Origin of the sequence: Rhodococcus rhodnii NBRC 100604 (genome assembly GCF_001894925.1) — a bacterium.
GTDB lineage: Bacteria > Actinomycetota > Actinomycetes > Mycobacteriales > Mycobacteriaceae > Rhodococcus_F > Rhodococcus_F rhodnii.
Genome location: NZ_BCXD01000018.1, coordinates 1 through 55,781, shown reverse-complemented (window position 1 = coordinate 55,781; position 55,781 = coordinate 1). Strand labels below are relative to the sequence as shown.

Genomic DNA, 55,781 nt, shown 5'->3' with positions numbered 1-55,781 from the left:
CTGCAACCCGTAGAGAGACAGGACGGAGACGAACGAGAACGCGAGCAGGGCGCCGGCGTAGGTCACCCAACCCTGATCACCGTGCGCGTCGATGCGGCACATCCGGTAGAAGGCACCCTCGCCGCGGCGCGGGTGTTCGCGGGTGAACAACCGTGCCATCGCGTCGCCGAGCGGCACGTACGCCGCAGCGAGCACTGCGACGACGAACGCGATCTGAGCGATCGCGAGAACACTGGGCGGCATGTCAGAACCTCTCCGGATCGAACAGCGCCGACAGGAGGTATCCGAGGACGGCGAGCGCGACGATCACGAGAACGACGCTCGTCACCACAGCCGCGGTCATCGGTGGTCCTCCTCTCGGGCCTCGCGCGCGGCGAACGCCCGCAGCACCGCGACGCACACCGCGAACCCGAGCAGAATCACGAGGACGAAGGCCGCATCGGCCATCTTCGATTCCTTCCAGCACACTCTCGGGAGGCCTCTCCTCCCGAGAGTCGATGCTTCACCGCGCAGTGGCGGCCGCCACGGTTCCTGACGGTTTCTTGACGGCTCGCGCCAGGTTTCTTGACGCCACCCGGCCGGTACACGACCTAGGATCGACGCCGTGGCTGACCGACGACCGCGGCGTGCGCTGGCCCAGCGTGTGGGTTCTCGGTTCGTCCGCTTCCGGCCACGGCGCCAGCTCACCGAACGACCGTTCTTCGCCCTCGTGGGAGTCGTCCACATCCCCGAGGACAGGCCGAGACCGTCCATCGTCATCGGCAGGCGGATCGGGTACGCGATCGCGATCCTGCTGGTCGCGACGACGGTCGTGTACCTCGATCGCGACGGCTACGGCGACGACGAGTTGTCGCTCGTCGACGCCCTCTACTACTCGGCGTCCTCGCTCGCGACGACCGGATACGGCGACATCGCCCCGGCGACACCCGCGGCCCGGCTCGTCGAGGTCGTCGTCATGACTCCGCTGCGCCTCGCGTTCCTGCTGCTGCTCGTCGGGACGACACTCGCCGCGCTGACCGAGCGTTCGCGGCGCGACCACGAGGCGACGGAATGGCACGAGGCGGTCTCGGGTCACACCGTCGTGCTCGGCTTCGGGACGAAGGGCACCGCCGCGGTCTCCGCCATCGCGTCCAGCGGTTTCCCGGGTGAGATCGTCGTGGTCGACCGCGACGAGGACGCGTTGGCACGGGCCCGGCTGCGCGGACTCGTCACGGTCGACGGCGACGTCACCGACCTCCGGTCGCTCCGGGTCGCGGCGGCAGATCGCGCCGGCCGCATCGTCGTCTCCGTCGGTGACGACCGCACCGCGGTGCTGGCGACACTCACCGCGCGCAGCCTCACCGCCGGCGCCGAGATCGTCGCGGCGGCCCGCGAAGCGCCGACCCGTGCGATGCTGCGCCGTGCGGGCGCCGACGCCGTCGTCACGAGCGCCGAGACCACAGGGCGGCTGCTCGGGGTCGCCACGCGCTCACCGTCGGTCGTGACGGTCGTCGACGACATGCTCACACCCGAGACCGGCTATCGCCTCGCGGAACGTTCGGTGCGCTCGTCCGAGACGGGCCGACAGTTGCGCGGCCTCGAGGACATCGTCGTCTCGCTGGTCCGCGACGGCGCTCTGCGTGCTCCGTCACCGGACGCCGACGACACGGCACGCGCCGGCGACCGCATCCTCTATCTCGAGAACCGCGCCTGACGGCTCAGAACTCGTCGGGGTGCACGGCGTCGGGGTGCACGGCGTCGGGGTGCCGCGACTCGGCCAGTTCGTCGTACTGCGTCCGCGCACTCAGCGGAGCGCCCGCGAGATAACCCGCGCGCCCGAGTGCGTTGCCGCCGACGGCGGAGGTCGCAAGGTTGATCACCACCGCGGCACCCGCCTTGATCGCGTTCTCCACACCGGGTTCGAGCGCGAGCACGCCGAGGATCACGAGCGAGATCCCCAGCCCCGACGCAGTGGTGATCGCGCTGATCCGCGCGTAGAGGTCGGGGAGCCGCAGCAGTCCCAGTGCACCCGCGGCGAACACGAGCGCACCGAGGACGAGCAGGACGTTGCCGAGGACGTCGAGCCAGTTCATCGCTTCCCCCTCGTCACGAGGCGTGCCATCGACATCGTCGCGAGGAAGCCCACGACCGTCGCGACGAGGATCACGTCGAAGACAACCCCGCCCGCGAGCGTGAGCCCGAGCACCGCGACGACACCGACGAACGCGAAGAAGATCAGATCGGACGAGACCGCACGATCGGCGTCGGAGCGTGCCGTCGCGATCCGGTAGGCCGCGGGGATCATCGTCGCGGCGATCACCGCGAGCACCGTCCAGGTCACGGGTGTCATCGCTGCTCCTCTCCCGCCGCGGCCGGCGCGACGTCACCGCTGCGGCGCATCGCGTGCAGCATCTTCGTCTCGAGATCCTCGATCTCACGCCGGAACTCGCTCGGATCCGGCGCGTACATGCCGTGCACGTAGAGCTCGTTCGGGCTGCCGGTCCGCACCGCGAGCGTGAGGGTGCCCGGGGTCAGCGAGATGAGGTTCGCGAGCATCGTCACCTCGAGATCCGTGCGGCAGCGCAACGGAACCCGGACGATTCCCGCCTCGACGGCACTGCCGGGCGTCACGATGTCGCGGATGACCGTGAGGTTGGACGTCACGAGCAACCACACGAAATACGCGGCGAACCCGAGCAGCCGGAACGGCCAGCCGATCCAGCCGATCACACCGCCCTTCATCCGAGCACCGCCTCGATGTAGGGGCGCGGATCGACGAGGCCGTCGGCCGCCTGCTGCGCGAGGACCATGAGGCCCTGCGCACCGACGCCGACCGCCAGCGTGACCACCGTCAGGACCATCGCCGGCAGAACGAGTTTCACCGGGATGCGGGTACGCACGGCCTCGTCCGTCGTGACGCCGGCAGCGGGCAGCCAACCGGTGCGTGCGGGCGCCGGCGCCGAGAAGTTGCACATGAACATGCCCTTCCAGATCTTGAGCATCGACATGAGGGTCAGCAGGCTCACGACGACGGTCACCGCCGCAGCGACGTACTGCCGCTCGGTGACGGCGGCCTGCACGAGCGTGAGCTTCGCGACGAATCCCGAGAACGGCGGCAGCCCCCCGAGCGAGAGCGCGGCGCCGAAGAACGCCGCAGCCAGCAGCGGTTCGCGTTTCGCGAGACCCGTGACGCGCCCGAGCGAGTCGGTCCCGTAGGTCGTCTGCACGGCGCCCGCCGACAGGAACAGCGACGCCTTCACGATCATGTGGTGCAGCAGGTAGAAGATGCCCGCCGCCACGCCGATCGGGCCGAACAGTGCGACGCCGAGCAGGATGTAGCCGATCTGGCTGATCATGTGGAACGTGAGGATCGAGCGCGCGTCGTTCTCGCCGACCGCGCCGAACACGCCGATGAGCATCGTCGCGCACGTGACGAGCAGCGCGATCCACAGGTACCGCTGCTCGCCGTCGAACACGACCGCGTAGATGCGGTATATCGCGTAGATCGCGACCTTCGTGTGCAGACCCGAGAACAGGGCGCGCACCGCGGGCGAGGTGTTCGGGTACGTCTGGGTGAGCCACCCGTGCACCGGGACGACGGCGGCCTTGACCGACAGTGCGATGAGCACGACGGCCCCGGCAGCCGCGACCATCGGCGAATCCGACGCCGCCCCCGCGAGTTCGGCGATGTTGACGGTGCCCGCGACGCCGTACACCAGACCCACGCCGAGGAGGAAGATCGTCGACGTCAGCAGGTTCGTCGTGACGTAGAGCCGGCCCGCGGCGATCCGCTTCGTTCCGCCGTAGATCGCGATGAGCGCGTACGACGGCAGCAACATCACCTCGATGAAGACGAAGAGGTTGAACAGGTCGCCCGTCGAGAGCGCGCCGTACACCCCTGCCGAAAGAACGAGGACCAGCGGTGCGAAGTAGCGGCGATCGTCGTCGCCTGCGGCGATACCGAACCACGAGCACACGATCGACAGCAGCGCCGTCACGACGATCATGAGACCGCTGAAGACGTCCGCCGCGAACGGGATCGCGATCCCGTTCGGCCACAGCCCGACGTTCGTGGCGAGGACCGCGCCGTCCCACGTCTGTGCGACGAGCAGAACGCCGAAACCGAGTGCCGCGACGTTGGTGACGATCAGGATCCCGCTGCGCGCGGCGCGTGACGGCAGCACCGCAGCGAGGGCCGCGGCGATCAGCGGCACCGCGACGACGAGGGGAAGGAGTGCTGCGTTCATTCCGACTCCTCCCGGCGATCGGTCGTCTCGTGTGTCTCGTGCGGCTCGGACGGTGCGGGCTTCTCGTCCCCCGTGTCGTCGTCGCTCGTGCCGTCGTTCGTCGCGGCGAGGGCGAGCATGTAGACGGTGATGGCGAAGGCGATCACGATCGCGGTGAGCGTGAACGCCTGGGGCAGGGCGTCGGCCATCGACGCCCAATCGGACAGGTGCAGCAGCGGTGCGTCACGGTCCGCCGTGACACCCGAGGCCATGAGCACCAGGTTGCCGGCGTGGCCGAGCAGCACGAATCCGAAGGTGATGCGGACCATTCCGCGTTGCAGGACGAGATACATCCCGCCCACGACGAGGACCGCGACGATCGATGCGAGGGTCATCGTGCACCTCCCGTGGGTGCGGGCTCGGGTGACGCCGGGGCCTTCGCGGCCGGGGCGTCGTCACCGCCGAGCCGGTTCATCGCGGCGAGTACGACGCCGATGACGGCGAGGTACACGCCGACGTCGAAGACGATCGCCGTCGTGAAGTGGTAGTAGCCGCCCCACGGCAGCGGGATCTCGGCGTCGAGCGGCGTGAGGAAGCTGCCGTCGACGTAGCCGAGCAGTCCGACGGCGGTGCCGAGTGCGATGCCGCCCGCGATGAGTGCGTTGTACGGCAAGCGGATCGGGGCACTGTCGGAGCTCGGCGCCGCGAGGTAGGCGAGCGCGAAGGCTGCGCCACCCACGAGCGCCGAGATGAACCCTCCTCCCGGGTCGTAGTGACCGCGCATCAGGAGATACAGCGACAGCACGACGAGGATCGGGGTCAGCGAGCGGCCGACGGTGCGGGCCAGGACGGTGTTGTCAACGGCCGACGCGACGGCGCCGCGGCCGCCGCGCTCGGGCTCGAACGGCCTCGTGGGCAGCAGTCCCGACGAGTCGAGGAGAGCCACGATGGCGAAGCCGGCGACACCGAGCACGGTGAGTTCGCCGAGCGTGTCGAGTACACGGAAGTCGACGAGGATCGAGTTGACGATGTTCGTCGCACCGGTCGTCACCTCGGTGTCGGCGACGTAGTACTCGGCGGCGGGCGATCGCTCGCGGCGGCCGGTGAGCAGATACGTTCCGACGAATGCGGCGGCACCGGACAGCAGTGCGACGGTGAGCGCCACCGCCTTTCGGGTCCGGGTCGGCTTCGTGAACCGCGCCGGCAGCCGCCTCAGCACCAGGACCGCGACGACGACCGTCAGCACCTCGACGAGCAACTGCGTCAGCCCGACGTCGGGCGCACCGAGCACGAAGAAGACGAGTGCCACCGAGAACCCGACGATGCCCAGCAGCGCCAGTGCGGCGAGACGCGACGTCGCCGTGACGACGCCGAGGACACCGACACCGATGAGCACCAGCAGCAGCCAGTCGATCGGATCGGTCACCGGCGCGGGGAAGTCGGGGACGTCGACGCCGCGCAGCAGCGCAGCGGCGGCGAGCACGACGAGGACCACCAGCGGCGCCGCGAGGTGGCGCGACGGGGACAGCGAGCGGGTCGGGTCACCGATGCGGCGACCGAACGCGATGACGGAGTTGTAGATCGATTCGAAGACGTCGACGCCGCGAACCGGGAACAGGGTGCGTTGCAGTGCCCTGTCGATCGGGCCGCGCAGCGAGAAGGCGACGAGGCCCAGCGTGATCGTGACGACGGACATCCACAGCGCCGGGGTGAACCCGTACCAGAGCGTGAGGTGGACGTCGCCCGCCGCGCCGCGGGTGTCGACCGCGATGCGGTCGATCAGCGGTGCGAGCCAGTCGGATCGAAGCCCGAGGATCAGCCCTGCGAGCGAGGCGAGCATCGCGGGAACGCGGAACGACAGCGACGGATCGTGCAGCCGTCGCTGCTCGGTGGGGCCACCGAACGCGCCGTAGACGATGCGGAACGAGTACGCGAAGGTCAGCACCGCTGCGGCGACGGCGACGGCACCGACGAGCGGCCCGGTGAATGCCGGCCCCGGCGCGCCGAGGAAGGCACCGAAGAGGTTCTCCTTCGAGACGAAGCCGAGCAGCGGCGGGATGCCCGCCATCGACGCCGCGGACAGACCCGCGAGGACTGCCGTGATCGGCATCACTCGCCACAGGCCCGTGAGCTCGCGAATGTCGCGGCTGCCCACCTCCCGGTCGAACACGCCGACGAGCATGAACAGCGTCGCCTTGAACAGCGCGTGCGCGAGCGTGTGCAGGCCTGCCGCCGCGAGCGCGGTCGGCGTGCCGATGCCGATGACGGCGACGAGGAAGCCGAGCTGACTCACCGTCGAGTAGGCGAGCAGTTCCTTGAGGTCGTGACGTTGCAGCGCGAAGACCGCACCGATGACCGCCGTGATCAGACCCACCGAGACGAGAACCGACTGCCACACCACATTGCTGCCGAGCGCCGGGGAGAAACGCATCAGCAGGTAGATGCCGGCCTTGACCATCGCCGCGGCGTGCAGATACGCGCTGACGGGGGTCGCCGCCGCCATGGCGTCGGGAAGCCAGTAGTGGAACGGGAACTGCGCGGACTTCGTGAACGCCGCGAGGATGATCAGGACGGCGACCGTCACCGAGAACGCGGTGTTCTCCGTCCAGATCGGGTCGACGAGAATCTCGCTGAGCGTCGTCGTCCCGGTGAACACCCACATCGTCACGACGGCCGCGAGCAGCGAGAGGCCGCCGGCGCCGGTGAGCAGGAAGGTGCGGACGGCCGGCCCACTCGCCTTCGCGCCCGATCTGCCGATGAGGAAGAACGAGCAGATCGTCGTGAACTCCCAGAAGACGAAGAGCAGCACGATGTCGTCGGCGAGGACGAGACCGAACATCGCCGCGGCGAACAGCGTCATGAGCAGGAAGAACCCGCCGTGCCGTCCGCCCCCGAAATAGCCCGACGAGTAGGCGAGGATCAGCGCCCCGACGCCGAGCACGAGTGCGAGAAACAGCAGCGCCGTCCCGTCGAGACGGAAGGCGAAGTCGATCCCGAGTGCGGGGATCCACGGGGCCGACACCTCGACGACGGATCCGTTCGCAAGCTCCGGTGCGACCCCGAACGCGACGACGCCACCACACACGGCGAGGACCGCGGCGAGCACCCAGCCCGTGCGGTGCCCGAGGACACGATCGATGAACGGAGCCGCGACGCCGACGATCACGAGGGCAGCGAAGAGCCCGATGAGAACCATGTACCTACCTCACTGGTCACGAATACGAGGACGCTCCACCGAGCGACGCCGGCCAGACTTCCCGGCACACCAGTCGTCAACCTTAACGGACGGCGGGACGGGTTCTTGACGGACGGCGGGACGGGTTGCAGATACTTAGTTAGCCTATGTAAAGTACTTCGGCGTGAACGATCCTCCCGAACCGAGCGAGCTCGTGACCGCCCTCGTGTCCAATTCGCACAAGTTCGCCCGGCTCGCCGGGTCGTTCGCGCCCGACGGTTATCCGCGGACGTGGCTCCGCGCACTCGGGATCTTCGAGGACCACGGCGAACTCCGGGTGAGCGAGTTCGCAGCACACGACCGCTGCTCGCAACCGACCGCGACGACCACGATCCGCAAACTCATCGACCTCGGGTACCTCACGCGCCGAATCGATCCCGAGGACGCCCGTGCCATTCAAGTCACGATGACCGAATCCGGACGTGAATTCCTGCACACCGGGCGGCGCGCGGTCGCCGAATCGATCACCCCGCTGTTCGCCGACCTCGAGCCCGACCAACTCCGCCGGATCAGCGACGGCCTCACCGAGATGCGGCGGGCACTCACCGCCGCACTCGCGCCCGCCGCCACCGGCGAGCGATGACCCCCACGAATCCACCACCGACGCCCCCGAAGGAGGTCGCCGTGAGCTCTGCCACGCAGGACGACTCGACAACACACACCCACGATTCCGGCGGCGCGCAGGAGAGCCTCCTGCATCAGCCGAAGGCCGTGTGGGCGGTCGCGTTCGCGAGCGTCATCGCGTTCATGGGCATCGGCCTGGTGGATCCGATCCTCAAGCCGATCGGCGAGCAACTCGACGCGACGCCCTCCCAGGTATCCCTGCTCTTCACGAGCTACATGCTCGTGACCGGTGTCGCGATGCTCGTGACGGGAGTCGTGTCGAGCCGGATCGGCCCGAAGCGCACCCTCCTGTCGGGGCTCGCGATCATCGTCGTGTTCGCGGCCCTCGCGGGCATGTCCGACACCATCGGACAGATCATCGGCTTTCGCGCGGGCTGGGGATTCGGCAACGCACTGTTCATCGCGACCGCGCTCGCCGCGATCGTCGGGGCCGCGAGCGGCGGCGTCGCCCGGTCGATCATCCTCTACGAGGCCGCGCTCGGCATCGGCATCGCCATCGGCCCGCTCGTCGGCGGAGTCCTCGGCGACATCAGCTGGCGTGCACCGTTCTTCGGTGTCGCCGTCCTCATGGCGGTCGCGTTCGCCCTGATCGTCGTCCTGCTGCCGACGTCGGAGAAGCCCGACCATCACACGTCGCTCGCAGCGCCGTTCCTCGCGCTGCGCCATCGCGGCCTGCTCACCGTCGGCATCACCGCACTGCTCTACAACTACGGCTTCTTCACCCTCCTCGCCTACACGCCGTTCCCGCTCGACCTCGGCGCCTACCCGATCGGGTTCATCTTCTTCGGTTGGGGTGTGGCACTGGCGGTCTCGTCGGTCTTCGTCGCGCCGCGCCTGCAGCGGCGGTTCGGCACGATTCACATCATGATGGCGTCGCTGCTGCTGTTCGCCGTCGACCTCGGCGTCATGGCCCTGTTCACGACGACCAAGCCCGTACTCATCGTGTGTGTCGTGCTGGCCGGTGTGTTCCTGGGAGTCAACAACACCCTCATCACCGAGGTCGTCATGATCTCCGCTCCCGTCGAGCGCTCCACCGCATCGGCCGCGTACAGCTTCGTGCGCTTCGTCGGCGGCGCGGCGGCGCCGTGGGTCGCGGGCACGTTGGGCGAACGCAATGTCCACCTGCCGTTCTGGGTGGGCGCAGCGTGCACCGTCGCGGCGATCGCCGTCCTCTCGACCGGCCGCCGGATCCTCGCGCACGTCGACGACCACGACCCCGCGCCGCACAGCATCGACGAGGCGCGCGCTGTCACGGCCGGTGATGCGGGCTGACTCCGAGACGCCGTCACGGCACGCAACCGCCGCGCAGCCTCGGGCTCCGCGTCGACCTGCCGTGGCGGGCGCGGCGGTGCCGTTTCCGCTCGAACGTGGGCGGCGCACCCGGTGCGGTGGTGACGGTCCAGTCGCCGTGATGGATGAACCGATGATGGTGGCCGCAGATCAAGACGAGATTCTCGAGATCTGTGGGACCACCGTTCGCCCAATGGATCACGTGATGGGCTTCGCACCACGGCGCGGGCGCAGTGCACCCCGGGAATGCACATCCCTTGTCGCGTACGGTGAGCGCTCGACGTTGCGCCGCGGTGACGAGCCGTTGCGTGCGGCCCATCGACAGCGGCACACCGTTCGCCTTCGCGCGGACGGCAGTGATGTGCGCGTCGCACGTGAGGGCACGTGCCGTCGCGGGTGAGAGGCTCGCGCCGAAGTGTGTCCACGGCAGGTCGATTCCGTCTCGGAGCGCAGCCATCGAGTCGCGTACCCGATCCCCGAGGCTCTCGCGCTCGCGGAGGTCGGCCTCGTTCATCACCACGGTGACGTGCGGGCGTTCGCCCGCCTCGATCCCGGCGTCCCCACGAGCGAGGAACGACTCGCACACGCGGACGAAGGCATCGGCACGGCGCAGCGGAGCCTCCCTCGGGTCCCGGGTGCCGTCCTCGGCGGGCCGTGGAGCCGAAAGCTTCGACAGCGCAGTGCGAACCACCTCCCCGGAGACGGCGTCGAGATCACCACGTATCACGACGCGGCCGTGCAGCGTCGTGCTCACATGCAGCTCGTTCAGCTCGGAGCGCTCCTTGGTCGGAACGTCTCCGCCCTCGCAGTCGAGGCGATGCTCGAGCTTCTCGACGGCAGCCCGCACACTCGCGGTCGTGGTGTCGCCGGATGGTGCTGCGGCGGCGAGCAGCGCGTCACGGCACGCTGCGCGAACGGCCTCGTACGCCTTCTCGTCGGTCTCGGCCAGGCGCGTCATCGCCGACGGCGGCTTCTCGAAGAACCTGCAGATCAGCCGGGCATGAGCCGGCGCGATCTGCGACTGGGCGAGCGCATCGGCGACGTCGGGTTCGTCGCGAACGCTGCATCCGGCCGACACGAGCGCCTTCGCGGCGCCGACCTCGAGCAGGGTGCGCCCCGCCAGCCAGTGTGCGGTGTCGCGAGCCCCGTCCTGCGTCGCTAGGCGACGCCGATCGAACTCCGCCAGATACGCGATGCGCTGCGCCTCGAGTGCTGCGGCGAGAGCGGACATCTCGAGCAGCGCGTCCCCGAGCGCCGTATCGCCGACCCGCTCCGGGTCGGGTTGCCACGACGCGAGCGACAACGACGCGACGAGCGCGCTGTCGAGTCGCGATGCGTGTGAAGAGTCCCCCGGCCCCATGAATCGAGCCTAGTCCGAATAGGTGTTCGAAACAAGAGGTGATTCGGAACTTTTCGAACCGATTTCCGCGCCCGGCTCCGGTGCGGCACTCCAGGCTCCGTGCCCCGAGTTGTCAATTCCGCAGGGCATATGACATTCTCCGGAGCGACCGGGGGGAAGTCGGCCACGTCCAGACCTTGACGCGAGGTGTCTCGCCCCCACCAGCATGGTTTCGAACGACGGGGGAAACGTGAAGATTCGCACGATGGTCGCGTCCGGAGCTGCAGCCGTGGGCCTTGCAGCGACGACAGCCGTAGGTGCCGCCGGAACTGCCTCGGCGGCACCGGTACCGGTGCCAGGGGTGTGGGATGCCATCGCACAGGCCGTGTACTACGTGGGCCAGAACGACTTCTGCACGGGCGTGATCGACATGCGTGTCGAGTCCGATCCCGCGAAGCCGGGTAGCGCCACCGTCATCGGCTACTCGCGTGGCGCATCCGGCCACGGCGCATGGAACGCCGAGTCGACCTGCACGATCGACTTCGCGCTGACCTACAACGATGCCGGTTCGATCGAGCAGAACAAGAAGCAGCTGCGTATCGACGTCCCGACGTACCCCACCGAGGTGCTGCGCGAGGAGATCCACCCGGGCTCGGGCCTGATCGCCCTCACCACGGGTGTCTCGTTCCAGGATGTCCACACGTACGCGTTCATTCCGCAGTACTCGATGGGCGCGCGCGGATACCTGCTCGTCCCCTGACACGTCGTCCATGATTCAGCGAATCGCTACCATGAGAAGGACCGCAATGCGTAAGACGATCGCCCGTGCGGCGGCTGCACTCTCGCTCGCCGTCGCCGCAACCCTCGGCACGATGGGCACCGCCCAGGCCGCCCCCGCTCCCGTCCCGGTACCGGCCGCCTGGACCTCCCTGACGAACTCGCTCGCCTACGTCGGCCAGAACGATTTCTGCACAGGCGTTCTCGATATCAACGTCGAGAGCGAGCCGGGTAAGCCCGGGTCGGCGACCCTCGTCATCACTTCACGCGGAGCGAGCGGACACGGCCCCGGGTGGGCCGCCAACCCCAACTGCCACGTCGACCTCCTCGTCGCGTGGAACAACGCGGGTTCCATCGCCGGGCCGCAGGAGCAGATCGCGCTCGACATTCCGGCCCAGCCCGGCGAGGTCGTCCGCAGGGAGATGAACCCCGGCTCCGGCCTCATCGCCCTGACTGCCGGTCTCAGCTACCTCGATGTGAACACTCTCCAGTTCCTTCCGCAGATGAGCTACCCGGTCATCGGCTACCTGATGGTCCCGTAGCCCTCTCCCCACGAATCACCGTCGAGCGCAGGTTCCACTCCGGAACCTGCGCTCGCCGGCGTCGTGAGAGGGTGTGGTCGTGAGCACGCCACACTTTCTCGTCACCACGGCGCTTCCCGAGTCGGCGATGTCGATCCTGCGCGACGCAGGCGAGGTCACCGTTCCCGACTCACCACCCACCCACGACGAACTCCACGCGCTCTGCACGGGCGGCGACGTCACGGTGGTCGTCTCCCAACTGCGTGATCGATTCGACGCCGAACTGCTGAACGATGCTCGCCTGCTGGGTATCTCGAACTATGCCGTCGGCTACGACAACATCGACATCGCCGCCGCCACCGCGCGTGGGATCGTCGTCGGCAACACCCCGGGTGTCCTCACCGATGCGACCGCCGACATCGCGATGCTCCTGATCCTCGCGACGGCTCGCCGCGCCGTCGAGGCCGATGCCGTCGTCCGGCGCGGCGAGTTCCACGGCTGGGAACCGGAACTGCTGCTCGGCCACGACGTCTCGAGCGCGACGCTCGGGCTCGCGGGCTTCGGGCGCATCGCCCGGGCCACCGCACGCCGCGCACTCGGTTTCGGGATGCGCGTGCTCTTCTGCCCCCCGCCCACCCGGAGACCGCACGGTGAGAGACGACGAACTCGGCGAGTTCGCCGGCCGCGTCGAGCACGTCTCGTGGCAGGAGATGCTGCCCGAGAGCGACTTCGTCTCCCTCCACGTTCCCGCGTCCGCCGACACCCACCACCTCGTCGACGCCGCAGCCCTCACCGCTATGAAGCCGACGGCGATCCTCGTCAACACCGCGCGCGGCCCGGTCGTCGACGAGACCGCCCTCGTCGCCGCGCTCCGGGACGGGACGATCGCAGGCGCGGGGCTCGACGTCTACGAGAACGAACCGGCACTGGCTCCCGGTCTCGCGGAGCTACCGAACACCGTCCTGCTGCCGCACGTCGGGAGTGCGACCGTCTCGGTCCGTTCCGAGATGGCGCGCCTGTGCGCCGAGAACGCCGTCGCGATCGCCCGCGGCGGGCTCGCGCCGCACACCGTCGACCCGGACGCGCTGAATCACCGCTGAGGTCGGCGGACCGCCGCGACGCTCAGCCGCCCGCGGGCCCTACCCAGATCGCTCCGGTCCCGCCGTCGGCGAGCGAGCACCTCGCGACGAACGCCTCGTCGTGGTCGTGGGCCGCGAGATCGCCGATGACCTCGTAGAAGAAGTCGCGCCCCGGCGCGGCCCAATAGCCGTGCTCGTCACCTGTGCCGTCGTGATCGTCACGCGGGCACACGGCGACGTACTTCTCGTCGGGGCCGTCCATCGGCCCTTCCCAGTCCGCCGCCACGAGTGTCGGCTCGACCGAAGGATGCACGACGGCACCGACGAGCCCCGTCATCGACCCTGCAGCGGGAAAGACGCGGTCGAACACGTGATTTCCGAGTGTGTGCACGCCGAACTCGAACGCGGCGTTCGCCGCAGGGATCTCGGTGTCGACGTCGCCGACTCCTCCGACGTCGGGCGGCAGCGCGAGCCGTGCCCGGGCACCGGCGACCTGGCCTTCGAGGTACGCCTCGAGCAGGTCCGGCTCGACGGAACGCTCGTGCTCCACCGAGGGAGCCGCGAAGCCGGCGAGGAAGCCCTGTTCCCACAGGTCACCGCGCGCCGCGTCGTCCGCGAACGGGTTCTCCACTGCCATGTCACCACTCCCGCCGTCGGGTGCCGCCGTCCGCATCATCGTTGCAGAGCGGCCCCTGGCGCGAAGCGATATCGCGGCGTCAGGCAAGCCCGAGATCGGCCAGCCCGAGAAGGGAGCGGTACTCGACGCCTTCCGCCCGGATGACCTCGTCGGCACCCGTTTCGCGGTCCACGACCGTCGCCACGCCGACCACCTCGGCGCCCGCGTCACGCAGTGCGCGGATCGCCGTGAGCGGCGAGTTGCCCGTCGTCGTCGTGTCCTCCACGACGAGGACGCGGCGGCCCGCGACGTCGGGGCCTTCGATCCGACGCTGCATACCGTGCGCCTTCGCGGCCTTGCGGACGACGAAGCCGTCGATCGGCCGGCCGGGCGCGTGCAGGATCGCGAGCGCGACCGGGTCGGCACCCATCGTGAGACCGCCCGCGGCGTCGAACTCCCAGTCGGCGACGAGTTCCCGCATCTGCTCGCCGATCAGCGGCGCGGCCGTGTGGTGCAGCGTCGCGCGCCGGAGGTCGACGTAGTAGTCGGCCTCCTTGCCCGAGGAGAGTGTGATCTTGCCGTGGACCACGGCGAGTTCGCGTACCAGACGTGCGAGTTCCTCACGATCGCTCATGAGCGAAACCCTACTCAGCCCTCGAAACCCTACTCCGGCGTGGTGCCGCGCCGTGTCCCGGTGCTCCGTCGCACCACGAACCGCGCGACCCGGTGCGCGAGGCCGACGGGCAAGATGCGTGCAAGGACGACGACGGCCTTGTACGGGAGCCCCGCGATGCTCGTCGTCCTGCCTTTGCGCAGGTCCTCGAGTGCGGTGTCGACGACGTCGTCGACGTCGCGCCACAGGAACTCGGGTACGCGCGGTGCCGCCATTCCCGCGCGATCGTGGAACTCGGTGCGCACCAGTCCCGGACACACCGCGAGGACGTCGACGCCCGTGCCGTCGAGGTCGTCCACGAGTCCGCGCGTGAACGCCACGACGTACGCCTTGCTCGCCGGATACGTGCTGCCGCGGCCGGGGATCAGCCCGGCGACGCTCGCGACGTTGACGACGGCCCCGCCGCCCGACGCGACCATCGCGGGGAGCGCGGCACGGGTGAGCTCGACGACGGCGGTGACGTTGACGTCGACCTGGGCGCGCAGGGTCGCCGGGTCGAGCGTCCAGAACTCCCCGGACGTCCCGAAGCCCGCGTTGTTGACGAGGACGTCGACGCCGGAGTGCAGTCGCTGCGCCACGGCGTCGCGGCCCTCGGCGGTCGCGAGATCGGCGGTGATCGTGTCGCAGCGCGCGGTGTATCGCGCGTGCAGGTCGTCGGCGAGTTCCGTCAGCCGCTGCGTGTCACGCGCGACGAGAACGAGGTCGTAGCCGAGCGATGCGAGCCGTCGCGCGAAGCCGGCGCCGATGCCCGAGGTCGGGCCGGTCACGACGGCGACGGGCCGCGAATGCGGTTGCGTGGTCGCCATAGGCGATGACCGTATCGCAGCGACGCCGCCGGGGCTCGGGTTCGCTCAGCGCGTCTCGGGTTCGGGACGACCGGGGCGCGGACGAGGCGTTGGCCGCGGCCCCGCCGGCTCGCGACGCTGCCGACGCTCGGCGTCCACCGGGCCCGGACGGTCGCCGCGCGGCATCGCCGTGGTGCGCGGGGCTCCGGCAGGAGCATGTCGACGTGCGGGTTCGCGCTGCGCGACCTGCGGGCCGGGCCGCTGCTCGGGCGCCGGCCTGGGCCGCTCGCTTCGCTGCTCCTGGCGCGGTTCGGGTCGGCCGGGATCGCGGCGCTCGCCCTGCAGCTCGCGCGGCTCCGCCTCGGGCGGCAGGACGTGGAGGATTCCCGACAGGCGCGCGACGGTCTCGATCGCGCGGTCCCAGTCACGGCCACCGGCGCCGATCGGAACCGTGCCGAGCGTCCACTTCCCCTCGCTCCACAGCATCCCGACGGTGTCCGGAATCGTGTCGGTGAACGCCACCATCCGCTGATCGCACGCGCGGCGCGCGATCTCCGGTTCGGTCGCGAAGATCACGCGGTCGCCGATCGCACCGAGCAGTTCGAGATCGGCATCCCTCGGCGCGGGTGCCGACTTCTGCCGCAGGTCGATGTCCACGCCGGAGCCGAGCGGGCGCTCGACGGCGACGACGGTGAAGCTGTCCTCGATGTCGAACAGCACGAACGTCTCGCCGCGCCGCGTCCCGCGCACGACAGCCTGCGCGACGTCGTGCTCCTTCTTCGACATCGCCGCACGGTGGAAACGCGACGCGAGGTGCGGTTCCTCGGCGCGATAGTCGTATCCCTGCGCCTTCGCCCAGATCTCGCGGACACGGCCCGATTGCGATCGCCGAGTGCGGTCGATGTACAGCAACACGACGGCACCCACGAGCGCGAGCGCAGCGAGGCCGAACCACAGGAGAGTCATCGCTGCTCAGCCTAGCGAAGCCGGAGGCGGGCCGTCACGGACGCCGGTGAGCAGGTCAGTTGCCACCGAGTGAGATGTCGGTCGCGATGACGGTGTCGGCCGTCATCGCCCCGTTCTCGACGGCCGATCCCTGCACCGCGATGTTCGCTCCGGGCGGCAGGTCGGCGATCGTTCCGCCACCCAGCGAGACGAACCGCGTGTCGGGGGTGATGGTCACGGTGATCTGCGCGCCGCCCATCGCGTCGAGGACGATCGCCCCGCCGTTGTTGGACACGATGGACCCGGCGGCACCGCCGACCCCGCCCAGCGCGTCGCCGAGACCGCCCGGCAGTTCGTCGAGCGGCGGAATGCTCAGTCCGGGCGAGTCCTCGCCCGGCGTTGTCGGCGGTGGCGTCGTCGTGGGCGGCGCCGTCGTCGTGGTCTGTTGCGGCAGCTGCGTCACGGGTGGCGACGCCGTGCCCCCGCCGCCACCGGTGTTCGAGCCGAGCATCGCGGCGCCCGTCAGCACGAGGACGATCAGCACGAGGGCGGCACCGGCGATCGCGATCCACTTGCCCCACGGCTTCTTCGGACCGCCGCCGTCGCCGCCACCCGGCCCTCCCGGATCGCCGGGGCCCGGCCCCTGCGGCGGGCCGGGCGGCGGCGCATACGGGCCCTGCTCACCGGGGAAGACCGGCGGCTGACCGTAGACGGGGTACTGCTGGGTCGGCTGGTGACCGGGCTGCGCCCCGAACTGCTGGGTCGGCCCCGACGGGTACTGCTCGGTCGGCTGCCCGTACTGCTCGGTCGGCGCGGCAGGGAACTGCTGCGTCGGGCCGTCGTGGTCGCCGGGGCGATCGAACTGCTGCGTCCGGTCGTCGTCCCGTGTCTCGTCGACGTCGTAGGCGCGTTCCTGCGGTGTCCGCCGGTCGCGGTCGTCGTTGCTCATGTCTCGATCCTCCCCTGCCGACCGTAGGCCGTGTGCTCGAGAATTCTCTGAGAGCGCACACCCGTGTGCCCCGCACAGAGCGGGGCACACGGGTGGTCGAGGTCAGCCGATCAGGAGATGGTCACCGTCCTCCGAGACGGTGACGGCGACGGTGTCGCCGTCCACGACCTCTCCTGCCAGCAGTTTCTTGGCGAGCTGGTCGCCGATCGCCTGCTGGATCAGGCGACGCAGCGGCCGCGCGCCGTACAGCGGGTCGTACCCGCGCACGGCGAGCCAGAATCGCGCCGACGGCGAGACGTCGAGCGTCAGACGGCGGGCCGCCAGCCGCTGCTGCAGCTGCGCGAGCTGGATGTCGACGATCTGCTCGAGCTGCTCCTCCGAGAGCGGATCGAAGACGACGACGTCGTCGAGCCGGTTGACGAACTCCGGCTTGAACGCCGACCGCACGGCCTCCATCACGTGATCCTTGGTGCCGCCGGCACCGAGGTTCGAGGTGAGGATGAGGATCGTGTTGCGGAAGTCGACCGTCCTCCCCTGACCGTCCGTGAGCCGTCCCTCGTCGAGGACCTGCAGCAGCACGTCGAAAACATCCGGGTGGGCCTTCTCGATCTCGTCGAACAGCACCACCGTGTACGGACGGCGCCGCACTGCCTCGGTCAGCTGGCCCCCGGCCTCGTACCCGACGTAGCCGGGAGGGGCACCGACAAGGCGGGCGACGGAGTGCTTCTCGCCGTACTCGGACATGTCGATGCGGACCATCGCACGCTCGTCGTCGAACAGGAAGTCCGCGAGGGCTTTCGCGAGTTCGGTCTTGCCGACACCGGTGGGGCCGAGGAACATGAACGAGCCCGTGGGGCGGTTCGGGTCCGCGATGCCCGCACGCGCGCGGCGCACGGCGTCCGACACCGCGGCGACGGCGGCCTGCTGGCCGACGACACGCTTGCCGAGTTCGTCTTCCATCCGCAGGAGTTTCGCTGTCTCGCCCTCCATCATGCGGCCCGCGGGGATGCCGGTCCAGGCAGCGACGACGTCCGCGACGTCGTCGGGCCCGACCTCCTCCTTGAGCATGACGTCACCTGCCATATCGGCCGCCGACTCGCGCGATGCGGCGTCGAGTTCCTTCTCCAACTGCGGGATTCGTCCGTAGCGCAGCTCGGCGGCCTTGCCGAGGTCGCCGTCGCGTTCGGCCCGCTCGGATTCGCCGCGCAGCGATTCGAGCTGTTCCTTGAGGACGCGAACCGAGTCGATGGCCTGCTTCTCGTTCTGCCAGCGGGTGCTCAGCTGCGCGAGCTTCTCACGTTCGTCAGCAAGTTCCTGCCGCAGCTTGACCAGGCGGTCCTGCGACGCGGCGTCGGTCTCCTTCTCGAGGGCGACCTCCTCGATCTCGAGGCGACGCACGATGCGTTCGACCTCGTCGATCTCGACGGGCCGCGAGTCGATCTCCATGCGCAACCGCGACGCGGCCTCGTCGACGAGGTCGATCGCCTTGTCGGGCAGGAACCGCGAGGTGATGTAGCGGTCGGAGAGGGTCGCCGCGGAGACGAGCGCGGAGTCGGTGATGCGGACGCCGTGGTGCACCTCGTAGCGCTCCTTGAGGCCACGGAGGATGCCGATGGTGTCCTCGACCGAGGGTTCGCCGACGTAGACCTGCTGGAACCGGCGTTCGAGCGCGGCGTCCTTCTCGATGTACTTGCGGTACTCCTCGAGGGTGGTCGCGCCGACGAGCCGCAGCTCGCCGCGCGCGAGCATCGGCTTGATCATGTTGCCGGCGTCCATCGCCGACTCGCCCGTCGCACCGGCCCCGACGATCGTGTGGAGCTCGTCGATGAACGTGATGACTTGTCCCGCAGATGCTTTGATGTCGTCCAGGACGGCCTTGAGGCGCTCTTCGAACTCGCCGCGATACTTCGCACCCGCGACCATCGAGCCGAGATCGAGCGCGATGACGGTCTTGCTCCGCAACGACTCCGGGACGTCGCCGGCGACGATGCGCTGCGCGAGGCCCTCGACGATCGCAGTCTTGCCGACACCGGGCTCACCGATGAGGACGGGATTGTTCTTGGTGCGCCGGCTCAGCACCTGGACGACGCGGCGAATCTCGGTGTCGCGTCCGATGACCGGGTCGAGTTCACCGTCACGCGCGCGGGCGGTGAGGTCCGTCGAATACTTCTCCAGGGCCTGGTACGAGCCTTCGGGATCGGGGCTCGTGACGCGCGCGCTGCCGCGCACCGTCGTGAAGGCGTCGCGCAGTGCGCCGGGCGTCGCGCCGTGGCGCACGAGGAGGCGGGAGACGTCGGTGTCGCCCTCGGCCAGGCCGACCATGAGGTGCTCGGTGGAGACGTACTCGTCGTCCATCTCGGTGGCGAGATGCTGCGCCGAGGTGATCGCGGCGAGGGCTTCGCGACCGAGTTGCGGGGTGGTCGTCGCGCCCGTGGCGCGCGGCAGGGTGTCGACGAGTCGCTTCGCCTCGCCGAGCACGACGGCGGGATCGACGCCGACGGCCTGCAGCAGCGGGCCGGCGATGCCGTCGGTCTGTTCGAGCAGGGCCACCAGAAGGTGGGCGGGCCGGATGTCCGGGTTTCCCGCCTGCGACGCCGACTGGAGAGCAGCCGTCATCGCAGCCTGAGTCTTGGTCGTAGGAGTGAACGAATCCACTGGTCACCTCTCTGGCAATGATGCTGTTGTCCGCATACTTGAGCGTAGTGCGCGCAAGTATACGTGTGTCGGTATGCACAACGCTCAGCAGCTTGAGTCTGTTCCGCTCAAGTCCGTGTGCGGTGGTCGAGTGCTGGATTCTCGGTTCGGGAGGGGGATCAGCCATGACCGAGGCCGATCGACGCGAACTTCTACGTCCCGCCATCGCGAAGACCGCGCCGGTGCCGGCTCGAACGCTCCCCGATTCGCGCTCACGCTCCCCCAGCAGGGTCAGCGTGGACACCAAACCGGGAGCGTGAGGCGCAGGCGGGCGGCGTGCGAGGATTCGATGATGATGCTGTTCGGCGACGAACCGGTGCACCGTGAGCCGATCCGGCCCGCGGACGGCGCCGCCCTCGTCCCCGCTTGGCTCACGCTCGAACAGCAGGCGTGGCTCGTCCGCCGATTCGAGGAATGGACGAGCGGGCCGGTTCCGATCCGGTCCGCTGCCGTCCGCGGTCACCGGATGTCGGCGCGGACCGTGTGCCTCGGCCGGCGCGCCCTCGCCGAGGCCGGGTACTCGGAGCGCGAAACAGACTCCTACACACCCGATGTGGCGCTGGCGAACTACTACGACGACGACGCCCGCATGGGGATGCACCAGGACAAGGACGAACGCTCACTCGCCCCGGTGGTGTCGCTGTCCATCGGCAGCGCGTGCACCTTCCGGTTCGGCAACACGGCGAACCGGAACAAGCCGTACACGGACCTGCCACTGCACTCGGGCGACCTGTTCGTCTTCGGCGGCGCGTCACGCCTCGCGTACCACGGCGTGACCCGCATCCACCCGTTCACAGCACCGGAGGGCTGCGGGCTGGATACCGGCCGCATCAACATCACGATGCGGATGACTGGACTCGACGGCTGGCGCCGGCCCCGCGGTTCCCCCGTCGAACGAGACCCCGGCCACGCGCCCGCTCACGTATCGTCGGAAGCGGTAAACGTGCTTGCTCGACCACCAGCGACTTCCCGGCTCGGAGGATCGGCCATGACCACGAACTCGAATGACGTACGCCAACTTTCGCCCACCTGCGGGTTGCGCGTGAGTCCACTCACTCTCGGCGCGATCACCTTCGGCGGCGCCCACGGCATGGAGCACATGGGCCATGTCGACGTCGACGGCGCCACCGAACTGCTGCGGATCGCTCTCGACGCCGGAGTCACCATGGTGGACGTCGCCAACATGTATTCGCTCGGCGTCGCCGAAGAGGTTCTGGGGCAGGCGCTCGCGTCGTCCCGGGATTTCGACCGCCTCCTCGTCACGTCGAAGGTGCGCATGGTGGTCGGCGACGGGCCCAACGACGGCGGCCACTCACGCTGGCACATCCTGGACCAGATCGACAAGACGCTGAGCCGGCTCGGACGCGACCACCTGGACCTCTACTACCTGCACGAATGGGATGGCCAGACGCCGCTCGAGGAAGCGATGGGGACCATGGACGCCCTGGTCCGGTCCGGGAAGATCCGCTACTACGGCGTCTCCAATTACACGTCGTGGCAGCTCATGAAGGCACTGATGGTGTGCGAGCGGCACGGCTTCGTCAAGCCGGTGGCGCAGCAGATCTATTACAACGCTGCCGCGCGCGAGGCGGAGTACGAGATGATCCCCGCCGCCCTCGACCAGGGCATCGGGTCTCAGCCGTGGAGTCCGGTCGGTATGGGTCTGCTGACAGGCAAGTACCGTCGCGACCGGCAGCCGGAATCCGGCGCGCGGCTCGTCGACGGCGACGGCACCGACCTTCGCATTCCGGACCGGGAGAAGGTCTTTCAGGTCGTCGACGCGCTCGAGGACGTCGCTGCCAGGAGCAACGCCACCATTACGCAGGTCGCGCTGGCATGGCTGCTCACGCGACCGGGCGTGACCAACGTCGTCGTCGGAGCACGCACTGCCGAGCAACTGACCGACTCGCTAGGCGCGACGACGCTGACCCTCGACGAGTCCGATGTACAGCAGATTTCGGCGACTGCGCCACCACCGATCCGGTACCCGTTCTGGCACCAGGCCGACCTCGCGTCCGACCGGCTCGGCGAGGCGGACCGGTCGATCATCGCGACAACAGCCTCACAGCTCTGAGGCGCTTCGCCATCGGTGAGGTGCGAGCCGAGCCGGTTGCTCACAACAGCGCGAAGATCGGTTCCGCGAATTCCTCGATACCGTCGCAACGCTGCTCGAAGGAGGCACCGCGCTCACGGATCCGGTTGTCGATACGCGACACGTTGAGGATCCCGTAATCGGTGGGAGCGGAGATGAAGCACTCACCGGTCGACCCAGTATCGGCGACCGCGATGGCCTCTCTCCCTGCCACCGTCGTCGGGCGCGAATAGGCGGCAGCCTGCTCGACCTGCTCCGCGAACGTGACGTTTCCCGACCGGACACTCAGGCTGTAGGTGCGCCCCTCACCCAGCCACCCGCACACGAGAAACGTGTAGGTGTCCGGAGCGAAATCGTTGGACGATTCGGTGTCGGCACGGAATCCCATCGACGTCACCACCTCGTCGGGGATATCGAGACACGGGTCGAAGGCCACCTGGGGCCGATCGGAACCATCCACGTGACGCGGTTCACGAGTCGGCGCCTCGATTTCGGTCGTCGATGTCGGCAGCGATTCCTCAGCGGGGCCAGGCCCACAACTCGCCGTCAGTCCTAGAGCTGTCGCCGCGACCGCAACTCGGACTACCACTTTCATGAAACGGGCCCGCCCACCGTACGCAGGGCCGCGCTCACTGCGCTGTCCGACTCTGCATAAGCGAGCCCGCCGGCCCGGAATGCGTCGCGCATCGCCTCGACCGCCGAGATGTATCGCAGTACAGTCTCCAAGACGTCATCGGCTTTGCGACTGTAGCCAGCGGCCAGTTGCTCGGCGGACGGTAGCGTCCCGAACCCCCCCGTGTTCCGAAGATCGATCGTCCGTAGCTTCGCCTGCTCCAACTTGTCCAGCATGCGTTCGCAGATCACGACGCACTCCTCGATCGTGCCGTCGTCAAGCTTCAGTTCGGCCATCGCGTCCCCCCGCTCCTTCGATGGCGGCACTCTACCGCAGGCCGGGTGCGACGACGTTCGAGGAGTATCGCCTCAGCGACGCACCTTCGGTGTGCCGGTGGACCACAGTGCCCACAGGATGAGCAGCGGCTGGAACAGCAGACGTACGAAGCGCTTGCGGTCGGTGTCGAGGCCGAATGCGTCGCGCTGCCCCTGCCACTGCGCGATGTTGCCGGGGAAGACGGCCGCGAAGAACAGCGCGGCGATGCGGCCCACTCGCACGCGGTCACGCCTGGCGATCGCGAGGCCGCCGCCGAGCATGATCTCGACGCCGCCCGACGCCATGACGACGCCGTCCTTGTCCATCGGAACCCAGTCGGGGACCTGCGCCTGGAAATCCTTGCGCGCCCAGAACAGGTGGCTGAGCCCGGCGAAGATCAAGGCTGCGGCGAGCAGGTTGCGCGCGATCGACCGCGGTGCGGTATCGGCGGGAACGGTATCGGCATCGGTGGTCATGCCTCGATTCCTACCCGCATCCGCCCGGCCCCGTGGGCGCAATGTCACAGAGTGTGCGTCAGATGCACACACTGACATTGCGCCACCAAGGCAGGGGATGTGGCGCAGGTGGAGAACTCGGATCACAACGCTGCGCGGAGCGACTCCTCCAGGATGTCGACGCCGGCGTGGAGGTCGTCCTCCGAAATCGTCAGCGGGGGCGCGATCCGGAAGATGCCGCCCATCCCGGGCAGCTGCACGATGTTCATGTGCAGGCCGCGCTCGAGGCAGCCCTTCGTGACGACGGCCCCGAGCTCGTCGGCCGGCTCACGAGTCTGCTTGTCCAGCACCAACTCGACGCCCTGCAGCAGGCCACGGCCGCGCACGTCGCCGACGACGTCGAACCGGTTCTGCATCCCGACGAGCCGCTCGGTGAGCTGATCGCCCAGCTTCGCCGCACGTTCGACGAGGCCGTCGCGTTCGATCACGTCGAGCACGGCGTTCGCGACGATCGCCGCGAGCGGATCGGCGGCGTGCGTCGTGTAGAAGAGGAATCCGCGCTCGGCACAGACGTTCTCGATCTCGTCGCTCGTCATGACGGCCGCCACCGGCAGCCCGGCGCCGAGGGTCTTCGAGAGCGTGAGGATGTCGGGCGCCACCCCGTCGCGCTCGAACGCGTACATCGTGCCGGTGCGGCCGAGTCCGGTCTGGGCTTCGTCGAGGATGAGCAGCATGCCGCGCTCGTCGCACAGTTCCCGCAGTCGGGCGAGATAACCGAGCGGCAGGTCGATGATGCCGCCCGAGGAGAGGACCGGCTCGATGAGCACTGCGGCGAGTGACCCCGTCGACTGGGTGTCGACGATCGAGAAGCCGTACTCCAGTTCGGTCTTCCAGTCGTGCGAGCCGTCGGGATTGCGGAACGGCGAGCGGTACGCGTTGGGCGTCGGCAGCGTGAGGTTGCCGGGCAGCACGGGCCCGTAGCCGCGGCGGCCGGCCGAGAACGTCGCTGCGGCCGCGCCCGACGTCATGCCGTGCCACGAGCGGTCGAACGAGACGATCTCGTAGCCGCCCGTGTAGAGCTTGGCCATCTTGATCGCGGCCTCGTTGGACTCGGCGCCGGTCGTGACGAGCAGCATCTTGGTGAGGTTCTCGGGCAGCGAGTCGGACAGCCGCTTGCCGAGCGTCACCACCGGCCGCGACAGCATGCCGCTGAAGAGGTGGTCGAGTGTCGCGACGGACTCGCTCACGGCCTCGACGATGGCGGGATGCGCGTGGCCGAGGACTGCGCTCATCTGGCCCGACGTGAAGTCGAGGATCGCGTTGCCGTCCTCGTCGTAGACGTAGGAGCCCGCGCCGCGCTCGATGATGCGCGGCGTGAACGACGGAATGTAGCGGACGAGATGCCGATCGACGTCATCCCAGAAGCTGTCGGTGCCCATAGGCCTCAGTGTCCTATGCCAATTCTCGCCACGCAAGCGATGTATGTCCTCGATGCGCTAATATTGCCTATTCGACCGCGCAACATACTGTGACATATGTTCGAGAGGGAGACCGTCGCATGACCGCCCGCATCCACGTCAGCGAGCACTCCGACGTCCCCATCTATCGGCAGATCGTGGGCCAGGTGACGTTCATGATCGAGCTCGGCCAGCTTCGCGACGGCGACCGGCTGCCGGGTTCGCGGATGCTCGCGGACAACCTCGGCATCAACCGCAACACCGTCGCCCGCGCGTACGGCGAGCTCCGCGCGGCCGGGCTCATCGAGCCGCGCGGCCGCAACGGCATGATCGTCGTGGGCGGCGAGCGGGCACGGACGTCGTCGGCGACCCGCGACCAGGCACGCGAGATCCTCGAACGCGCGGCACGCGAATGCCTCGAACTCGGGCTGTCGCCGGCCGAGGTGCGCGAACTCGTCACCGGCATCGCGATCCGCGTCGTCGACGCGAAGCCGACCGTCGCGTTCGTCGAATGCAATCCCGACCGCGCACGCGCGTTCGCCGACGAGATCGCCCGCGAACTCGAGCTGCCCGTGACGCCGCTCGTGCTCGGCGAGTTCGATCCGCAGGAGATCGACGTCGACCTCGTCCTGACGACCTTCTTCCACCTCACCGAGGTGCGGTCGCTGCTCCGCGGCCCCACGACCGACGTCGTCGGCCTCGTCGTCGCACCGCACGTGCGGACGCTCGTCGAGATCGCGCAGGTGCCCCGCGGGCAGCATGTCGGCCTCTGGTACCACAACGACGAGCAGGCGGCGAGCGTCCGCGACTCGCTCGATCAGGCGGGGCTCACCGATATCGTGATGCTCGCCGACACCACCGACGCGAGCCTGCAGGGCATCGACGTCGTCGTGATCCCGAGCGGCATGGCGCAGCTCCGCGACAGGCTCGCACCGCAGGTCCGGGTCATCGAGTTCGGCAACGTTCTCGACGCCGCGTCGCTGCGGATGGTGCGGCAGGTCGTCGACGATCTCCGGCTCGCGAAAGCCGGTCGCTAGACTCGGCGCCACGAGCCCGCCGGGACTCGCAGCGAGCCGAAAGGGGGAGCGGTGGCCGACCCGATCTTCGACGACCGCACCCTGCGGCGCGTCCGCGCGACGTACAAGGACATGGCGGCCCGGCCCGACTGGGACAGCCACCTCGCGCAGTCCTTCTACGCGAACCTCTTCGCCGAGAATCCTCAGCTCAGGTTGCTGTTCCCCGCGAACCTCGAGGCGCAGACGCACCGAATGCTCACCGCGATCCGCTACGTCCTCGACAACGTCGAGCAGCCCGACCGCATGCTGACCTTCCTCGGTCAGCTCGGCCGCGATCACCGCAAGTACGGCGTCGCGCGCGAGCACTACGAGGCCGGCGGCCGCGCACTGCTGCAGTCGCTGCGCGGCTCGCTCGTCACCCTGCTGTGGACGCCGACCGTCGACGCCGCATGGAGCGAGGTCGTCGGCACCATCGTCGGCACGATGGCGGACGCTTCCGACGAGGAGGAGCTGCCCGCGTTCTGGGACGCGACCGTCGTCGCCCACGAACGCCGTCTCGACGATCTGGCGATCGTCCGGCTCGAGATCGACGAGCCGATGCCGTACTACGCGGGCCAGTACGTCAGCGTGCAGATCCCGCAACGCCAGGGACTGTGGCGCTACTACTCGCCCGCGATCCCGTCCAATCCGTTCGGGCAGATCGAGTTCCACGTGCGCCGTGTCCCGAGCGGATGGGTCTCCCCCGCGATCGTCTCCGAGACGCAGGTCGGCGACCGCTGGCGAATCGGCGCGCCGCTCGGCGCCCTCGCGGTGGACCTCGACGCGAACCGCGACGTCCTCATGATCGCGCAGGGGACGGGGCTCGCGCCGCTGCGCGCGCAGATCATGGACATGGCGATGCGCGGCACGAACCCGCGCGTGCACCTGTTCGTCGGCGGGGTCTATCCGCGCGACCTGTACGACCTCGAGACGCTGTGGCATCTCGCGATGAGCAATCCGTGGCTGACCGTCGTCCCCGTCGCCGAGCACGACGAGGATCCGTGGTGGAACACCACGCCGCCCGCCGAGGTCCCGCCCGGCCTGCACCAGCGGCTGCACGGCCCGATCGGCAAGGTCGTCGCGAGTTTCGGTTCGTGGGCGGACCGGCAGATCCAGATCAGCGGCTCGCCGTCGATGGTCAAGACGACGCTGTACGCACTCCGCGCTGCGGGCACGCCGCCCGACGTCGTCTCCCACGATCCCCTCTTCTGACGCGATGTCGTCATCCGGCGAGATCCCCTCATCCGACGGCGAAGGAGCTTTCGTGCAGCAGTGGCAGGCCGAGGTCGTCCAGCATCATCGGCTTCGCGACGACACCGCCGTCGTCCGGCTGATCGGCGGACCGGTGCCGTTCGCGGTGGGCCAGCACGTCGAGGTGGGTGTGCCGCAGGCGCCGGGAGCGTGGCGACGGCTCTCCCCCGCGCTGCCGCCGTCCCGCGACGGCAAGCTCGAGTTCCACGTGCGCTCCGTGCCCGGCGGGCAGTCGAGTGGCGCGATGGTCGCCGACACGCGCCCCGGTGACACGTGGACGATCCGCGATCCGCGCGGCGACCTCGCCGTCGACGAGAACGGCGGCGACGTCGTCATGATCGCCGACGGCACGGGCCTCGCCCCCATGCGCGCACTGCTGCTCGACCTCGCCGCCCGCGAGCGGCAGCCGAAGGTGTTCCTGTTCGCCGCGGATCGCACGCCGCAGGATCTCTACGCCGCCGACATGCTGTGCCTGCTCGTGCAGCAGTTGCCGTGGCTCACCGTGATTCCGGTGGTCCGCAGCCGCGACGAACGTCACGACCCGTTCTACGAGCACGTCCGCCGCGCGACGGAACTGAGCTCGGCCGCGACGTTCGCGCCCGACGACATCGTCGTGGGCGAGCCCGGCGAGATCGTGGCGTCGTACGGGGCGTTCGTCGACCAGCAGGTGCTGGTGTGCGGCTCACCCGTCATGGTCGGCGAGACCGTCGACCTGCTGCTCGAGTCCGGGACCCCGGTGGAGAACATCGCCTACGACGCATGACGCTCACTCGATGTCGGTGCGATGCCGCACTTCGGCGGCCCTGATGTCGCGGACGCTGCGCACCGAGAGCCGTCCGAGCGCTCCCGCCGCGAGGAAGACGATCAACGCGCCGAGCCCGGAGAAGAGCGCGATGTCCTCGAGAGCTCGCAGCCACGGCGACGACCCGCCCGGCTCCCCGGGATCGCCGAGGCCCCACGGCTGCGCGAGCTGACGGCCGATCACGAACCACACTCCGGCGGCGACGGCGAGCCAGCCGCCGAACATCGCTGTGACGCGATTGCGACTGAAGAGCAGGAACAGCCCACCGAGCACGCACACGACGCCGGGTAGCACTTCGAGCCAGCCGCGTCCCGTCGTCCACGTCCAGGCTTCCCGCGGCGTGAAGCCGAAGTCGAACAGCGGGCCGACGAACGGCGCGAGCGCACCCCACGCGCCGGCGACGACGAGCAGCAGCCCGCTCAACGCACCGCGCGAGCGCGGAATGTGGACGCGTCCGCCGCGCGGGTGGGCGGTCGTCTCGCCGCCGTGATCGACGGGGCGGTGATCGACGGGGCGGAGATCGTCGGCGACGGGATGGCCCGCCTCGTCGTGCCTCGCCTCGTGTTTCGGAACGTGTCGTTCGGTGGGATGCGGCGTGCGATCGGTCATGTCAACCTCGCTTCGAGCACGAATGGTGAGATCCGGATAACCCGCATGTCAGCTGCGTAAACACCGAAATCGGACCGAACGCGCCGATTCACTCACCGGGGCGTCGGGTGTGGCGCACACTGTGAGTCACCCGGTGTGGGCCGGTTTTCCGTGCCCTGCCGTGCGTATGCATCCCCGTCCCGCGAGTACGGAGCGACGCTCATGACAGCTACCGGTGTACGTCCGATCGAGGCGAAGCGGCCGTATCCGCCCCGCGTGGGCCGCAAGGGCTCGGCGATCTACCGGCTCATCAGCACGACCGATCCGAAGCAGATCGGCATCCTGTATCTGGTCACGACCTTCGTGTTCTTCCTCATCGGCGGGCTCATGGCGCTGCTCATGCGCGCCGAGCTCGCCCGCCCGGGATTGCAGTTCCTCTCGAACGAGCAGTTCAATCAGCTGTTCACGATGCACGGCACCGTGATGCTGCTGTTCTACGCGACGCCGGTCGTCTTCGGTTTCGCGAACTACATCGTTCCGCTGCAGATCGGCGCACCGGACGTCGCGTTCCCGCGGCTCAACGCGTTCTCCTACTGGCTGTATCTGTTCGGCGCGCTCATCGCGATGGCGGGGTTCGTCACGCCGACGGGTGCCGCCGATTTCGGGTGGACGGCGTACTCGCCGCTGACGAACATGATCCACTCCCCCGGCGTAGGCGCGGACCTGTGGATCCTCGGGCTCGGCGTGTCCGGTCTCGGCACGATCCTCGGTGGCGTCAACTTCATCACGAGCATCATCTGTTTCCGGGCACCCGGGATGACGATGTTCCGGATGCCGATCTTCACGTGGAACATCTTCATCACATCGATCCTCATCCTGCTGGCGTTCCCGATCCTCACGGCCGCCCTGCTCGCGCTCTGGTACGACCGCCATCTCGGCGGGCACATCTACGACCCCGCGACCGGCGGCACACTGCTGTGGCAGCACCTGTTCTGGTTCTTCGGGCACCCCGAGGTCTACATCATCGCGCTGCCGTTCTTCGGCATCGTGTCGGAGATCTTCCCGGTCTTCAGCCGGAAACCGATCTTCGGCTACAGCGGCCTCGTCTACGCGACGATCGCCATCGCGGCGCTGTCGATCGCCGTGTGGGCGCACCACATGTACGCGACGGGCGCAGTGCTGCTGCCGTTCTTCTCGTTCATGACGTTCCTCATCGCCGTGCCCACGGGTGTGAAGTTCTTCAACTGGATCGGCACGATGTGGAAGGGCCAGTTGACCTTCGAGACACCCATGTTGTTCTCACTGGGCTTCCTCGTGACGTTCCTGTTCGGCGGTCTGTCCGGCGTCATCCTCGCGAGCCCGCCGCTCGACTTCCACGTCACCGACTCGTACTTCGTCGTCGCGCACTTCCACTACGTGCTCTTCGGGACGATCGTGTTCGCGACGTACGCCGGCATCTACTTCTGGTTCCCGAAGATGACGGGCCGCATGCTCGACGAACGCCTGGGCAAGTGGCACTTCTGGCTCACGTTCTTCGGGTTCCACGCGACGTTCCTCGTGCAGCACTGGCTCGGCGCAGAGGGTATGCCGCGCCGCTACGCCGACTACCTGCCGACGGACGGGTTCACGACGCTCAACACGATCTCGACGATCGGCGCGTTCGTGCTCGGTGCCTCGACGCTGCCGTTCCTGTGGAACGTCTTCAAGTCGTACCGGTACGGCGAGGTCGTGACGGTCGACGACCCGTGGGGGTACGGCAACTCGCTCGAATGGGCGACGTCCTGCCCGCCGCCGCGGCACAACTTCACCGAGTTGCCGCGCATCCGCTCCGAGCGTCCCGCATTCGAGCTGCACTACCCGCACATGATCGCGCGAATGCGCGACGAGGCGCACGTCGGACCGGGCAGTCACGACAAGGCGAAGCAGACCACGAGCTGAACCGTGCGTCAGGGCTTCTGATCGTAGAGTTCGACGATCCAGTGGCCGTCGCGGTAGCGCAGCAGGTTCCAGCACGCCGTCCGCTGCCGGACGTCACCGAGGCTCGGGTCGATCATGCCGATGAGCGTCGTGTTGAAGGCGTCGTGCGAGACGAAGACGACGGGTTCGGTGTCGAACTCGTCGACGAGATCGAGGAACGCCGCGAGCACCCGCCGGTCGAGGTCGCCTCGCGGCTCGACTCCGGGCGCGGCGTCGACGCTGCCGAACCGCTCGATCACCTCGGCGCGCACAGCGCCCGTCCACTCGCCGTAGTCGCGGTCGTTGAGCCGCTCGTCGGTGAGCAGCGGCGCCCGCGCGGCGTCGGCGATCGCCCGCCCCGTCGCGACGGCGCGTTCGAGCGGCCCGGTGACGACGACGCTCGGCGCGACCTCCGCCAGCACCTCCGCGAGGCGGCCGGCCTCGGCGACGCCGACGTCGTCGAGCGGCGGATCGGCGAGGCCGCGGATCCGGCCTTCGGCGTTGAGCCCCGTCTCCCCGTGCCGGGCGAGATAGACGGTGCGCACACCGGGCTCGTGCGTGGATGTGGGGAATTTCTCGGCCACCGTTCTCCTCGTCGGTCGTGGCTCACGTGCATCGGTCGTGGTGCCCGCTAGTCTTGGCTCCGGCGATGGATCCCGCCAGGGTTCGATTGTCGGCCGCGTCGGCGGCCGGCGCGGCCCGAACCGCCGACACCGGCTGATGGTTCCTTTCCGATCCAGGGAAGGAGTGCGCCCGTGTGGTCCGCCCGTCGTCTTCCGTTCGACCCGGATTCGCTCCCGCCCCACGTCCGGCCCGAGACGATCGGGCTCGTGTTCGCGGGGGGCGCCCTGGGATCGGTCGCCCGATGGGGCGTCGGCATCGCGCTCGATTCCGGCGGCGCATGGCCGTGGGCGACGTTCACCGTCAATCTCGTCGGCGCTTTCGTGCTCGGCGCGTTGCTCGAGACCCTCACCGTCGCCGGTACCGACACCGGGTGGCGACGCCGCGTCCGGCTCGCGTGCGGCACGGGCTTTCTCGGTGCGTTCACGACGTACAGCGCGTTCGCTGTCGACTCGATGCTCCTGATCCGCGCAGGATCGCCGGGCGTCGCGCTCGGCTACACGGTGGCGACGGTGTGCTGCGGGTTCGTCGCGACGGCCGCGGGGATCGTCGCGGCGGGCGCGATGGCGAGGGGGCGGCTGCGATGATCACCGTCCTCGGCGTCGCACTCTTCGGCGCGCTCGGCGCGGTGTGCCGGTCCGTCGTGGACGGCGTGATCGCCGCTCGGACCAAGGTCGGTTTTCCGTGGGCGACCTTCGCGATCAACGTGAGCGGTTCGCTGCTGCTCGGCGTCCTGACCGCGATGACGCTGGAGGGCGACATCGCGCACACCTGGCTCACCCTGCTCGGGGTCGGGTTCTGTGGCGGATACACGACGTTCAGCACGGCGTCCTTCGAGACGGTGCGGCTGATGCAGCGGCGGCGATTCGGCCTCGCGGTGATGTACGCCTGCGGCTCCGTGGGGGTCACGATCGCCGTGGCGGCCCTCGGCTTCGTACTCGTGTAGGCGCTCCGCGGAGCCGCATCCCCTTCCATCCAGCGGGAACGCCCGTTTCGCCGACGGCACTGCACCACGACTATGAGGTGAATCACAGACCCCGCCGGCACACGGAGGACCCGAATGACCGAATTGTCCACTCGCCCCGGAAGCGAATCCCACGACGCGACCGACGAGACCATCGAGGTCCGCACGATCGAGGCCGCCGCGGCTCCCTCGCGCTTCGCGCGCGGGTGGCACTGCCTCGGCCTGACCCGCGATCTCGCCGACGGCAAGCCCCACCAGATCGACGTCTTCGGCACCAGCCTCGTCGTGTTCGCCGACAGCACCGGCAAGCTCAACGTCCTCGACGCGTACTGCCGGCACATGGGCGGCAACCTCGCCCACGGCACCGTCAAAGGCGACTCGATCGCCTGCCCCTTCCACGACTGGCGCTGGAACGGCAAGGGACGCTGTACCGACATCCCCTACGCCCGCCGGGTTCCGCCGCTCGCACGCACCAAGGCGTGGACGACGCTCGAACGCAACGGGCAGCTCTACGTCTGGAACGATCCCGAGGGCAACCCGCCGCCCGAGGACGTCACGATCCCCCACATCGAGGGATACGGCACCGACGAGTGGACCGACTGGTCCTGGAAGTCGATCCGCATCAAGGGTTCGCACTGCCGCGAGATCGTCGACAACGTCGTCGACATGGCGCACTTCTTCTACGTGCACTACTCGTTCCCGCGCTACTTCAAGAACGTCTTCGAAGGACACACCGCCACCCAGTACATGCGCTCGACGGGACGTGAGGACGTCATCGTCGGCACCAACTACGACGATCCGAACGCCGAACTCGCCTCGGAGGCGACATATTTCGGCCCGTCGTACATGATCGACTGGCTCGAGTCGCAGGCCAACGGGATGACGATCAACACCGTCCTCATCAACTGCCACTACCCCGTGAGCAACAACGAGTTCGTGCTGCAGTACGGCGCGATCGTCAAGAAGCTCCCGGGCATGACCGACGAGCAGTCGGAAGCCATGGCCGAACAGTTCGCGGAGGGCGTCAAGCTCGGTTTCGAGCAGGACGTCGACATCTGGAAGAACAAGGCCCCCATCGACAATCCGCTGCTGTCCGAGGAGGACGGCCCGGTCTACCAGCTCCGTCGCTGGTACAAGCAGTTCTACGTGGACGCAGCAGACGTGGCCGACGACATGACCAACCGGTTCGAGTTCGAGATCGACACGACCCGGGCCGTCGCCAACTGGCGCAAAGAGGTCGACGACAACCTCGCCGCCGGACGCACCATCACCTCGACCGAGGTCTGAGAGAAAGCACACCCGAGATGAGCTACGAAGTCCTGGGCCGCATCGACGCGATGTCGGCCGAGCTGTTCGCCGAGGGCGAGGAGGCCGAGCGGATCGGCAAGCTCGCCGACGAGACGGCCAAGCGCATGAAGGAAGCCGGCTCGATCAAGATGCTCCAGCCGAAGGAGTACGGCGGAGCCGAGGTTCATCCGCGCGAATTCGCGGAGACCGTCATGGCGACGGCCGCACTCAACCCGTCGGCGGGCTGGGTCCACGGCATCGTGGGCGTGCACCCGTGACAGCTCGCGTTCGCCGATCCCCGTGCCCAGCAGGAAGTCTGGGGCGAGGACGACAACACCTGGATGGCGTCGCCGTACATGCCGGGCGGCCTGTGCGTCCCGGTCGACGGTGGCTACACGTTCTCCGGCCGCTGGCAGTTCTCGTCGGGAACCGACCACTGCGACTGGGCGTTCCTCGGTGCGCTCGCGTGCACCCCGGACGGCCGTCCCGAAGAGCCCGCTCGCATGCTCCACGTCATCATTCCTCGTAGCGACTACCGCATCATCGAGGATTCGTGGGACACGATGGGGCTGCGCGGCACCGGCTCCAAGGACGTCGTCGTCGAGAACGCCTTCGTCCCCGACTACCGCGTCATGGACTGCGACGAGGTGATCGACGGGACGGCGGTACGCAAGTACGGCCGCACCGAGACGCTCTACCTCATGCCGTGGTCCACCATGTTCCCGCTCGGCATCACGTCGGCGACGATCGGCATCGCCGAGGGAATGCTCCGCTGCGCCGAGGAGTACCAGGGCGACCGGATCAACGCGCAGGGCTCCCGCGTCAAGGACGACCCGTACACCATGTACGCCCTCGCCGAGGCAACCGGAGACCTGCTCGCCGCACGGGACACGGTGCTGGCCAACGTCGATCGCATGTGGGATCTCGTCGACTCGGGCAAGACGCCCACGTTCGGACAGCGTGCCGAGGGTCGTCGCACCCAGGTCCAGGCCGCCTGGCGCGCCGTGAACGCGATCGACAAGGTGTACCCGCGCTGTGGCGGCAACGCCCTGCGCATGGACAAGCCGCTGCAGCGCTTCTGGCGCGACGCACACGCCGGCCTGCACCATGCGATCCACGTGCCCGGCACCGTGTTCCACGCGTCCTCGCTGACAAGGCTCGGCGTAGACCCGGAAGGGCCACTGCGAATGATGATCTGACACAACGCCGCTTCGACAGCAGATTTCGCGCACGAAGGAAGAGAAGAACATGACAGACCTCAAGGCACTGGGCTACGTCAAGGTCCAGACCAACGACATGGACCGATGGCGCACCTTCGCGTTCGACGTCCTCGGCTTCGCCGAGGGCTCGGGACCCGATCCCGACGCCCTGTACCTGCGCATGGACGAGCGCTCGTCGCGCATCGTCGTGGTTCCCGGCGAGACAGACGAGATCGTCGCAATCGGCTGGGAGGTACGCGATCACGCCGCCCTCGAGCGGGTGCGGGAGTCCGTCGAGCGGGCCGGCGTGGCCGTCAAGCCGCTGTCGGTCGAGGAAGCCGACGCACGTCGCGTCGAGGAGGTCATCACCTTCCAGGATCCGAACGGGACCGCCCTCGAGGTTTTCCACGGTGCGGTGCTGGATCATTCGCCGGTGGTGACGCCGTTCGGCGCGAAGTTCGTCACGGGTTCGCAGGGCCTCGGCCACGCGGTGCTCCCGGTGATGGATCCGAACGCCTCGTTCGAGTTCTACACCGACGTACTGGGATTCCTGCCCCGCGGCGCCTTCCGCATCCCGACGCCGCCGGAGGTCGGGCCCGTGCGCCTGCGCTTCCTCGGCATCAACGAGCGCCACCACAGCCTCGCGCTGATCCCCGCGCCGCACGCGGGTGCTCCGGGCCTGATCCACATCATGGTCGAGGTGGACACGCTCGACGCCGTGGGCCAGGCCCTCGATCGCGTCGTCAAGGACGGCTTCTCGGTGTCCTCGACTCTCGGCCGTCACACGAACGACAAGATGATCTCGTTCTACGTGCGGGCACCCGGCGGCTGGGACATCGAGTTCGGCACCGAGGGCACGAAGGTCGACGAGGCGCACTACAGCTCCGAGGAGATCACGGCCGACAGCTACTGGGGCCACGACTGGTCGGGCAGCGAGCCGCTCGCCGCGATGTGACCCGTACCCCTCCGGGGTGGCTCCGCTGTGCCACGAACCCCGCGATCCGGAAACGGGTCGCGGGGTTTGTTTCGTGATCCACTTCACATTTCGCGTGGAACGTGTCACTATTTCGATTAGAAATAGCCACGTCGAAGTGTTGGTGACGTTCGGTAACAGCAAGGAGATGTCGTGAGTGTCGAGTCGCTCGCCCCGCACCCCACAGCCCCCACCGCCGTTCTCGATCGGGTCTCCTCGGTCCTGAACGCGTTCGACGGCCCCGGCCGCCTCACCCTGTCCGACGTCGTCCGTCGCACGGGCCTGCCGCGCTCGTCGGCCCACCGCATGCTCGACCAGCTCGTGCAGATGCGGTGGCTACGCCGCAGCGGCCGGGACTACGAACTCGGCATGGGCCTCATCGAGCTCGGATCGCTCGCTCTCGCGCAGGACCGCGTCCACACCGCCGCGATGCCCACCCTGCACGAGCTGCACCGGATGACCGGCTACGTCGTGCATCTCGCGGTTCTCGACGGCTCCGACATCGTGTACCTCGAGAAGATCGGCGGCCGGCTCGGCGGCTCCGTCCCGACCAGGTCGGGCGGCAGGCGGCCGGCTCGCCGTACGGCAGTCGGCAAGGTGCTGCTCGCGGGCCGCGAGACCGCCGATCCCGAACTCGCACAGATACGCGAGCGAGGAATCGCGCTCGAGCGTGAGGAGTCGCTGCGCGGATTCGGTTGTATCGCTGCGCCCATCGGTCCTGCAGAGGAGGCCGTCGCCGCGATCTCGCTGTGTGGACCGATCCGTGCGATGCCGTTCGATCACCGGCTCACGAACCCCGTGCGCGCAGCGGCGACGCGGATCTGGCACGACTACCGCGAACAGCTCGTCGGCGTCGCTCCCGCGGTCGGGAGCCGTCGCGGCTGGCCCAGCGCTCCCCGCGCGCACTCCGCCTGAGCCGGTGCGCGGGTCAGCCCCGCGTCAGCCCCGAGACGACATCCTCGACGGTGCGCCAGCTGCCCGGCACCTGCGGTGCCAGCAGCCCCGTACCGTCGACTCGGGCGGCGGCGAACTGCTCTGCGGCCTCGTCGATCTCGTCGAACAGGGCCCGGGACAACTCGATCTCGGCCTCGAAGTAGCGCAGCGCCCACCGCAGACTCATCCGGGGAAACGCCCAGCCGGGTTCGCGCGTCGAATGATCGGCGTGCAGCGCGGCCCGGGCGCGCAACTGCTCCATGTTCTCGATGTGGGCGCGTACCAACGACTTCAGGTGCTCCGGATCGCTGAGATGGCCGAGCCAGATCCGCAGCATGACGCCGTGCTTGAGCACGGGAATCTCGACGGGCGCGTCGCGCACCCACGCGCGGACGGCGTCCATACCCTCGCTCGTCGCGGCGTACACCCGGCGGCCGCGCACACCGGTTTCGCTGATCGTCCGCGACGCGACGAGGCCCATGCTCTCGAGTTTCTTGAGCTCGCCGTACACCTGGCTGACCGATGGGCTCCAGTAGAAGAATCCGATGCTCCAGTCGGCCCACTTCTTGAGGTCGTTCCCCGACAGTTCCTCGCCGAACGCGAGCATGCCGAGCACTGCCCAACTCGTCACGGGCAGGGGCGGATAGCTCGGGACGGCGTCGCCGTCCCGGGTGTCGTGATCATCGGATTCGCCCATTTGCGAAAGCCTAACAACCTCGGCGGCCCAACGGCGGGGCCGCGTTCTTCCACTGTGCGGGAAGATCGGCGGCAGCGTGTGGGCTGCGCCACTACCGTCGTGACGCATGACGCAGACCACCACTCTCGATGCGCAGCGGGCCACCGTCGCACGCTACCTCGACGCCGTCGCGTCGAAGTCCGCCGCCGAGATCGCCGCGCTCTACGCCCCCGAGGGAACCCTCGAGGATCCGGTCGGCTCCGAGCCGGTCCGGGGCCGCGCGGCCATCACCGAGTTCTACGCGCCGCTCGAACAGGCGAGCCGGGCGACCGAACTGCTGTCCGTCCGTGCCACCGAGGGCGGCGCCGCGTTCTCGTTCCGCGTCACCACGACGGTGGGCGGTGCGACGTACGAGGTCGAGCCGATCGACGTCATGACGTTCGAGCCCGGCCCGGACGGCGACCTGCTCATCACGTCCATGCGGGCGTTCTGGGCCCCCGAGGACATGAAGGAGATCGCATGACCAGTGATGTCGATTCCCGCCGGTTGCCGGCCTCCGCCGGGCCCACGACCGTGACGTGCGGCTGTGGGACAGCGGTTCTCGTCGAGAAGTTCAGCGACGAGCACACCAGCGTCCAGTGGCCCGCGCGCACCGTGTGCCCGCAGCTGACGCACGATCAGGAGCCGGGCGGATGGCAGCCCACGTGCGGCGTCCTGCACGCGAAGATCGACGAGGAGATCGAGGCGGGTCGAATCCCGATGACCTACCGCCAGGATCCGAGTCCGATCCGATTCGATCGGAGCGGCCGATGACGGTGCCCGACGTCCTCGCCCCCGCGAAACTCGGCCCGCTGACGCTCCGCAATCGCGTCGTCAAGGCCGCGACGTTCGAGGGACGCACCCCCGGCGCGCTCGTGAGCGACGACCTCATCGAGTACCACCGCGCGCCGTCCGCGGGCGGTGTCGGGATGACGACCGTCGCGTACTGCGCCGTCGCGCCCGAGGGCCGCACCGAGGCCGACCAGATCTGGATGCGGCCCGACGCCGTGCCGGGACTGCGCCGCCTCACCGACGCCGTCCACGCCGAGGGCGCCGCGGCATCGGCGCAGATCGGGCACGCAGGCCCCGTCGGCAATCAGCGGCTGACGGGCTACCGCGCGCTCGCGCCGTCGCGCATGTTCAATCCGCTCGCGATGCGGTCGGTGCATGCAGCGTCGGCATCGGACATCGAACGGATCCGCATCGCACACGGCACCGCCGCGATGCTCGCAGCCGAGTCGGGCTTCGACGCCGTCGAGATCCATTTCGGCCACAACTATTTCGCGAGTTCGTTCCTGAGCCCCAAGCTCAACAAGCGCACCGACGCGTACGGCGGTTCGCTCGAGAATCGAGCGCGGCTCGTCCGTGAGACGGCGCGTGAGGTGCGTGAGGCCGTCGGCGGGAAGCTCGCGATCGTCGCCAAGCTGTCGATGGACGACGGTGTGCCCGGCGGGTTCTGGCTCGACGAGGCGATCCAGGTGGCGCGGTGGCTCGAGGAGGACGGCTCGCTCGACGCGATCCAGCTGACGATCGGCAGCTCGCTGCTCAATCCGATGTACCTGTTCAAGGGCGACGCCCCGATCCCCGAGTTCGCTCAGGTCATGCAGCAGCCGATCAAGCTGGGTGTGCGCGTTGTCGGCGGGGCGTTCCTGCACGAGTATCCGTACAAGCCGCTGTTCATGCTCGAGTCGGCGCGGCAGATCCGGGACGCGGTCTCGATGCCGTTGATGCTGCTCGGCGGCGTCACCGACCGCGAGGGCATGGACACGGCGATGGCCGAGGGCTTCGAGTTCGTCGCGATGGCGCGCGCGCTGCTGCGTGAGCCGGACCTGATCAATCGCATCGCGGCGGAGCCGAAGACCCGGTCGCTGTGCATCCACTGCAACAAGTGCATGCCGACGATCTACACCGGTGCACGCTGCGTCCTCGTGAGCGACTGATCGGCCTCGAGACACCGGAAATTCACTCACGAGCGCGGAGCGCCTCGATCTCGACGAGCCGGTTGTACTTCGCGATGCGCTCGCCACGCGCGGGGGCTCCCGACTTGATCTGACCGCACGCGGACGCGACGGCGAGGTCGGCGATGAACGAATCGTCGGACTCGCCGCTACGGTGCGAGACCATCGCGGCGTAGTCGCCCTCGCGGCACACCGCGAGCGTCTCGAGCGTCTCCGTGACGGTGCCGATCTGATTGACCTTGATCAGCGCCGCGTTCGCGATGCCGTCCGCGATCGCGTCCCGCACGATCGCCGGATTCGTCACGAACAGATCGTCGCCGACGAGTTGGACCCGCTCCCCGAGCCGTTCGGTGAGCCGGCGCCAGCCGTCCCGGTCGCGTTCGCTCAGCCCGTCCTCGATGCTCCAGATCGGGAAGCGGTCCACGAGTTCGGCGTAGTAGTCGATCATCTCGTCCGACGAACGGTCACGGCCCGCGACGCGGTAGACGCAGTCCTTCTCGAACTCGCTCGACGCGGGATCGAGCGCGATCGCGACGCCGTCACGCCCGGCCGTGTAGCCCGCACCCTCGATCGCGTCCGCGACGAGCTGCAGGACGTCGGCGGGATCGGCGATCTCGGGTGCGAAGCCGCCCTCGTCGCCGAGGCCCACCTCGTGACCGCGTTCGCGCAGCAGGCTCTTCAGGTGCCCGTAGATCTCCGAGCCCGCCCGCACCGCTTCGGCGGCCGACGGCGCGCCCAGCGGCGCGATCATGAACTCCTGGAAGTCGAGATCGTTCGCGGCGTGCACACCGCCGTTGAGAACGTTGAAGTGCGGCACCGGCATCCGCGGTTCACCGTCCGCCGGCCCGAGGAAGCGCCACAACGGTGTGCCGTCGGCAGCGGCGAACGCCCGTGCGGCCGCCATCGAGACGCCGACGATCGCATTGGCACCCAGCGACGACTTGTCGTCCGTGCCGTCGAGCTCGATCATCGCCCGGTCGAGGTCCTCGAGAGACTCGAAGACCCGGCTCGTCAGCAGTTCCGCGATCGGTTCGTTCACGTTCCGGACGGCACCGAGGACACCCTGCCCGCCGTAACGCGCATCGTCGCCGTCCCGGAGTTCGACGGCCTCACGGCTCCCCGTCGACGCGCCCGACGGCACGCCCGCGCTGAAACCGCGCCCCTCTGCCGTGAGCAGGTGCACCGCGAGCGTGGGTCTGCTGCGCGAATCGAGCACCTCGTTCGCCGTGGCCGACACGAATCGCACACCCATGACGCAGCTCCTGCCGTCGAGCCCGGCCCGGTCGCCGGACACGTGACGACCGTAACAACGACCGCGATCACACGAGCCGAAGTCGTGATGCTCGTTCTCGCGCGGCACTTTTCCACGGGAAGTCGGTCGATGCACACGTTGACTCCGGCTCGCGGTCGGTCCTACCGTGAGATGGCCATCGTCGCCGCGGGGAACAGCCGCCACAAGGGACAGAGGCCCGATCATGACTCTCGGTTCGGCCCGCGACGCCGTCGCTCCTCGGGGCCGGGTGGTCGTCGTGAGCTTCGTCAGTATCGACGGCGTAGTCCAGGCGCCGCTGTCACCGGACGAGGACCGCGAGGGCGGTTTCGCACACGGCGGCTGGGTTCCGCCGTACAGCGACTCCGTCGTCGACGAGTTCATGGCGGAATCGACGCTCGGCGCCTCCGGAATGCTGCTCGGCCGGCGTTCCTTCGAGATTTTGTCCGCCGGGTGGTCGGGTGCCGACGATTCCGTGCCCCCGGTGGCTGCGATGAGGCGTATGCCGAAGTACGTGATCTCGTCCGCGCCCGATGTGCGATCGCTCGACGCACGGCGGTGGGAGAACTCGTCCGTGATCGGCCACGATGTGCCCTCCGCGGTCGGCGACCTGACGGCAGGCACCCACGGCGATCTCGTCGTCTTCGGCGCCGGTCGTCTCGTTCGCGGGCTGGCCGAGCACGATCTCGTCGACGAGTACCGGTTGCTGATCTTTCCCGTCGTGCTCGGCGCGGGCAAGCGCATGTTCGACGATCACGGCCATCTTGCTCAGTTCGCGTTGACACACAGCGCCATCACCTCTCGTGGCGTCGTCGTCCTCACCTACGTCCGGGCGCAGACCTCGAAGTCGCCGATCCCACCCGCGGCCCCGGACTAGGGTGCGGACATGACCACAGTCGCCGTCATCGGAGCCACCGGGTACTCGGGATCGCGGATCACACGTGAAGCTCTCTCGCGCGGGCACGACGTGATCGCCGTGGCGCGCGACGTCTCGTCGCTCACGCCCGCCGATCACGTCACCGTGCGAGCGGGATCGCTCTTCGACACGCAGTTCGTCGACGACCTGACGCGCGACGCCGACGTCCTCGTCCTCGCCGTCCCCGGCAGAAACGTCGACGGCCGCGGCGCGTACGAGGCGATCTCCGACATCGCGGTGTCGGCGGCGCGACATCGAACGCGACTCGGCGCCGTGGGCGGCGCGGCGTCGCTGCACGTCGCACCCGGCGGGCCGCGGCTCATCGACACCGACGACTTCCCCGACGCGTGGCGTCCCGAGGCGGAAGGGACGTACGCGGTTCTCGTCGAGCTCGAGCGCACGCTCGAGGACGTCGACTGGTTCTACGCGAGCCCGTCGGCGCTGTACGGCGCCGACGCCGACGTCCCCGAACGCGGGACGTATCGGCTCGGCGCGGACACCCTGCTGGTCGAGCCGGACGGCACGTCGTCGATCGCCGGCGGAGATTTCGCTCGCGCCTTCGTCGACGAGATCGAGAACCCCACGCACTATCGCGAGCGGTTCACGATCGGGTACTGACACGGCGCTGCCCCGGGCCAGCGCTGGGTGGCCCCCGCACCTATTTCTGCGTCGCTCCCGCGTCGACCGGCAGCGCCACCGACGTGATGTAGCGGGCCTCGTCGGACGCGAGGAACAACGCGGCGTTCGCGACGTCCTCGGGCTCGATCCACGGAATCGGCAGCAGGTTCATCGTTCTCGCCGCGGCGGCGAACTCCTCGCGCGTCGGATCCGCGAGGTCGGGACGAAATTTCGCGCGCACCGCTGGATTCTGGATCATCGGCGTGTCGACGTTGGTCGGATGCACCGTGTTGACGCGGACGCCGTGCGGCGCGAGTTCGGCGGCCAGCGAGCGCATCAGCCCGACGACGCCGTGCTTCGCCGCGGTGTAGTGCGCGACGCCGACCAGACCGCGCAGGCCCGCGATCGAGCTCGTGAGCACCATCGACCCGCCGCCGCGGGCGATCAGATGGGGCGCGGTCACGGCGCACGTCGTCCACACGCCCGTGAGATTCACGTCGAGCATCGTGCGCCACTGCTCTTCGCTCATCGCCGTCGCGGGTGCCGACGACGTGATCCCCGCTGTGGCGCAGACGATGTCGATTCCTCCCCACTCCGCGACGGCGGCATCGACGGCCGCGGCGAGCGCGTCGCGATCACGCACGTCCGCGACCACCTCGATCGCCCTTTGCCCCTCGGCGCGCACGGCGTCGGCGGTCTGCCGGAGGTCCGCCTCCGTGGCGGGCGGCGTCACGGTCGTCTCGACCTGCGTGCACACGTCGATCGCGAGGACGTCGGCGCCTTCGTGCGCGAACCGAATCGCCTGTGCCCGGCCGATTCCGCGCGCCGCGCCCGTCACCACCGCGATCTTGCCGGCAAGCCGTCCCATCACACCTTCTCCGTCAGTCCGGCGTCCACGACGAGACGCGTTCCGGTCATGTAGCGCGATTCGCCGGACACGAGGAACGCGACGGCATTGCTCACATCCACCGGGTCCACCCACGGGACCGGCAGGATGTTGCGGGCCGCGAGGACCCGTGCGGCGTCCTCCTCGGTCGGATTCTCGACGTCCGGGCACAGCCGCGCGAACACGCGCGGATTGATGATCATGGGCGTGCGCACCGACCCGGGGTGGACGGAGTTGACGCGAATCCCTCGCTGCCCCAGCTCGTTCGCCAGAGTGCGGGCGAGCCCGACGACGGCGTGCTTGGCCGCGGAGTACGGCGCTGCGTTCGCGATGGCCTTGACACCGGCCGTCGAGCTGACCAGCACGACGGATCCGCCGTCCGCGAGGTGGGGTTCTGCCGCGGACACCGTGTTCCAGATCCCGGTGAGGTTCACGTCGAGGCTGCGCTGCCACTGCTCCGGGGTCACCGTCCACCCCGGCCCGGGCGTCTCGTACACGCCCGCGTTCGCGACGACGGCGGTGAGGGGACCGAGTTCGGCGGTCCCGGACGTGACGGCCGTCGCCATCGCCTCCCGGTCGCACACGTCGACCTCTGCTGTGGTGCAACGACGTCCGAGCACTTCGATCTCCGAGCGGAGCCCGGTGAGATCGGCTCCCGGCAGGTCGAACGCCAGGATGTCGGCGCCCTGCTCGGCGAGAGTGCGGCAGTGGCTGCGCCCCATTCCTCCCGCGGCGCCCGTGATCGCGACGACGGCGCCGCCGAGTCGGTCCGTCACGACGTCACCGCGACCGGCGCGTCGGTGAGCGTGAAGCCCTCGTAGCCCGAGCCCGCGACGTCCGCGCAGATCTGCCGGTACGTCGCGAATCCGCCGATGAACAGCATGAATCCGCGAGGTTTCCCCTCGATGTTCGCTCCCGTGTACCACGACGCGGCGCGCGGGAAGAGGGTGCGATCGGCGCGTTCGCTCAGCTGCGCCTGCCAGGCGTCGACGGCGTCGGGGCGGGCCTCGATCGTGGCCTTGCCGTGCTCACCGAGGTGCGCCACGGCGTCGGCGATCCAGTCGATGTGGTCCTCCGCGCCAAGGATCATGTTCGCGAGGACGCTCGGGCTGCCCGGTCCCGTGACGAGGAACAGATTGGGGAAGCCGTCGACCCCCAGCCCGAGATACGTACGCGGGCCACCGTTCCAGTGCTCGCGCAGCGTACGGCCGCCGCGTCCGCGAATGTCGATGCGCGCGACGGCACCCGTCAGCGCGTCGAAACCCGTTGCGAACACGAGAACGTCGATGTCGTGGTGTCCCGCGGTCGTCTCGACGCCCGTCTCGGTTATCTCGCGGATCGGCGTCTTCCGGAGGTCGACGAGTTCGACGTTGTCGCGGTTGTACGTCTCGAAGTAACCCGAATCGGTGACGATGCGCTTGGTGCCGATCGGATGATCCTTGGGGACGAGCGCGTCGGCGATCGCGGGATCCTTCACGAGCGCCCGGATCTTCTCCTCCGCGAATTCGCGTGCGGTGTCGTTCGATTCGAGGTTCGACGTCTGATCCGGGAACGTCTTGGCGAAGAGCACGCCACCCATCTGCCACCGCGCCTCGTACGCGCGGCGCCGCTCCTCCGGATCGACCTCGAGCGCGCCCTTCGGGTGCGGGACGAACGGCGATCCGCCGCCGCTGAGCCGCGAGAGCCGTCTGCGCTCGGCGTAGTTCGCCTTCTGCTCGCGGCGCGTCTCGTCGTCGAGAGGCGCGTTGCCGGCGGGGACGCTGTAGTTCGCGGTGCGCTGGAAGACCGTCACCGACTCCGCGCTGCGCGCGATCTCCGGGATCGACTGGATGCCGGACGACCCGGTGCCGACGACACCGACGCGCAGTCCACGGAAGTCGACGCCCTCGTGCGGCCACGACGCCGTGTGGAGCACGCGGCCGGTGAACCGTTCGCGACCCTCGATCGGAGGCGTGTTGGGCTGCGACAGGCTGCCCGTCGCGCACACGCAGAACCGCGCGCGCACCTCCTCGCCGGAGTCGGTCCGGATCTGCCACACGCCGTCGTCCCACGTCGCCGCCGTGACGCGGGTGTCGAAGGTGAACGCGGAGCGCAGGCCGAACCGGTCCGCGACGTGCGAGAGGTACCGCAGGATCTCGGGCTGCGTCGCGTACTTCTCGCTCCAGTCCCACTCCTGCTGCAGTTCGTCGGAGAACGAGTACGAGTAGTCGACGCTCTCGACGTCGCACCGCGCACCCGGATAACGGTTGAAGTACCAGGTACCGCCGACGTCGGAACCCGCTTCGAAGCCCCGCACCGACAATCCGTCGAGGCGGAAGCGGTGCACCGCGTACATCCCGGCGACACCGGCTCCGATGACAACGACATCGACGTCCACAGCTGGTTGCATAGCCGCAAGGTAGGAGCGTGCGAGGGCGTGCAGAAGATTCCGTCCCACTGGCCGGTCATTCGCCGCGACGAGCCGAGGATTGCGATTCCCGTATCCGGGGTACGCGATAGCCACGGCACACCCCGAAAACGGAAGGGTACCAATGTTTGTAGCACGCTCGACCGCCAAGGTTCGTATCTGCGCAGGTCTGGGAACGATCGGCGCAGCGGCCGCCATCACGCTCGGCGCACCCGCGATCGCGTCTGCCGATCCCGGCCCCATCGGCTGTTCGACGCCGCCCGGCGGAGCTCCCATGACCGCCGAGACCGACGACTCGACGTGCGCCACCGAGGCGGGCGAGTCGGGTGCCGCGGCCGCGTACGCGTCCGTCGGTGAGGCTGCTGCGGTCGCTCAGGAGAACGCCGCGGCACTCGCCCTCGCCTTCGACGGCGGCGTTGCCGTGACCGGCGCGCCCGCCGGCACCGCACCTGCTGCAATCGCCTTCGGCCCGGACGCGTCCGCGCTGGCCCTCGGCTCGACGCCCGGGCTGTCCATCGCCATCGCGGCCCCCGGATCGCTCGTCTCGATCGGCCCCGACGGCGCGGAGTGCGTCGGGATGGGCTTCGCCGGCGACCTCGGCACCGGACAGTCCTGCCTCCAGATGCACTAGTTCGGCGACGCGTCACGGGCGAGTCTCTTCCCAGGAGCGCGCCCGTGTGGCAGCGTGTTGACCGCCGCGAGCGGGTCGCGGGTCGAGGTCGGTGGGAGAGCGCGTGCGTCGGGGTCTGACAACTACATGGAGAACGGCTGCGTTCACCGCGGCACTCGCACTCGCGGTCACCGGTGCGGTGACGCCCGCGAATGCGCAGCCCGCACCCGAGGCGCCCGCGACAGGCGCCGGCGACGGCGGCGCGGGGATCTGCGTCGGCTCGAACGACGCGACGCTCGGTGCAGTCTTCGACACGATCCTGGACAACGCGATCCCGATCCTGCCCGCCGAGATGGCAGCGGTCGTCCCGGAACTGCGCGCCGAGGCGCACGAACGGATGGCGCAGGCCCGCATCTCGATGCTGTCGGTGTCGAATCCGCGTTCCGTGCTGTCCGACGATCCCGATGCGGGCGTGAACACCACGAACGATCCTGTCGCGACGCACATCGTCACGCAGCTCATGAACGTCCGCGACGGCGTCGCGGCCCAGACGATTCCCGTCGAGCGGCTCACGCTCGGTCAGGCGATCGAGACGGCGTACTTCCTGATCTACACGACCACCCTCGTTCCCGCGTCGATCGTGGCGGGCATGATCCCGTCGATCATGAGCGTGGGGCCGGTCTCGGTGGGCATGCTCATCAGCCTGCCGCTGCGGCTCGGCGTCATGGGATTCCAGGCGATCTACCGCGCGACGCAGTCGTCGCTCGAGAAGGGTTGTGTCGCCGTCACCGAGACGGGCACGATCCCCGGCGCCGGTGAGCCGGACGCGGATTCGGACACCGGATTCCGTCCGCATCCGATCGTCGAGGAGCTCGCGGCGACGCTCGCGGTGTCGGACTCGACGTGCGCCCCGGTCTCGGACATGTCGCTGCGCAGCGTCCTCGATCGCACGGTGTCGTACCTCGACGCGATCGCACCCGACGAGGCGGCGCGAGCGCAGGCACGGGATCTCGGCGCTCGGCTCGCGTATCTCTCCGACACGCTCATGGTGCCGTCGAACCTGATCCCCGAGAACCAGGACGACTTCGACACGATCTCGAGCCTGCTCTCGCTCGGGCTGAGCTTCGTCCCGACGATCGGCGGTGCGGCGACCGATGCGCTGCTCGGCATCACGAACAACCTCGTCGAGAGCCACGGCGACGTCGGTCTCGTCCCGCTGGGCGAGCTCACCGTCGACGAGTCGCTCACCGCGGCGCGCTACGCCTACGCCCTGACGACGCAGGTCATGCAACTCGCGTGGGGACGCGTGACGGTGACCGTCGCGGACGCGATCGAGGTGGAGGTCGGCGTGAACCCGCTGTCGTTCCTGCCGTCCCCGTTCCCGATCATCAACGCGCCCAACACGTACGGCCTCGCGACGTACCACCGCGTCCTGCGTTCCGTGTGCCTGACTGCCTGAGCGGTTCTGCACCCCGAACAGCATTCTGCACCCCTACCAGCTGCCTGGTAGGGGTGCAGAATGACGGTAGGGGTGCAGAACCGCAGGAGCCTGAGAACCGCGGGAGTGTCAGTCGCCGCGGCGGCCGGTGCGGGGCTGCCACACGACCAACGCGTTGCTGCGGGTCACCGGCGCGGGCAGGCGGCTGTAGCTCGCATGCACTCGCGCGATCTCCCGCGCCAGCTCGTCCACCTTGGAGGTCAGTTCCTCGACCTGCCGCGTCAGTTCGATGATGCGTTTGATCCCCGCGAGATTCACGCCCTCGCCCTGCGAGAGCCGCTGCACCTCGCGCAGCAGGGCGACGTCGCGCGGTGAATACCTGCGGCCGCCGCCCGTCGTACGGTGCGGGGTCACGAGCCCGAGCCGGTCGTAGTTGCGGAGCGTCTGCGCGTGCATTCCCGCGAGCTGCGCCGCGACCGAGATCACGAAGATCTGCGCGTCGGGGTCGACGCCGTCGCCCCCGTCACCGCGTGCTCTCTTGTTCTCGCTCATCACGCACCTGCCCACCCGGCCCTCGGATCGAATCCGCTGGCCTGCTCGGCATCCAGATACGTCTTCAGGGCGTCGGTCGCGGCGTCGTCGAGCTTCTGCGGCACCGACACCTTGACCGTGACGAGGAGATCGCCGCTCCCCCCGCCCCGCTTCGGGACGCCGCGCCCGCGCACCCGCAGGACGCGGCCGTCCGCGGTACCTGCCGGAATCTTCACGCCGACACGGCCTTCGAGCGTCGGGACGGAGACCGTGGTACCCAGCACGAGCTCACCGTAACCGACCGGGACGGTGATCGTCAGGTTGTCGCCGTCGCGGGCGAACACCGGGTCCGTCCGAACCCGGACGGTGACGTAGAGATCGCCCGACGGCGCGCCGCGCAGCCCCGCCTCGCCCTGGCCGGCGAGCCGGATGCGCTGTCCGTCGGACACGCCCTCGGGTACACGGACCGTGATGGTGCGGGTGCGGTTCGTGATACCGCTGCCGCGGCACTCCTCGCACGGTTCGTCGATGATCGATCCGCTGCCCCGGCACTGATCGCACGGCTCGGAGAAGCCGAACGCGCCCTGGTTGCGGTTGACGACGCCCGCGCCGTTGCAGTTCGGGCACACCCGCGGGCTCGTGCCGGGCTTGGCGCCACTTCCGTGGCAGTTGGTACATGCCGACGGACTCGTCAGGCGCAGCGGGACGGTGACGCCGAGCGCGGCCTCACGGAAGTCCAGCGTCGTCTCGGTCTCGACATCCTTGCCGCGCCGCGGCCGATTCGACGTGCGCGTCGCGCCGCCCCGGTTGCCGAACAGCCCGCCGAAGATGTCGCCGATACCGCCGTCGCCGGCGGTCGTACCGCCGCCACCGAAGATGTCGCCGAAGTCGAAACTCTGGCCGCCGCCGGAGAATCCGCCGCCACCACCGAACCCACCGCCCGACGAGAAGCCGCCGTTCGCGAACATCGCGCGGGTCTCGTCGTACTCCTTGCGCTTGGCAGGATCCGAGAGCACAGCGTGTGCCTCGCTGACGGCCTTGAAACGATCCTCGGCGGCGGTGTCACCGGGATTGGCATCCGGGTGCAGGTCGCGTGCCAGCTTGCGGTACGCCTTCTTGATGTCGTCCTGGGACGCGTCGGACGAGACGCCCAGCTCCTTGTAGAAGTCCTTCTCGATCCACTCCCGTTGGCTCACTGGGCGCCTCCTCCTTCCGCTCTTATTTCGTTTCGCCCGTGGCGGTCGCGCCGCCCGAGTCGGGCCGGTCGGTCACGGCGACCATCGCGTGCCGCAGCACCCTGTCGCCGAACCGGTAGCCCTTGCGGAGCACGGTACCGAGTACGGGATCGCCGCCGTCGCCCTCGTTCTGCACTGCCTCGTGCAGTTCCGGGTCGAATGCGTCGCCCTCCTCACCGAATTCGGCGAGACCGAGACCCGTGAGGGTGGTGCGGAGCTTGTCCGCGATCGCCTTCATCGGGCCGTCCTCGAGATCTCCGTGCGCCTTCGCGCGATCGAGATCGTCGAGCACGGGCAGCAACTGCTCGGCGACGGCGGCCTTGCCGCGTGCCGCCTGCTCGACCTTCTCCTTGTCGGTACGCCGCCGGTAGTTGGCGTACTCGGCCTGGAGCCGCTGGAGATCTGCGGTGCGCTCGGCGAGTTCGACGGCCTCCGGGGAGTCCGCCGCCTCTTCGGCGATGACCTCGGCCTCGTGCACCGGGCCGGTGTCCTCGTCGTTCAGCTCGGCGTCCACCTGGTTCGCCTGCTGATCCTGCTGATCCTGCTGTGTCCCTGCGTCGTCCGAGCCGGGGCCCGGCCGGGCGTCGTGCCCAGCCGGTTCCCGGACCTCACCGGTCTCGGGATCGATCTTTCGCTTGTCGACGAAAGAGACCGGTTCGTTCTCGGAGCGATCCGAGGTCACTTCTTCTCCTGATCGTTCGGCTCGTCGACGACCTCGGCGTCGACGACGTCGTCGCCACCCGCCTGGCCGTCGGCGGCCGCACCCTCGGCCTGGGCCGACTCGTAGATCGCCTGGCCGAGTGCCTGCGACTCGCTCGACAGCTTCTCGACTGCGGTCTTCACCGCGCCGATGTCGGTGCCGGCGAGGGCGTCCTTGACGTCCTTGATCGCCGCCTCGACCTTCTCCTTGGTCTCGGCCGGAACCTTCTCCTCGTTGTCCTTGACGAACTTCTCCGTCTGGTACACGAGCGATTCGGCCTGGTTGCGGACGTCCGCCTCTTCGCGACGCTTCTTGTCCTCGTCGGCGTGCGCCTCGGCGTCCTTGACCATCCGGTCGATCTCGTCCTTGGACAGGCCCGAGCCTTCCTGGATCTTGATCGTGTTCTCCTTGCCGGTGCCCTTGTCCTTCGCGGTGACGTGGACGATGCCGTTCGCGTCGATGTCGAAGGTCACCTCGATCTGCGGCACGCCACGCGGGGCGGGCGGCAGGTCGGTGAGCTCGAAGGAGCCGAGAAGCTTGTTGTGCGAGGCGATCTCGCGCTCGCCCTGGTACACCTGGATCTGCACGGACGGCTGGTTGTCGTCGGCCGTCGTGAAGGTCTCGCTGCGCTTCGTCGGGATCGTCGTGTTGCGCTCGATGAGCTTCGTCATCACGCCGCCCTTGGTCTCGATACCGAGCGAGAGGGGCGTGACGTCGAGCAGCAGGACGTCCTTGACCTCGCCCTTGAGGACGCCGGCCTGCAGGGCGGCGCCGACGGCGACGACCTCGTCCGGGTTGACGCCCTTGTTGGGCTCACGGCCACCGGTGAGCTCGCGCACCAGATCGGTGACGGCGGGCATACGGGTGGAACCGCCGACGAGCACGACGTGATCGATGTCCTTGACGGCGATCCCGGCGTCCTTGATGACCGACTGGAACGGCGCACGCGTGCGGTCGAGCAGATCGGAGGTGATCCGCTGGAACTCGCTGCGGGTGAGCTGCTCGTCGAGGAACAGCGGGTTCTTGTCGGCGTCGACCGTGATGTAGGGCAGGTTGATCGACGTGCTCTGCGAGCTCGACAGCTCGATCTTCGCCTTCTCGGCGGCCTCGCGCAGACGCTGCAGGGCCATCTTGTCCTTGGTCAGGTCGATGCCGTTCTGCGCCTTGAACTTCTCGACGAGCCAGTCGACGACGCGCTGATCCCAGTCGTCACCACCGAGGTGGTTGTCACCGGAGGTCGCGCGAACCTCGACCACGCCGTCACCGATCTCGAGCAGCGAGACGTCGAACGTGCCGCCACCGAGGTCGAAGACCAGGATGGTCTGTTCCTTCTCGCCCTTGTCCAGGCCGTACGCCAGCGCCGCCGCGGTGGGCTCGTTGACGATGCGCAGAACGTTGAGGCCGGCGATCTGGCCGGCTTCCTTCGTCGCCTGACGCTGGGCGTCGTTGAAGTACGCGGGAACCGTGATGACGGCGTCGGCGATGTCCTCACCGAGGTAGGACTCCGCGTCGCGCTTGAGCTTCATCAGCGTGCGCGCCGAGATCTCCTGCGACGTGTACTTCTTGTCGTCGATCTCGGTGCTCCAGTCGGTGCCGATGTGGCGCTTGACCGAGCGGATCGTCCGATCGACGTTGGTGACCGCCTGGTTCTTGGCGGGCTGCCCGACGAGGACCTCGCCGTTCTTCGCGAACGCGACGATCGACGGCGTGGTGCGCGCGCCCTCGGAGTTGGCGACCACGACGGGCTCGCCGCCCTCCAGGACGGACACGACCGAGTTGGTTGTACCGAGGTCGATACCGACGGCACGAGCCATAGCGTTTTCCTCACTTTCGTCTGGTGCACTTGCGGCGCCACAGCGGCGGCCGGCAGTGCGATGTCCGGCGCCTGTGAGCGACGTCGACTCAAGTTTGCACATCGGCCCGTCGGGCGTCAATTCCAACTTGAGTGTAGTTCGCTCAAGGCTGTCGAAGGGGTCAACGGGTGGGTATCGGCTTTTGTTCCCGGGCGCGGCGTCGTCGCGGCACAGTGAGGGGATGAGCGATTCGCGTGGCCAGGTGCCCACCACGATCTTCGTGTTGTTCGGCGCGACCGGCGACCTCGCCGCACGCATGGTGCTGCCCGCCTTCTACCAGCTCTACTCCGCCGGGCTGCTGCCCGAGCACTGGGCCCTCGTCGGCAACGGCCGCCACGCGATGAGCGACGACGAGTTCCGCGAGCACGTGCGCGACGCGATCGCCGAGCACGACTCGGCGCCCGGCGACGACGCGTGGGGCGGGTTCGCACGCCACGTCCGGTTCGCCGGCGACGGCTTCACCGCCGACGATCCGGGCCGCCTGCTCGACGTACTGGCCGAGGTCCGCAGCGCCGTCGGCGAGGGTGCGCAACTCGTCCACTACCTCGCGCTCCCGCCGACGACCTTCGTCGACTACACGAAGGCGCTCGGCGCGCACGACCTCGCCCGCGACGCCCGCGCCGTCTACGAGAAGCCGTTCGGCACCTCACGCGAGAGCTTCGAGGAACTCGATGCCGCCGTGCACGACGTCTTCGACGAGCGGCAGGTGTACCGGATCGATCACTTCCTCGGCAAGGAGAACACCCAGAACCTGCACGTACTGCGCTTCGCGAACGGCCTGTTCGAAGGCGTCTGGAACAACCGGCATGTCGCGCAGGTCCAGATCTCCGTGCCCGAGACGCTCGGCATCGCGAACCGCGCGCAGTTCTACGACGCGACCGGCTCGGTCCTCGACATGCTCGTCACCCACCTGTTCCAGGTCGCCGCCGAGATCGCGGACGAGCCGCCGCCCACGCTCGGCGCCGACGACGTGCAGTCGGCGCGCGAGTCCGTCATCGCCGCGTTCCGGCCGCTCGATCCGGGCGAGGTCGTGCTCGGCCAGTTCGACGGCTACCGCGACACCCCGGGCGTCGCGGACGATTCCACGACGGACACCTTCGTCGCGGCGCGGCTGTGGGTCGACACCGACCGCTGGCGCGGCGTCCCGTTCCTGTTGCGCACGGGTAAGCGGCTCGCGACGTCGGAACAGTTGGTGAGCCTCGTCTTCCGGCCGCCGGAGGACGGCCCGATCCCGCAGTCGCTGCCCGACGGCACCGTCCTGTCGTTCGATCTGTCGGGCCACGGCACGATCCACCTCACGACGACCGTCAAGGAGCCCGGCCCCGGCACGAAACTCACGCTCGGGCACATGTCACTGCCGCTCGACTCCGTCGCCGACGCGTCGCCGCTCGCGCCGTACGCACGGCTGCTGCACGACGTCCTCGACGGCGACCGGTCGCTGTTCACGCGGCCGGACGGGCTCGCGCACGTGTGGGAGGTCGCGGCGCCGCTGCTCGACGATCCGCCGACGCCGCAGCCCTACGCGCCCGGGTCGTCCGGGCCTGCGGCGGCGGACGACCTGCCCGGCGACGCGGGCTGGATCACGATGCAGCGGCCGCCGGCCTGAGCGCGGGGAGAGGCTCTTTCGCGTCGGCCGGTGAAATCCGCAAGGCTGATAGCCTTTTCCGGTGTTCCCACATCGCGCGCCGGGCGCGGAGCCGTCCGACCCCGATGCCGGGCTGAGCCCACGGGCGATCGTCGTCCTCGATGCCGCCGAGCGGCTCATGGAGGAGTCCGGGTGGCACGGGATGTCGCTGCGTGACCTCGCCGACGCCGTCTCGATCCGAGCGCCGTCGCTGTACAAGCACTTCCGCAGCAAGGACGATCTCAAGGCGCAGGTGGTGCGTCGCCAGTTCGCGCGCATGGGCGACCGCCTCCGCGCCGTCTCCGCACCCGGCGCGGTCGCGGAACTGATGAACGCCTACCGCGAGCAGGCCGCCCGTGCGCCCGAGGCCTACCGGCTCGCCACTTCCGGTCCGCTGGACCGGGATTCGCTCGGCGACGGCGTCGAGCAGTGGGTGGGCGGCTTCTTCCTCGACGTGTGTCACGGCGATCACGCTCTGGCGCAGGCGGTCTGGGCCGCCCTGCACGGCGCGGTGATCCTGGAGCTCGACACCCGCTTCGACTCCGGGACGATGGAAGCCCCGGCGTGGACCCACCTCGTGGAATCGCCCTCCGCCACCGTCGACCGATTCGCGTCGACGAGGGTCGAGCCGTGAACGTGGTCGTGAACGTGGCCGCGATCGCGGCTCAGTTCGCCCCGGGGAGTGCGGTGGCCTCGGCGGAGTAGATCTCCGCCACCCGGTACTCGGCACCGTCGGCGACGGCCCGGAAGAGGGCGTGGATCCGCGGATCGGGACGGATACCCAACTCGCTGTTGAGCCGGCAGGCGAGGGTGCGGTACACCCGCAGCGCCTCACCGCGCCGCCCGCTGCGCGAGAGCGCGATCATCAGCCCGGCGTGCAGCAGCTCCTGGTACGGATCGAGCTCGACCAGCTCCTGGAACTCGGAGATCACCTCGCGCCCGGCGCCGAGACGGATGAGCACCTCGGCGCGAGCCCCGCGCACCTCCAGATGCAGCTTGCTCAGGGCGTCTCGGAGCCGGCCGAGGCCGGGGCCCACCGACAGGCCGGCCATCGGCTCGCCGTGCCACAGCGCCAGCGCGGAGTCGTAGAACCGCAGTGCGTCCTGGAACGCACCGGTGCGCTGGGCGACGTGGCCGCACTGCGCGTACTGCTCGAACAGCACCACGTCCGTGACCACCAGGTCGCCGTTCAGCCGGTAGCCGCCCGCCACCTTGACGATGGCCTCGGCCCCGTCGCAGCCCAGGCCCGCGAGCAGCTTGCGCATCCGGCTGATCTGGACGTGCACGCCCTGCCGGGCGGTGCGGGTGGGCCTGCCACGCCACATCGCCTCGACCAGGTCCTGGACGGTGACGGTGGCGCCACGCCGATGCGCGAAGGCCGCGAAGGCGGTGGCGGTGTTGGCGCTGTCGATGGCGATCGTGGCCGGGGCGCCGTCCAGACGCGGCGTCCCGGTCGACAGCCGGACTTCGCCGAGTGTCTCCAACGTGATCATGTTCCCCCTCGACCGAGTACCGCGTCGGGCTAACGCAGTTAGCTAGAAAGCTAGCAACGTCTTCGCGCAACGCAATTCGAGAGTGGAACCGACGGTTACCGGCGAGTAACGACGCGGGGTCGGCGGGTCGGCGCGTGCATGTCCGCACCGCGTTCCGGGTGCAGCACGCTGCGACAAGTCGTCCGGGAGCCGTACCCGCAGTGATCTTGCCTACATCTCACGCCTCGCCGGTAACCTGCCCGCCCTCGGCTCCGCGCTCGGCAGCGAGTTGCGCTCGCGCCGCGGCGTCGTCCCAGGTGATCGGTAGCTTCGCGACACCGTTCACCAGCAGCCCCTCGGGCCGCTCCACCTCGTTCAGATCCACCAGCGCCAGGCCTGGGAGGCGGCGCAACAGCTCGCGGAACGATTCGGCCAGCTCGATGCGGGCCAGCGACGAGCCGATGCAGAAGTGTGGCCCGCTGCCGAAGGTCAGGTGCTGGCCCTCGCGGCGCGTGATGTCGAACCGCGACGAATCGGTGAAGGTGCGCTCGTCCCGGTTCGCCGACAGCAACGAGGGAAGCACGGCGCAGCCGGCAGGCACGGTCACCCCACCCAGATCCACGTCCTCGGTGGCGATGCGCAGCAACGCCTCGTTGCCCGGCACGAACACCCGCAGGATCTCCTCGACGGCGGACTCGGCGAGCGCGGGTTCGGCCTTCAGCAGCTCCAGCTGATCGGGATGGGTCAGCAACGCCAGCAGGCCGTTGGTGATCATGTTGACGGTCGTCTCGTGGCCGGCCACCAGCAGCGTGACGCCCAGGAAGGTGAGCTCGGCCTGGGAAACGGTCTGTTCCTCTGCATTCCGCACCGCGAGGGCCGAGAGCAGATCGTCGCCCGGGTTCTCCGCTTTGGCGACGAGCAACTGCGCCAGATACTGCACCAGCGAGCGCTGCGCGGTGACGACCTCCTCCTGGGTGTACTCGGAGCTGGTGGTCGCGAGGAAGGCGCGCGACCAGCGGCCGAACTCGACCCGGTCCTCGAAGGGGATCCCGAGCAGCTCGCAGATCACCGTGACCGGCAGCGGTGCGGCGAACGCCGGCATCAGGTCTGCGGACGGCCCGGCCTCGATCATCGCGGTGATCAGACGTTCCACGTGCTCCTCCACGCGCGGACGCAGCCGCTCCACCCGCCGCGCCGTGAAGGCCCCCGCGATCATCTTCCGCACACGTGAGTGATCCGGGACGTCCATGTTAAC

At 68.9% G+C, this 55,781-nt stretch carries 57 protein-coding genes, 3 pseudogenes and 1 riboswitch (1 of these 61 running past the window's edge); of the genes and pseudogenes, 28 read left to right on the top strand and 32 right to left on the bottom strand.

Annotated features, from left to right (window positions below):
• Together kdpA and RR1_RS14285 are read right to left on the bottom strand one after the other, a co-directional pair.
• On the bottom strand, positions 1-243 hold the beginning of the coding sequence (kdpA, locus tag RR1_RS14290) for a potassium-transporting ATPase subunit KdpA (RefSeq protein WP_010837585.1). The gene continues 1,443 nt to the left of window position 1, outside the view; 243 of the gene's 1,686 nt are visible here — the first part of the coding sequence; its start codon is at positions 241-243; its stop codon lies off the left edge, out of view.
• Position 244: 1 nt separating this feature from the next.
• Positions 245-343: a potassium-transporting ATPase subunit F gene (locus tag RR1_RS14285; protein WP_010837586.1), complete on the bottom strand. Its 99-nt coding sequence runs from the start codon at positions 341-343 to the stop codon at positions 245-247.
• Positions 344-604: 261 nt separating this feature from the next.
• Here RR1_RS14285 and RR1_RS14280 point away from each other — a divergent pair, with 261 nt between their 5' ends.
• Positions 605-1,693, top strand: a complete 1,089-nt coding sequence (locus RR1_RS14280; RefSeq protein ID WP_371836788.1) for a potassium channel family protein — start codon at positions 605-607, stop codon at positions 1,691-1,693.
• A gap of 4 nt (positions 1,694-1,697) precedes the next feature.
• Here the strand turns inward: RR1_RS14280 and RR1_RS14275 are convergent, their stop codons facing one another.
• The 6 genes from RR1_RS14275 to RR1_RS14250 are packed head-to-tail and all read right to left on the bottom strand — an operon-like array spanning position 1,698 to position 7,401.
• Positions 1,698-2,072 carry a cation:proton antiporter gene (locus tag RR1_RS14275; protein WP_010838123.1) on the bottom strand — a complete coding sequence of 125 codons (375 nt, stop codon included), beginning with the start codon at positions 2,070-2,072 and terminating at the stop codon, positions 1,698-1,700.
• Complete coding sequence (locus tag RR1_RS14270) at positions 2,069-2,329, bottom strand: MrpF/PhaF family protein (protein ID WP_040773082.1); 261 nt, start codon at positions 2,327-2,329, stop codon at positions 2,069-2,071. The genes RR1_RS14275 and RR1_RS14270 overlap by 4 nt, the downstream gene beginning before the upstream one ends.
• Complete coding sequence (locus RR1_RS14265; protein WP_010838125.1) at positions 2,326-2,721, bottom strand: Na+/H+ antiporter subunit E; 396 nt, start codon at positions 2,719-2,721, stop codon at positions 2,326-2,328. The genes RR1_RS14270 and RR1_RS14265 overlap by 4 nt, the downstream gene beginning before the upstream one ends.
• Positions 2,718-4,226 carry a monovalent cation/H+ antiporter subunit D family protein gene (locus tag RR1_RS14260; RefSeq protein ID WP_010838126.1) on the bottom strand — a complete coding sequence of 503 codons (1,509 nt, stop codon included), beginning with the start codon at positions 4,224-4,226 and terminating at the stop codon, positions 2,718-2,720. The genes RR1_RS14265 and RR1_RS14260 overlap by 4 nt, the downstream gene beginning before the upstream one ends.
• Positions 4,223-4,600, bottom strand: coding sequence for a sodium:proton antiporter (locus RR1_RS14255; protein WP_010838127.1), 378 nt, complete (start codon positions 4,598-4,600; stop codon positions 4,223-4,225). Before RR1_RS14255 ends, RR1_RS14260 begins: the two co-directional genes overlap by 4 nt.
• A complete protein-coding gene (locus RR1_RS14250; RefSeq protein ID WP_010838128.1) occupies positions 4,597-7,401 on the bottom strand; it encodes a DUF4040 family protein in 2,805 nt (934 codons plus the stop codon). The genes RR1_RS14255 and RR1_RS14250 overlap by 4 nt, the downstream gene beginning before the upstream one ends.
• 163 nt (positions 7,402-7,564) lie before the next feature.
• Between RR1_RS14250 and RR1_RS14245 the strand changes: the two genes are divergently transcribed.
• Both RR1_RS14245 and RR1_RS14240 read left to right on the top strand, forming a co-directional pair.
• A complete protein-coding gene (locus RR1_RS14245) occupies positions 7,565-8,023 on the top strand; it encodes a MarR family winged helix-turn-helix transcriptional regulator (RefSeq protein WP_040773085.1) in 459 nt (152 codons plus the stop codon).
• Complete coding sequence (locus RR1_RS14240; protein WP_010838130.1) at positions 8,020-9,336, top strand: MFS transporter; 1,317 nt, start codon at positions 8,020-8,022, stop codon at positions 9,334-9,336. Before RR1_RS14245 ends, RR1_RS14240 begins: the two co-directional genes overlap by 4 nt.
• Positions 9,337-9,349: 13 nt before the next feature.
• Here RR1_RS14240 and RR1_RS14235 read toward each other — a convergent pair whose 3' ends face one another.
• A complete protein-coding gene (locus RR1_RS14235) occupies positions 9,350-10,714 on the bottom strand; it encodes an HNH endonuclease signature motif containing protein (RefSeq protein WP_010838131.1) in 1,365 nt (454 codons plus the stop codon).
• Between the two features lie 340 nt (positions 10,715-11,054).
• On the opposite strand from RR1_RS14235, the gene RR1_RS14230 reads away from it, so the two are divergent.
• From RR1_RS14230 to RR1_RS23135, 4 genes and pseudogenes are all read left to right on the top strand, one after another.
• Complete coding sequence (locus RR1_RS14230) at positions 11,055-11,453, top strand: hypothetical protein (protein ID WP_010838132.1); 399 nt, start codon at positions 11,055-11,057, stop codon at positions 11,451-11,453.
• 46 nt (positions 11,454-11,499) lie between these two features.
• Positions 11,500-12,012 (top strand): hypothetical protein, encoded by a 513-nt coding sequence (locus tag RR1_RS14225; protein WP_040773090.1) that lies wholly within the window; start codon positions 11,500-11,502, stop codon positions 12,010-12,012.
• A gap of 127 nt (positions 12,013-12,139) precedes the next feature.
• A pseudogene (locus tag RR1_RS23140) lies at positions 12,140-12,634 on the top strand (NAD(P)-dependent oxidoreductase); the annotation flags it as partial.
• Positions 12,635-12,641: 7 nt separating this feature from the next.
• Positions 12,642-13,091, top strand: coding sequence for an NAD(P)-dependent oxidoreductase (locus tag RR1_RS23135; RefSeq protein WP_010838135.1), 450 nt, complete (start codon positions 12,642-12,644; stop codon positions 13,089-13,091).
• Positions 13,092-13,113: 22 nt separating this feature from the next.
• Here RR1_RS23135 and RR1_RS14215 read toward each other — a convergent pair whose 3' ends face one another.
• The 6 genes from RR1_RS14215 to clpB all read right to left on the bottom strand — a co-directional run bounded on the left by RR1_RS14215 (position 13,114) and on the right by clpB (position 19,693).
• A complete protein-coding gene (locus tag RR1_RS14215; protein ID WP_143153849.1) occupies positions 13,114-13,707 on the bottom strand; it encodes a hypothetical protein in 594 nt (197 codons plus the stop codon).
• Between the two features lie 79 nt (positions 13,708-13,786).
• Entirely contained in the window at positions 13,787-14,320 is a 534-nt protein-coding gene (gene pyrE, locus RR1_RS14210) for an orotate phosphoribosyltransferase (RefSeq protein ID WP_010838137.1), read from the bottom strand.
• Between the two features lie 29 nt (positions 14,321-14,349).
• Positions 14,350-15,165 carry an SDR family NAD(P)-dependent oxidoreductase gene (locus RR1_RS14205; RefSeq protein WP_010838138.1) on the bottom strand — a complete coding sequence of 272 codons (816 nt, stop codon included), beginning with the start codon at positions 15,163-15,165 and terminating at the stop codon, positions 14,350-14,352.
• Positions 15,166-15,210: 45 nt separating this feature from the next.
• Positions 15,211-16,110 (bottom strand): TtfA family protein, encoded by a 900-nt coding sequence (locus RR1_RS14200; protein ID WP_010838139.1) that lies wholly within the window; start codon positions 16,108-16,110, stop codon positions 15,211-15,213.
• 55 nt (positions 16,111-16,165) lie between these two features.
• Entirely contained in the window at positions 16,166-17,038 is an 873-nt protein-coding gene (locus RR1_RS14195; protein ID WP_010838140.1) for a hypothetical protein, read from the bottom strand.
• A 102-nt stretch (positions 17,039-17,140) separates the two neighbouring features.
• The gene (clpB, locus tag RR1_RS14190; protein WP_010838141.1) at positions 17,141-19,693 is read right to left on the bottom strand and encodes an ATP-dependent chaperone ClpB; all 2,553 of its coding nucleotides are present in this window, start codon (positions 19,691-19,693) and stop codon (positions 17,141-17,143) included.
• 331 nt (positions 19,694-20,024) lie between these two features.
• On the opposite strand from clpB, the pseudogene RR1_RS22325 reads away from it, so the two are divergent.
• Positions 20,025-20,594, top strand: a pseudogene (locus tag RR1_RS22325) (alpha-ketoglutarate-dependent dioxygenase AlkB family protein); the annotation flags it as partial.
• Positions 20,574-21,806 carry an aldo/keto reductase gene (locus RR1_RS22320; protein WP_307718147.1) on the top strand — a complete coding sequence of 411 codons (1,233 nt, stop codon included), beginning with the start codon at positions 20,574-20,576 and terminating at the stop codon, positions 21,804-21,806. The pseudogene RR1_RS22325 and the gene RR1_RS22320, both read left to right, overlap by 21 nt.
• 40 nt (positions 21,807-21,846) lie before the next feature.
• On the opposite strand, the gene RR1_RS14175 is transcribed toward RR1_RS22320, so the two are convergent.
• The 4 genes from RR1_RS14175 to RR1_RS14160 all read right to left on the bottom strand — a co-directional run bounded on the left by RR1_RS14175 (position 21,847) and on the right by RR1_RS14160 (position 24,646).
• The gene (locus tag RR1_RS14175; protein ID WP_071990734.1) at positions 21,847-22,419 is read right to left on the bottom strand and encodes a DUF3558 domain-containing protein; all 573 of its coding nucleotides are present in this window, start codon (positions 22,417-22,419) and stop codon (positions 21,847-21,849) included.
• A complete protein-coding gene (locus RR1_RS14170; RefSeq protein ID WP_010838145.1) occupies positions 22,416-22,733 on the bottom strand; it encodes a hypothetical protein in 318 nt (105 codons plus the stop codon). The genes RR1_RS14175 and RR1_RS14170 overlap by 4 nt, the downstream gene beginning before the upstream one ends.
• A 72-nt stretch (positions 22,734-22,805) precedes the next feature.
• Positions 22,806-23,228, bottom strand: coding sequence for a DoxX family protein (locus RR1_RS14165; protein ID WP_010838146.1), 423 nt, complete (start codon positions 23,226-23,228; stop codon positions 22,806-22,808).
• A gap of 122 nt (positions 23,229-23,350) precedes the next feature.
• The gene (locus RR1_RS14160) at positions 23,351-24,646 is read right to left on the bottom strand and encodes an aspartate aminotransferase family protein (RefSeq protein WP_010838147.1); all 1,296 of its coding nucleotides are present in this window, start codon (positions 24,644-24,646) and stop codon (positions 23,351-23,353) included.
• 119 nt (positions 24,647-24,765) lie between these two features.
• Between RR1_RS14160 and RR1_RS14155 the strand changes: the two genes are divergently transcribed.
• From RR1_RS14155 to RR1_RS14145, 3 genes are all read left to right on the top strand, one after another.
• Positions 24,766-25,701, top strand: coding sequence for a GntR family transcriptional regulator (locus RR1_RS14155; protein ID WP_010838148.1), 936 nt, complete (start codon positions 24,766-24,768; stop codon positions 25,699-25,701).
• A 111-nt stretch (positions 25,702-25,812) separates the two neighbouring features.
• The gene (locus RR1_RS14150; RefSeq protein ID WP_040773130.1) at positions 25,813-26,931 is read left to right on the top strand and encodes an FAD-binding oxidoreductase; all 1,119 of its coding nucleotides are present in this window, start codon (positions 25,813-25,815) and stop codon (positions 26,929-26,931) included.
• A gap of 4 nt (positions 26,932-26,935) precedes the next feature.
• Complete coding sequence (locus tag RR1_RS14145; protein ID WP_010838150.1) at positions 26,936-27,733, top strand: FAD-binding oxidoreductase; 798 nt, start codon at positions 26,936-26,938, stop codon at positions 27,731-27,733.
• A gap of 3 nt (positions 27,734-27,736) precedes the next feature.
• Here the strand turns inward: RR1_RS14145 and RR1_RS14140 are convergent, their stop codons facing one another.
• Entirely contained in the window at positions 27,737-28,381 is a 645-nt protein-coding gene (locus RR1_RS14140) for a hypothetical protein (protein ID WP_051111154.1), read from the bottom strand.
• Between the two features lie 201 nt (positions 28,382-28,582).
• Between RR1_RS14140 and ctaD the strand changes: the two genes are divergently transcribed.
• On the top strand, positions 28,583-30,298 hold the full coding sequence (ctaD, locus tag RR1_RS14135; protein WP_040773100.1) for an aa3-type cytochrome oxidase subunit I: 1,716 nt from the start codon (positions 28,583-28,585) through the stop codon (positions 30,296-30,298).
• Positions 30,299-30,306: 8 nt separating this feature from the next.
• On the opposite strand, the gene RR1_RS14130 is transcribed toward ctaD, so the two are convergent.
• Positions 30,307-30,900 carry a histidine phosphatase family protein gene (locus RR1_RS14130; protein WP_010838154.1) on the bottom strand — a complete coding sequence of 198 codons (594 nt, stop codon included), beginning with the start codon at positions 30,898-30,900 and terminating at the stop codon, positions 30,307-30,309.
• Between the two features lie 52 nt (positions 30,901-30,952).
• Positions 30,953-31,053: riboswitch (Fluoride riboswitch) on the top strand.
• An 18-nt stretch (positions 31,054-31,071) separates the two neighbouring features.
• On the opposite strand from RR1_RS14130, the gene RR1_RS14125 reads away from it, so the two are divergent.
• From RR1_RS14125 to RR1_RS14100, 6 genes and pseudogenes are all read left to right on the top strand, one after another.
• Positions 31,072-31,524, top strand: a complete 453-nt coding sequence (locus RR1_RS14125; protein ID WP_010838155.1) for a fluoride efflux transporter FluC — start codon at positions 31,072-31,074, stop codon at positions 31,522-31,524.
• The gene (gene crcB, locus RR1_RS14120; protein WP_010838156.1) at positions 31,521-31,883 is read left to right on the top strand and encodes a fluoride efflux transporter CrcB; all 363 of its coding nucleotides are present in this window, start codon (positions 31,521-31,523) and stop codon (positions 31,881-31,883) included. Before RR1_RS14125 ends, crcB begins: the two co-directional genes overlap by 4 nt.
• Positions 31,884-31,997: 114 nt before the next feature.
• Positions 31,998-33,188 carry a 3-ketosteroid-9-alpha-monooxygenase, oxygenase component gene (locus tag RR1_RS14115; RefSeq protein ID WP_010838157.1) on the top strand — a complete coding sequence of 397 codons (1,191 nt, stop codon included), beginning with the start codon at positions 31,998-32,000 and terminating at the stop codon, positions 33,186-33,188.
• 17 nt (positions 33,189-33,205) lie between these two features.
• Positions 33,206-34,387: pseudogene (locus tag RR1_RS14110) on the top strand (acyl-CoA dehydrogenase family protein).
• A gap of 49 nt (positions 34,388-34,436) precedes the next feature.
• On the top strand, positions 34,437-35,342 hold the full coding sequence (gene bphC, locus RR1_RS14105; protein WP_010838160.1) for a biphenyl-2,3-diol 1,2-dioxygenase: 906 nt from the start codon (positions 34,437-34,439) through the stop codon (positions 35,340-35,342).
• Between the two features lie 171 nt (positions 35,343-35,513).
• On the top strand, positions 35,514-36,275 hold the full coding sequence (locus tag RR1_RS14100; RefSeq protein WP_010838162.1) for an IclR family transcriptional regulator: 762 nt from the start codon (positions 35,514-35,516) through the stop codon (positions 36,273-36,275).
• Between the two features lie 13 nt (positions 36,276-36,288).
• On the opposite strand, the gene RR1_RS14095 is transcribed toward RR1_RS14100, so the two are convergent.
• Complete coding sequence (locus tag RR1_RS14095; protein ID WP_010838163.1) at positions 36,289-36,990, bottom strand: PadR family transcriptional regulator; 702 nt, start codon at positions 36,988-36,990, stop codon at positions 36,289-36,291.
• Positions 36,991-37,096: 106 nt separating this feature from the next.
• On the opposite strand from RR1_RS14095, the gene RR1_RS14090 reads away from it, so the two are divergent.
• Genes RR1_RS14090 through RR1_RS14080 form a run of 3 tightly spaced genes read left to right on the top strand, consistent with a single transcriptional unit; the run spans position 37,097 to position 38,948 of the window.
• Entirely contained in the window at positions 37,097-37,492 is a 396-nt protein-coding gene (locus RR1_RS14090; RefSeq protein WP_010838164.1) for a nuclear transport factor 2 family protein, read from the top strand.
• On the top strand, positions 37,489-37,782 hold the full coding sequence (locus tag RR1_RS14085) for a hypothetical protein (RefSeq protein WP_010838165.1): 294 nt from the start codon (positions 37,489-37,491) through the stop codon (positions 37,780-37,782). The genes RR1_RS14090 and RR1_RS14085 overlap by 4 nt, the downstream gene beginning before the upstream one ends.
• Entirely contained in the window at positions 37,779-38,948 is a 1,170-nt protein-coding gene (locus RR1_RS14080; RefSeq protein ID WP_010838166.1) for an NADH:flavin oxidoreductase, read from the top strand. The genes RR1_RS14085 and RR1_RS14080 overlap by 4 nt, the downstream gene beginning before the upstream one ends.
• A gap of 22 nt (positions 38,949-38,970) precedes the next feature.
• On the opposite strand, the gene eno is transcribed toward RR1_RS14080, so the two are convergent.
• Complete coding sequence (gene eno / locus RR1_RS14075; RefSeq protein WP_238558989.1) at positions 38,971-40,260, bottom strand: phosphopyruvate hydratase; 1,290 nt, start codon at positions 40,258-40,260, stop codon at positions 38,971-38,973.
• 181 nt (positions 40,261-40,441) lie between these two features.
• On the opposite strand from eno, the gene RR1_RS14070 reads away from it, so the two are divergent.
• Together RR1_RS14070 and RR1_RS14065 are read left to right on the top strand one after the other, a co-directional pair.
• Positions 40,442-41,113, top strand: a complete 672-nt coding sequence (locus tag RR1_RS14070) for a dihydrofolate reductase family protein (RefSeq protein ID WP_010838168.1) — start codon at positions 40,442-40,444, stop codon at positions 41,111-41,113.
• Between the two features lie 9 nt (positions 41,114-41,122).
• On the top strand, positions 41,123-41,770 hold the full coding sequence (locus tag RR1_RS14065; protein WP_010838169.1) for an NAD(P)-dependent oxidoreductase: 648 nt from the start codon (positions 41,123-41,125) through the stop codon (positions 41,768-41,770).
• Between the two features lie 40 nt (positions 41,771-41,810).
• Here the strand turns inward: RR1_RS14065 and RR1_RS14060 are convergent, their stop codons facing one another.
• Genes RR1_RS14060 through RR1_RS14050 form a run of 3 tightly spaced genes read right to left on the bottom strand, consistent with a single transcriptional unit; the run spans position 41,811 to position 45,045 of the window.
• Positions 41,811-42,641: a mycofactocin-coupled SDR family oxidoreductase gene (locus RR1_RS14060; RefSeq protein ID WP_274518692.1), complete on the bottom strand. Its 831-nt coding sequence runs from the start codon at positions 42,639-42,641 to the stop codon at positions 41,811-41,813.
• Entirely contained in the window at positions 42,638-43,378 is a 741-nt protein-coding gene (locus tag RR1_RS14055) for an SDR family oxidoreductase (protein ID WP_143153850.1), read from the bottom strand. Before RR1_RS14055 ends, RR1_RS14060 begins: the two co-directional genes overlap by 4 nt.
• A gap of 50 nt (positions 43,379-43,428) precedes the next feature.
• Entirely contained in the window at positions 43,429-45,045 is a 1,617-nt protein-coding gene (locus RR1_RS14050; RefSeq protein WP_040773112.1) for a flavin-containing monooxygenase, read from the bottom strand.
• 142 nt (positions 45,046-45,187) lie between these two features.
• On the opposite strand from RR1_RS14050, the gene RR1_RS14045 reads away from it, so the two are divergent.
• Positions 45,188-45,694, top strand: coding sequence for a DUF6764 family protein (locus RR1_RS14045; protein ID WP_010838173.1), 507 nt, complete (start codon positions 45,188-45,190; stop codon positions 45,692-45,694).
• Between the two features lie 178 nt (positions 45,695-45,872).
• Positions 45,873-47,132 (top strand): hypothetical protein, encoded by a 1,260-nt coding sequence (locus tag RR1_RS14040; protein WP_143153847.1) that lies wholly within the window; start codon positions 45,873-45,875, stop codon positions 47,130-47,132.
• A gap of 108 nt (positions 47,133-47,240) precedes the next feature.
• Here the strand turns inward: RR1_RS14040 and RR1_RS14035 are convergent, their stop codons facing one another.
• The 4 genes from RR1_RS14035 to dnaK are packed head-to-tail and all read right to left on the bottom strand — an operon-like array spanning position 47,241 to position 51,391.
• Positions 47,241-47,663 carry a heat shock protein transcriptional repressor HspR gene (locus RR1_RS14035; protein WP_040773115.1) on the bottom strand — a complete coding sequence of 141 codons (423 nt, stop codon included), beginning with the start codon at positions 47,661-47,663 and terminating at the stop codon, positions 47,241-47,243.
• Positions 47,663-48,838: a molecular chaperone DnaJ gene (gene dnaJ / locus RR1_RS14030; protein WP_010838176.1), complete on the bottom strand. Its 1,176-nt coding sequence runs from the start codon at positions 48,836-48,838 to the stop codon at positions 47,663-47,665. The genes RR1_RS14035 and dnaJ overlap by 1 nt, the downstream gene beginning before the upstream one ends.
• 22 nt (positions 48,839-48,860) lie before the next feature.
• Positions 48,861-49,559: a nucleotide exchange factor GrpE gene (gene grpE, locus RR1_RS14025; protein WP_010838177.1), complete on the bottom strand. Its 699-nt coding sequence runs from the start codon at positions 49,557-49,559 to the stop codon at positions 48,861-48,863.
• Entirely contained in the window at positions 49,556-51,391 is a 1,836-nt protein-coding gene (gene dnaK / locus RR1_RS14020; RefSeq protein ID WP_010838178.1) for a molecular chaperone DnaK, read from the bottom strand. The genes grpE and dnaK overlap by 4 nt, the downstream gene beginning before the upstream one ends.
• A 220-nt stretch (positions 51,392-51,611) precedes the next feature.
• On the opposite strand from dnaK, the gene RR1_RS14015 reads away from it, so the two are divergent.
• Positions 51,612-53,036 (top strand): glucose-6-phosphate dehydrogenase, encoded by a 1,425-nt coding sequence (locus RR1_RS14015; RefSeq protein WP_010838180.1) that lies wholly within the window; start codon positions 51,612-51,614, stop codon positions 53,034-53,036.
• 61 nt (positions 53,037-53,097) lie between these two features.
• Positions 53,098-53,688, top strand: coding sequence for a TetR/AcrR family transcriptional regulator (locus RR1_RS14010; RefSeq protein WP_010838181.1), 591 nt, complete (start codon positions 53,098-53,100; stop codon positions 53,686-53,688).
• Positions 53,689-53,719: 31 nt separating this feature from the next.
• Here RR1_RS14010 and RR1_RS14005 read toward each other — a convergent pair whose 3' ends face one another.
• Together RR1_RS14005 and RR1_RS14000 are read right to left on the bottom strand one after the other, a co-directional pair.
• Positions 53,720-54,547, bottom strand: coding sequence for an AfsR/SARP family transcriptional regulator (locus RR1_RS14005; RefSeq protein WP_010838182.1), 828 nt, complete (start codon positions 54,545-54,547; stop codon positions 53,720-53,722).
• A 217-nt stretch (positions 54,548-54,764) separates the two neighbouring features.
• The coding region (locus RR1_RS14000; protein WP_143153846.1) for a cytochrome P450 at positions 54,765-55,781 on the bottom strand (1,017 nt) is incomplete at its 5' end.

Excerpts from the sequence above, each read along its gene's own strand:
- RR1_RS14285 (WP_010837586.1), bottom strand. The coding sequence starts at position 343 with ATGACCGCGGCTGTGGTGACGAGCGTCGTTCTCGTGATCGTCGCGCTC.
- RR1_RS14275 (WP_010838123.1), bottom strand. The coding sequence starts at position 2,072 with ATGAACTGGCTCGACGTCCTCGGCAACGTCCTGCTCGTCCTCGGTGCG.
- RR1_RS14270 (WP_040773082.1), bottom strand. The coding sequence starts at position 2,329 with ATGACACCCGTGACCTGGACGGTGCTCGCGGTGATCGCCGCGACGATG.
- RR1_RS14265 (WP_010838125.1), bottom strand. The coding sequence starts at position 2,721 with ATGAAGGGCGGTGTGATCGGCTGGATCGGCTGGCCGTTCCGGCTGCTC.
- RR1_RS14260 (WP_010838126.1), bottom strand. The coding sequence starts at position 4,226 with ATGAACGCAGCACTCCTTCCCCTCGTCGTCGCGGTGCCGCTGATCGCC.
- RR1_RS14255 (WP_010838127.1), bottom strand. The coding sequence starts at position 4,600 with ATGACCCTCGCATCGATCGTCGCGGTCCTCGTCGTGGGCGGGATGTAT.
- RR1_RS14250 (WP_010838128.1), bottom strand. The coding sequence starts at position 7,401 with ATGGTTCTCATCGGGCTCTTCGCTGCCCTCGTGATCGTCGGCGTCGCG.
- RR1_RS14240 (WP_010838130.1), top strand. The coding sequence starts at position 8,020 with ATGACCCCCACGAATCCACCACCGACGCCCCCGAAGGAGGTCGCCGTG.
- RR1_RS14235 (WP_010838131.1), bottom strand. The coding sequence starts at position 10,714 with ATGGGGCCGGGGGACTCTTCACACGCATCGCGACTCGACAGCGCGCTC.
- RR1_RS14225 (WP_040773090.1), top strand. The coding sequence starts at position 11,500 with ATGCGTAAGACGATCGCCCGTGCGGCGGCTGCACTCTCGCTCGCCGTC.
- RR1_RS14215 (WP_143153849.1), bottom strand. The coding sequence starts at position 13,707 with ATGGCAGTGGAGAACCCGTTCGCGGACGACGCGGCGCGCGGTGACCTG.
- pyrE (WP_010838137.1), bottom strand. The coding sequence starts at position 14,320 with ATGAGCGATCGTGAGGAACTCGCACGTCTGGTACGCGAACTCGCCGTG.
- RR1_RS14205 (WP_010838138.1), bottom strand. The coding sequence starts at position 15,165 with ATGGCGACCACGCAACCGCATTCGCGGCCCGTCGCCGTCGTGACCGGC.
- RR1_RS14200 (WP_010838139.1), bottom strand. The coding sequence starts at position 16,110 with ATGACTCTCCTGTGGTTCGGCCTCGCTGCGCTCGCGCTCGTGGGTGCC.
- RR1_RS14195 (WP_010838140.1), bottom strand. The coding sequence starts at position 17,038 with ATGAGCAACGACGACCGCGACCGGCGGACACCGCAGGAACGCGCCTAC.
- RR1_RS22320 (WP_307718147.1), top strand. The coding sequence starts at position 20,574 with ATGCGGATGACTGGACTCGACGGCTGGCGCCGGCCCCGCGGTTCCCCC.
- RR1_RS14175 (WP_071990734.1), bottom strand. The coding sequence starts at position 22,419 with ATGAAAGTGGTAGTCCGAGTTGCGGTCGCGGCGACAGCTCTAGGACTG.
- RR1_RS14170 (WP_010838145.1), bottom strand. The coding sequence starts at position 22,733 with ATGGCCGAACTGAAGCTTGACGACGGCACGATCGAGGAGTGCGTCGTG.
- RR1_RS14165 (WP_010838146.1), bottom strand. The coding sequence starts at position 23,228 with ATGACCACCGATGCCGATACCGTTCCCGCCGATACCGCACCGCGGTCG.
- RR1_RS14160 (WP_010838147.1), bottom strand. The coding sequence starts at position 24,646 with ATGGGCACCGACAGCTTCTGGGATGACGTCGATCGGCATCTCGTCCGC.
- RR1_RS14155 (WP_010838148.1), top strand. The coding sequence starts at position 24,766 with ATGACCGCCCGCATCCACGTCAGCGAGCACTCCGACGTCCCCATCTAT.
- RR1_RS14150 (WP_040773130.1), top strand. The coding sequence starts at position 25,813 with ATGGCGGCCCGGCCCGACTGGGACAGCCACCTCGCGCAGTCCTTCTAC.
- RR1_RS14145 (WP_010838150.1), top strand. The coding sequence starts at position 26,936 with ATGTCGTCATCCGGCGAGATCCCCTCATCCGACGGCGAAGGAGCTTTC.
- RR1_RS14140 (WP_051111154.1), bottom strand. The coding sequence starts at position 28,381 with ATGACCGATCGCACGCCGCATCCCACCGAACGACACGTTCCGAAACAC.
- ctaD (WP_040773100.1), top strand. The coding sequence starts at position 28,583 with ATGACAGCTACCGGTGTACGTCCGATCGAGGCGAAGCGGCCGTATCCG.
- crcB (WP_010838156.1), top strand. The coding sequence starts at position 31,521 with ATGATCACCGTCCTCGGCGTCGCACTCTTCGGCGCGCTCGGCGCGGTG.
- RR1_RS14115 (WP_010838157.1), top strand. The coding sequence starts at position 31,998 with ATGACCGAATTGTCCACTCGCCCCGGAAGCGAATCCCACGACGCGACC.
- bphC (WP_010838160.1), top strand. The coding sequence starts at position 34,437 with ATGACAGACCTCAAGGCACTGGGCTACGTCAAGGTCCAGACCAACGAC.
- RR1_RS14095 (WP_010838163.1), bottom strand. The coding sequence starts at position 36,990 with ATGGGCGAATCCGATGATCACGACACCCGGGACGGCGACGCCGTCCCG.
- RR1_RS14090 (WP_010838164.1), top strand. The coding sequence starts at position 37,097 with ATGACGCAGACCACCACTCTCGATGCGCAGCGGGCCACCGTCGCACGC.
- RR1_RS14085 (WP_010838165.1), top strand. The coding sequence starts at position 37,489 with ATGACCAGTGATGTCGATTCCCGCCGGTTGCCGGCCTCCGCCGGGCCC.
- RR1_RS14080 (WP_010838166.1), top strand. The coding sequence starts at position 37,779 with ATGACGGTGCCCGACGTCCTCGCCCCCGCGAAACTCGGCCCGCTGACG.
- RR1_RS14070 (WP_010838168.1), top strand. The coding sequence starts at position 40,442 with ATGACTCTCGGTTCGGCCCGCGACGCCGTCGCTCCTCGGGGCCGGGTG.
- RR1_RS14065 (WP_010838169.1), top strand. The coding sequence starts at position 41,123 with ATGACCACAGTCGCCGTCATCGGAGCCACCGGGTACTCGGGATCGCGG.
- RR1_RS14055 (WP_143153850.1), bottom strand. The coding sequence starts at position 43,378 with ATGGGGCGCAGCCACTGCCGCACTCTCGCCGAGCAGGGCGCCGACATC.
- RR1_RS14050 (WP_040773112.1), bottom strand. The coding sequence starts at position 45,045 with ATGCAACCAGCTGTGGACGTCGATGTCGTTGTCATCGGAGCCGGTGTC.
- RR1_RS14045 (WP_010838173.1), top strand. The coding sequence starts at position 45,188 with ATGTTTGTAGCACGCTCGACCGCCAAGGTTCGTATCTGCGCAGGTCTG.
- RR1_RS14035 (WP_040773115.1), bottom strand. The coding sequence starts at position 47,663 with ATGAGCGAGAACAAGAGAGCACGCGGTGACGGGGGCGACGGCGTCGAC.
- dnaK (WP_010838178.1), bottom strand. The coding sequence starts at position 51,391 with ATGGCTCGTGCCGTCGGTATCGACCTCGGTACAACCAACTCGGTCGTG.
- RR1_RS14015 (WP_010838180.1), top strand. The coding sequence starts at position 51,612 with ATGAGCGATTCGCGTGGCCAGGTGCCCACCACGATCTTCGTGTTGTTC.
- RR1_RS14005 (WP_010838182.1), bottom strand. The coding sequence starts at position 54,547 with ATGATCACGTTGGAGACACTCGGCGAAGTCCGGCTGTCGACCGGGACG.